At 68.1% G+C, this 57,671-nt stretch carries 46 protein-coding genes and 1 tRNA gene (1 of these 47 running past the window's edge); 16 read left to right on the top strand and 31 right to left on the bottom strand.

Annotated features, from left to right (window positions below; genetic code table 11):
* The 4 genes from FHY04_RS17905 to FHY04_RS17890 form a co-directional block, all read right to left on the bottom strand.
* A protein-coding gene (locus FHY04_RS17905; RefSeq protein ID WP_183937333.1) for an MFS transporter crosses the window boundary here: on the bottom strand, nucleotides 1–714 show its 5' portion. Its footprint begins 330 nt before the window's first position; 714 of the gene's 1,044 nt are visible here — the first part of the coding sequence; its start codon is at nucleotides 712–714; the stop codon falls past the left edge of the window.
* Complete coding sequence (locus tag FHY04_RS17900; RefSeq protein ID WP_260171612.1) at nucleotides 692–2,887, bottom strand: glycoside hydrolase domain-containing protein; 2,196 nt, start codon at nucleotides 2,885–2,887, stop codon at nucleotides 692–694. The genes FHY04_RS17905 and FHY04_RS17900 overlap by 23 nt, the downstream gene beginning before the upstream one ends.
* A 104-nt stretch (nucleotides 2,888–2,991) precedes the next feature.
* Nucleotides 2,992–4,221, bottom strand: a complete 1,230-nt coding sequence (locus FHY04_RS17895; protein ID WP_311725468.1) for a YdcF family protein — start codon at nucleotides 4,219–4,221, stop codon at nucleotides 2,992–2,994.
* Nucleotides 4,218–6,782, bottom strand: a complete 2,565-nt coding sequence (locus FHY04_RS17890; protein ID WP_183937331.1) for a TonB-dependent receptor — start codon at nucleotides 6,780–6,782, stop codon at nucleotides 4,218–4,220. Before FHY04_RS17890 ends, FHY04_RS17895 begins: the two co-directional genes overlap by 4 nt.
* Before the next feature lie 116 nt (nucleotides 6,783–6,898).
* Between FHY04_RS17890 and FHY04_RS17885 the strand changes: the two genes are divergently transcribed.
* The gene (locus FHY04_RS17885; protein ID WP_183937330.1) at nucleotides 6,899–8,017 is read left to right on the top strand and encodes an ROK family protein; all 1,119 of its coding nucleotides are present in this window, start codon (nucleotides 6,899–6,901) and stop codon (nucleotides 8,015–8,017) included.
* A gap of 14 nt (nucleotides 8,018–8,031) precedes the next feature.
* Here FHY04_RS17885 and FHY04_RS17880 read toward each other — a convergent pair whose 3' ends face one another.
* From FHY04_RS17880 to FHY04_RS17860, 5 genes are all read right to left on the bottom strand, one after another.
* Nucleotides 8,032–9,348 carry an MFS transporter gene (locus FHY04_RS17880; RefSeq protein ID WP_183937329.1) on the bottom strand — a complete coding sequence of 439 codons (1,317 nt, stop codon included), beginning with the start codon at nucleotides 9,346–9,348 and terminating at the stop codon, nucleotides 8,032–8,034.
* A complete protein-coding gene (locus FHY04_RS17875) occupies nucleotides 9,345–10,238 on the bottom strand; it encodes an ROK family protein (protein ID WP_107934468.1) in 894 nt (297 codons plus the stop codon). Before FHY04_RS17875 ends, FHY04_RS17880 begins: the two co-directional genes overlap by 4 nt.
* Entirely contained in the window at nucleotides 10,235–12,037 is a 1,803-nt protein-coding gene (locus tag FHY04_RS17870; protein ID WP_183937328.1) for an alpha-amylase family glycosyl hydrolase, read from the bottom strand. Before FHY04_RS17870 ends, FHY04_RS17875 begins: the two co-directional genes overlap by 4 nt.
* Before the next feature lie 13 nt (nucleotides 12,038–12,050).
* The gene (locus FHY04_RS17865; RefSeq protein WP_183937327.1) at nucleotides 12,051–14,585 is read right to left on the bottom strand and encodes a TonB-dependent receptor domain-containing protein; all 2,535 of its coding nucleotides are present in this window, start codon (nucleotides 14,583–14,585) and stop codon (nucleotides 12,051–12,053) included.
* Between the two features lie 125 nt (nucleotides 14,586–14,710).
* The gene (locus tag FHY04_RS17860; RefSeq protein WP_183937326.1) at nucleotides 14,711–15,694 is read right to left on the bottom strand and encodes a LacI family DNA-binding transcriptional regulator; all 984 of its coding nucleotides are present in this window, start codon (nucleotides 15,692–15,694) and stop codon (nucleotides 14,711–14,713) included.
* A gap of 285 nt (nucleotides 15,695–15,979) precedes the next feature.
* Between FHY04_RS17860 and FHY04_RS17855 the strand changes: the two genes are divergently transcribed.
* Together FHY04_RS17855 and FHY04_RS17850 are read left to right on the top strand one after the other, a co-directional pair.
* Nucleotides 15,980–16,915, top strand: coding sequence for a DMT family transporter (locus tag FHY04_RS17855; RefSeq protein ID WP_197975323.1), 936 nt, complete (start codon nucleotides 15,980–15,982; stop codon nucleotides 16,913–16,915).
* A 34-nt stretch (nucleotides 16,916–16,949) separates the two neighbouring features.
* Nucleotides 16,950–18,419, top strand: a complete 1,470-nt coding sequence (locus FHY04_RS17850; RefSeq protein ID WP_221211868.1) for a sugar porter family MFS transporter — start codon at nucleotides 16,950–16,952, stop codon at nucleotides 18,417–18,419.
* 8 nt (nucleotides 18,420–18,427) lie between these two features.
* Here the strand turns inward: FHY04_RS17850 and FHY04_RS17845 are convergent, their stop codons facing one another.
* On the bottom strand, nucleotides 18,428–19,381 hold the full coding sequence (locus FHY04_RS17845) for a LacI family DNA-binding transcriptional regulator (RefSeq protein WP_183937325.1): 954 nt from the start codon (nucleotides 19,379–19,381) through the stop codon (nucleotides 18,428–18,430).
* A gap of 110 nt (nucleotides 19,382–19,491) precedes the next feature.
* On the opposite strand from FHY04_RS17845, the gene FHY04_RS17840 reads away from it, so the two are divergent.
* On the top strand, nucleotides 19,492–21,321 hold the full coding sequence (locus FHY04_RS17840; RefSeq protein WP_183937324.1) for a DUF885 family protein: 1,830 nt from the start codon (nucleotides 19,492–19,494) through the stop codon (nucleotides 21,319–21,321).
* A gap of 13 nt (nucleotides 21,322–21,334) precedes the next feature.
* Here the strand turns inward: FHY04_RS17840 and FHY04_RS17835 are convergent, their stop codons facing one another.
* The 6 genes from FHY04_RS17835 to moaA all read right to left on the bottom strand — a co-directional run bounded on the left by FHY04_RS17835 (nucleotide 21,335) and on the right by moaA (nucleotide 26,349).
* The gene (locus tag FHY04_RS17835) at nucleotides 21,335–22,984 is read right to left on the bottom strand and encodes a L,D-transpeptidase family protein (protein ID WP_311725459.1); all 1,650 of its coding nucleotides are present in this window, start codon (nucleotides 22,982–22,984) and stop codon (nucleotides 21,335–21,337) included.
* A gap of 37 nt (nucleotides 22,985–23,021) precedes the next feature.
* Nucleotides 23,022–23,366 (bottom strand): hypothetical protein, encoded by a 345-nt coding sequence (locus FHY04_RS17830; protein WP_183937323.1) that lies wholly within the window; start codon nucleotides 23,364–23,366, stop codon nucleotides 23,022–23,024.
* A 7-nt stretch (nucleotides 23,367–23,373) separates the two neighbouring features.
* Nucleotides 23,374–24,204, bottom strand: coding sequence for an aldo/keto reductase (locus FHY04_RS17825; protein ID WP_221211867.1), 831 nt, complete (start codon nucleotides 24,202–24,204; stop codon nucleotides 23,374–23,376).
* A gap of 175 nt (nucleotides 24,205–24,379) precedes the next feature.
* Nucleotides 24,380–24,454, bottom strand: a tRNA-Asn gene (locus tag FHY04_RS17820).
* A 90-nt stretch (nucleotides 24,455–24,544) separates the two neighbouring features.
* Nucleotides 24,545–25,324, bottom strand: coding sequence for an NAD kinase (locus tag FHY04_RS17815; protein ID WP_056405940.1), 780 nt, complete (start codon nucleotides 25,322–25,324; stop codon nucleotides 24,545–24,547).
* Nucleotides 25,321–26,349 (bottom strand): GTP 3',8-cyclase MoaA, encoded by a 1,029-nt coding sequence (moaA, locus tag FHY04_RS17810; RefSeq protein ID WP_056678753.1) that lies wholly within the window; start codon nucleotides 26,347–26,349, stop codon nucleotides 25,321–25,323. Before moaA ends, FHY04_RS17815 begins: the two co-directional genes overlap by 4 nt.
* 115 nt (nucleotides 26,350–26,464) lie before the next feature.
* Between moaA and FHY04_RS17805 the strand changes: the two genes are divergently transcribed.
* Nucleotides 26,465–28,150 carry an EAL domain-containing protein gene (locus FHY04_RS17805; protein WP_260171609.1) on the top strand — a complete coding sequence of 562 codons (1,686 nt, stop codon included), beginning with the start codon at nucleotides 26,465–26,467 and terminating at the stop codon, nucleotides 28,148–28,150.
* A 17-nt stretch (nucleotides 28,151–28,167) separates the two neighbouring features.
* A complete protein-coding gene (locus FHY04_RS17800; protein ID WP_183937321.1) occupies nucleotides 28,168–28,593 on the top strand; it encodes an SgcJ/EcaC family oxidoreductase in 426 nt (141 codons plus the stop codon).
* A gap of 12 nt (nucleotides 28,594–28,605) precedes the next feature.
* Here the strand turns inward: FHY04_RS17800 and mfd are convergent, their stop codons facing one another.
* Together mfd and FHY04_RS17790 are read right to left on the bottom strand one after the other, a co-directional pair.
* Nucleotides 28,606–32,076 carry a transcription-repair coupling factor gene (gene mfd, locus FHY04_RS17795; RefSeq protein WP_183937320.1) on the bottom strand — a complete coding sequence of 1,157 codons (3,471 nt, stop codon included), beginning with the start codon at nucleotides 32,074–32,076 and terminating at the stop codon, nucleotides 28,606–28,608.
* A 118-nt stretch (nucleotides 32,077–32,194) separates the two neighbouring features.
* Nucleotides 32,195–32,461, bottom strand: coding sequence for a succinate dehydrogenase assembly factor 2 (locus tag FHY04_RS17790; protein ID WP_183937319.1), 267 nt, complete (start codon nucleotides 32,459–32,461; stop codon nucleotides 32,195–32,197).
* A 73-nt stretch (nucleotides 32,462–32,534) separates the two neighbouring features.
* On the opposite strand from FHY04_RS17790, the gene recG reads away from it, so the two are divergent.
* Entirely contained in the window at nucleotides 32,535–34,586 is a 2,052-nt protein-coding gene (gene recG, locus FHY04_RS17785; RefSeq protein WP_183937318.1) for an ATP-dependent DNA helicase RecG, read from the top strand.
* Between the two features lie 12 nt (nucleotides 34,587–34,598).
* Here recG and FHY04_RS17780 read toward each other — a convergent pair whose 3' ends face one another.
* The 5 genes from FHY04_RS17780 to serS all read right to left on the bottom strand — a co-directional run bounded on the left by FHY04_RS17780 (nucleotide 34,599) and on the right by serS (nucleotide 39,731).
* Nucleotides 34,599–34,916: a PilZ domain-containing protein gene (locus FHY04_RS17780; protein ID WP_183937317.1), complete on the bottom strand. Its 318-nt coding sequence runs from the start codon at nucleotides 34,914–34,916 to the stop codon at nucleotides 34,599–34,601.
* Between the two features lie 106 nt (nucleotides 34,917–35,022).
* Nucleotides 35,023–36,246 carry a tyrosine--tRNA ligase gene (tyrS, locus tag FHY04_RS17775; RefSeq protein WP_183937381.1) on the bottom strand — a complete coding sequence of 408 codons (1,224 nt, stop codon included), beginning with the start codon at nucleotides 36,244–36,246 and terminating at the stop codon, nucleotides 35,023–35,025.
* A gap of 223 nt (nucleotides 36,247–36,469) precedes the next feature.
* Nucleotides 36,470–37,690 (bottom strand): M23 family metallopeptidase, encoded by a 1,221-nt coding sequence (locus FHY04_RS17770; RefSeq protein ID WP_311725451.1) that lies wholly within the window; start codon nucleotides 37,688–37,690, stop codon nucleotides 36,470–36,472.
* A complete protein-coding gene (gene surE, locus FHY04_RS17765) occupies nucleotides 37,687–38,451 on the bottom strand; it encodes a 5'/3'-nucleotidase SurE (RefSeq protein WP_183937316.1) in 765 nt (254 codons plus the stop codon). The genes FHY04_RS17770 and surE overlap by 4 nt, the downstream gene beginning before the upstream one ends.
* Complete coding sequence (serS, locus tag FHY04_RS17760) at nucleotides 38,451–39,731, bottom strand: serine--tRNA ligase (protein ID WP_183937315.1); 1,281 nt, start codon at nucleotides 39,729–39,731, stop codon at nucleotides 38,451–38,453. Before serS ends, surE begins: the two co-directional genes overlap by 1 nt.
* 97 nt (nucleotides 39,732–39,828) lie before the next feature.
* Between serS and FHY04_RS17755 the strand changes: the two genes are divergently transcribed.
* A complete protein-coding gene (locus FHY04_RS17755) occupies nucleotides 39,829–40,269 on the top strand; it encodes a host attachment family protein (protein ID WP_031441820.1) in 441 nt (146 codons plus the stop codon).
* 78 nt (nucleotides 40,270–40,347) lie between these two features.
* On the opposite strand, the gene FHY04_RS17750 is transcribed toward FHY04_RS17755, so the two are convergent.
* Entirely contained in the window at nucleotides 40,348–40,602 is a 255-nt protein-coding gene (locus FHY04_RS17750; protein ID WP_082446684.1) for a PEP-CTERM sorting domain-containing protein, read from the bottom strand.
* 1 nt (nucleotide 40,603) lies between these two features.
* On the opposite strand from FHY04_RS17750, the gene FHY04_RS17745 reads away from it, so the two are divergent.
* The 3 genes from FHY04_RS17745 to FHY04_RS17735 all read left to right on the top strand — a co-directional run bounded on the left by FHY04_RS17745 (nucleotide 40,604) and on the right by FHY04_RS17735 (nucleotide 42,749).
* A complete protein-coding gene (locus FHY04_RS17745) occupies nucleotides 40,604–41,254 on the top strand; it encodes a hypothetical protein (protein WP_260171608.1) in 651 nt (216 codons plus the stop codon).
* A gap of 523 nt (nucleotides 41,255–41,777) precedes the next feature.
* Nucleotides 41,778–42,239 (top strand): RNA polymerase-binding protein DksA, encoded by a 462-nt coding sequence (gene dksA / locus FHY04_RS17740; RefSeq protein ID WP_031393916.1) that lies wholly within the window; start codon nucleotides 41,778–41,780, stop codon nucleotides 42,237–42,239.
* Between the two features lie 87 nt (nucleotides 42,240–42,326).
* Nucleotides 42,327–42,749, top strand: coding sequence for a PilZ domain-containing protein (locus FHY04_RS17735; protein ID WP_260171607.1), 423 nt, complete (start codon nucleotides 42,327–42,329; stop codon nucleotides 42,747–42,749).
* Between the two features lie 177 nt (nucleotides 42,750–42,926).
* Here FHY04_RS17735 and FHY04_RS17730 read toward each other — a convergent pair whose 3' ends face one another.
* Nucleotides 42,927–43,130 (bottom strand): YdcH family protein, encoded by a 204-nt coding sequence (locus FHY04_RS17730; protein ID WP_183937314.1) that lies wholly within the window; start codon nucleotides 43,128–43,130, stop codon nucleotides 42,927–42,929.
* Nucleotides 43,131–43,302: 172 nt separating this feature from the next.
* Between FHY04_RS17730 and FHY04_RS17725 the strand changes: the two genes are divergently transcribed.
* A complete protein-coding gene (locus FHY04_RS17725; protein WP_031393918.1) occupies nucleotides 43,303–43,500 on the top strand; it encodes a YdcH family protein in 198 nt (65 codons plus the stop codon).
* A 168-nt stretch (nucleotides 43,501–43,668) separates the two neighbouring features.
* Nucleotides 43,669–44,130, top strand: coding sequence for a DUF1465 family protein (locus FHY04_RS17720; RefSeq protein ID WP_183937313.1), 462 nt, complete (start codon nucleotides 43,669–43,671; stop codon nucleotides 44,128–44,130).
* A gap of 36 nt (nucleotides 44,131–44,166) precedes the next feature.
* Here FHY04_RS17720 and FHY04_RS17715 read toward each other — a convergent pair whose 3' ends face one another.
* Nucleotides 44,167–45,141: a nitronate monooxygenase family protein gene (locus FHY04_RS17715; RefSeq protein ID WP_107934454.1), complete on the bottom strand. Its 975-nt coding sequence runs from the start codon at nucleotides 45,139–45,141 to the stop codon at nucleotides 44,167–44,169.
* 128 nt (nucleotides 45,142–45,269) lie between these two features.
* Between FHY04_RS17715 and FHY04_RS17710 the strand changes: the two genes are divergently transcribed.
* A complete protein-coding gene (locus FHY04_RS17710; protein WP_183937312.1) occupies nucleotides 45,270–47,855 on the top strand; it encodes a M1 family metallopeptidase in 2,586 nt (861 codons plus the stop codon).
* A 48-nt stretch (nucleotides 47,856–47,903) separates the two neighbouring features.
* Here FHY04_RS17710 and FHY04_RS17705 read toward each other — a convergent pair whose 3' ends face one another.
* The 4 genes from FHY04_RS17705 to paoA all read right to left on the bottom strand — a co-directional run bounded on the left by FHY04_RS17705 (nucleotide 47,904) and on the right by paoA (nucleotide 52,349).
* Entirely contained in the window at nucleotides 47,904–48,428 is a 525-nt protein-coding gene (locus FHY04_RS17705) for a gamma carbonic anhydrase family protein (RefSeq protein WP_183937311.1), read from the bottom strand.
* A 125-nt stretch (nucleotides 48,429–48,553) separates the two neighbouring features.
* The gene (gene paoC, locus FHY04_RS17700) at nucleotides 48,554–50,755 is read right to left on the bottom strand and encodes an aldehyde oxidoreductase molybdenum-binding subunit PaoC (protein WP_183937310.1); all 2,202 of its coding nucleotides are present in this window, start codon (nucleotides 50,753–50,755) and stop codon (nucleotides 48,554–48,556) included.
* Nucleotides 50,756–50,760: 5 nt separating this feature from the next.
* Nucleotides 50,761–51,711 carry a xanthine dehydrogenase family protein subunit M gene (locus FHY04_RS17695; protein ID WP_183937309.1) on the bottom strand — a complete coding sequence of 317 codons (951 nt, stop codon included), beginning with the start codon at nucleotides 51,709–51,711 and terminating at the stop codon, nucleotides 50,761–50,763.
* On the bottom strand, nucleotides 51,708–52,349 hold the full coding sequence (gene paoA / locus FHY04_RS17690; protein WP_037529025.1) for an aldehyde dehydrogenase iron-sulfur subunit PaoA: 642 nt from the start codon (nucleotides 52,347–52,349) through the stop codon (nucleotides 51,708–51,710). The genes FHY04_RS17695 and paoA overlap by 4 nt, the downstream gene beginning before the upstream one ends.
* A 274-nt stretch (nucleotides 52,350–52,623) precedes the next feature.
* Between paoA and FHY04_RS17685 the strand changes: the two genes are divergently transcribed.
* On the top strand, nucleotides 52,624–52,794 hold the full coding sequence (locus FHY04_RS17685) for a hypothetical protein (RefSeq protein WP_156363498.1): 171 nt from the start codon (nucleotides 52,624–52,626) through the stop codon (nucleotides 52,792–52,794).
* Nucleotides 52,795–53,237: 443 nt separating this feature from the next.
* Entirely contained in the window at nucleotides 53,238–54,764 is a 1,527-nt protein-coding gene (locus tag FHY04_RS17680) for a hypothetical protein (RefSeq protein ID WP_183937308.1), read from the top strand.
* Nucleotides 54,765–54,786: 22 nt separating this feature from the next.
* Here FHY04_RS17680 and FHY04_RS17675 read toward each other — a convergent pair whose 3' ends face one another.
* Nucleotides 54,787–57,390, bottom strand: coding sequence for an exo 1,3/1,4-beta-D-glucan glucohydrolase (locus FHY04_RS17675; protein WP_183937307.1), 2,604 nt, complete (start codon nucleotides 57,388–57,390; stop codon nucleotides 54,787–54,789).
* Nucleotides 57,391–57,671 lie beyond the last annotated feature (281 nt).

Below are 57,671 nucleotides of genomic sequence, written 5' to 3'. Positions count from 1 at the left end.
GAGCAGCGCCCAGATCATCATCTGCACGCCGGCATTGCCCGCACCGAACAGCGCGATCCCCGCCATCATGCCGCGCGGTCCCGTCGCGAACACCGCCGATCCGACCGCGACGAGGATCAGCGCGACCGCCAGCATGCCGCGCTGGCTGGCACGCCGGCTCGCCCCGACCCAGACGGGCAGCATGACGAGTTGCGACAACGCGAGCGTCGTGAGCGCGCGCGCGGTCCAGTCTGGGTCGTGGATCACGCCCTTGCCGATATAGGCGAAGGATCGCGCAAAGACCGGCAGCGTCAGCGCATTATGCGCGACATCGCAGGTCGCATAGGCGGTGCGGAAAACCAGTACGAGACTGATCGCCCAGGGAATTATGAAGGATGGCTGGGGGGTGGGGAGGAGGAAGAGGATGGTGAAGGGGATGGTGACGACGGGGGCGGCGATGACGAGGAGGCGGCGGTAGAGCCCCGCGCGGTCGGTGGCGCGGTCGAGCAGGCGGCCGAGCAGCGGGTTGCACAGCCCGTCCCAGACCAGCCCGAGCATCACGATCAGCCCGGCGGCGAGCGGCGATATCCCCCAATATTCGGTCAGCGTGAACATCAGGAAGACGTCCATCGTCGACGCGAGCAGGTTCTTGCCGAAATTGCCGCTCGCATAGCCGAGCATCCGCGCCGTGGCAGGCGGCGCGGCGGCGGCGTTATCGGGGGTGGAGCATGCCATCGACCGCGACCCTAGCGCGGCTGTCTTGCAGTTGCGGGACATTTTGCGAGCGCGGCGCCTGCGTCGTGACGACCAGCGTGCCGCCGCGCATCAGATCGGCATGGTCGATCCGCGTCGTGGACAGCGCGCGTCCGTCCAGGGTCACCCGTTGCACGACGCCGTCCGCCGGGCCGTCGCGGCGGATCAGCAGCACGCGCCCCTTGCCGAGATCAAGACGGACCCGTTCGAACGCGGGGGTCGTCGGGACGTACCAGGGCTCTCCCGGTACGAGCGGATAGAGCCCGAGCGCCGCGAAGACGTACCAGGCGGTCATGCCGCCCGCGTCATCGTCCATCCCGTTGGCGAATCCCTGCGGCGCCAGCGCGAAGCTGCGACCGACGAACGGCACCGCGAGCTTGCCGCTGTTGGTATAGGGATGCGCGATCGGCCGGGTCAGGATCGTCCGGACGAGATCCGCGGTCGGCCGGGGCTCGCCCAGCGCGGCGAACATCCAGGGGACGTGGATGTCGGGCTCGTTCGTCATGTTGAACAGGCCCTGCCCGAAGAAGGTCTGGAGTTCGCCCAGCAGCCGCGCGCGCCCGACGGTCTTGGTGATCCAGCCGAGATCGAAGACCGGTGCCCAGCGATATTGCCACAAGGTGCCCTGATAGAGCCCGCGCGCCTTGACGACGTCGCCGTCCGCGCCGGGCGACTGGAACACCGATCGCCACATTGGGCGGTAGGACAGCGCCTTGGCGGTGAAGCGCGCGGCGAGATCGGTGCGGCCGAGATCGCGTGCGAGTTCGGCGGCCGCCCAGTCGTCATAGGCGGCCTCGATCTGTTCGTCGGGGGTGCCGCGCTTGAGCGTGGCGCTGTCCGCGACCATGCCGGCGAGCGCCGCGTCCGTGTCGAACGCGATCCCCTTGCGGTGCATATCGAGCAGCGCGATTCCGGCATGTTCGGTGCGCACCGTCAGAAACGGCTCGTCGCGGGTCGACCATTGCGGCTTGCCGCCGGCGTATAGCGCGACCAGCGAGGCGGCGATGTCGGCGCTGCGGTCGGGCTGGATCAGCGCCAGCAGCGGCATCTGCGTGCGGTAATTGTCCCAGAGCGACCAGCTGGCATAGCGCGTCCGACCCTTGGGCGAGACGGCGATGCGGCCGGTCTTGTCGCGGTGACGGCCGTCCGGATCGTCGATCGCGACCGGGGTCTGCATGACACGGTAGAGCGAAGTGTAGAACAGCGCGCGGCGGTCGCGCGGACCGGTCGGCACGACCCGCCCGAGCACGCGGTTCCAGTCGGACCGGGTCGCCGCGGCGATGGTCGCGAACGGCCTGTCGCCGAGTTCGGTGTCGCGGGTCAGCGCCGCGCCGCCGCCGTCGACGCTCGACAGGCCGGTGCGGATCTCGATCCGGTCGCCCGCGCGGGCGACGAGGCGGAGCGTCGCCAGATCGCCAGCGCCGACACTCAGCCGGCGATGCACGAGGCGGCCGTTGACCCGGATCCGGCTGGCGGTGTGGAGGCGATAGGCGCCCTGGTCACAGACGGTGCCCGCGACGAGATCGGCACGCAAATCGTCGCTGTCGAGGCGCGCCCAGTTGGCCGACAGCCGTTTGGCATAGCTGCGTCGCGGGTCGATCCGCAGGTCGAGCGTGCCCGCGCGCGGTACGGTGAAGCGCAGCACGCCGCCGCCGCGCGTCGCGGTCGTCTCGGCAAGGATGCCGCCGTCGTAGCGGACGCTGTAGGTGCCGGCGCGGGCGCGTTCGCTGGTCTTGTCGACCTGTGCGGGAGCAGCATCGCGTGGAACGTCGCTGCCGGCATAGCGTAGCGCGATCATCAGGTCGCCGCCTGCACCGCCGCAGCCGACGCCGACGCCGCGCGTGTGCGAGAAGCCGAGCAACGTGGTGGCCGCGTGATCATAGCCGGCGTGGTTGGCGGGGCTGGTGTCGGGGCCGAGCTGGACCATGCCGAACGGCGCGACCGCGGCGGGGGTGAGCTGGCCGAAATCGGCGAGTGTCCCGACGAACGGGTCGACGAGATCGGCGGGGGTGTCCTGGGCGGATGCGGCGGCGGGAACTAGCAGCAGGGTTAGGACGAGCGGATGGGTGAGGATGCGGCTCGACCGTGACGGCCGGAACGGGGTCGGGATGGCGGGGGGGCACGTGCGTTGTCCCCGATCAGTGTCGTTTCCCAACTGGGCCCCGGCCTTCGCCGGGGTGAGGGGTGGGGGTGGGGGTGGGGGTGGGGGTGGGGTTGGGGAGTTCGTGTTTGCGGGGTCTGACCGCTGAAGGACATTGGTCATGGGTCGAGCGGATCGCGGGGATCCTGGCGGAGCGATTGGCGCGACGGGCGGAATTCGAGGTCGTAGACGGACAGCCGCCGGCCGATCGCGCCGGGCATGTAGCCGAGTTCGGCGGTGTTGCGCGTGGTAAAGGTCGGGCTTTCGATATAGGCGCTCTGCTGCGCGTCGGTGACGATTAGCGTCGGCCGGTCGAGCGGGATGCCGAGCGCGACCATCCGCCGCGTCGCGTTGCGCAGATTGGTCGTCGTATGCCGCGCATAGGGTTCGAGGATGATGCGATCGGCGGGAATCGCGTAGCGCTCGATCAGCGCGCGGCGGATCTCGACGGCTTCGACGAAGCGGGTGCCGCGCGGGTGGACCGCGCTGCCCGAGACGAGGATGAACGGGGCGAGCCCCTGGCGATAGCGCTGCGCGGCGAGCAGCGCGTGGAGCTTGCTGCGCGGGCTGAGCCGTGTGGCGCTGTCCTCCGGCCCGACGCCGGGCACGATCAGCGCGGTATAGCGGAAGGCGGCCCAGTCGGTGCGTGCGGCCGCGGCACGGACGCCGGCATTCTCGCGGTCGTCGAGCGGTTCGAACAGCGTCGCCGCGGTCGCGTCGTTGCCATCGAGCAGCGCGAGCGCGAGCGCGACGCTGCCGTCGAGTGTATCGGGTGCGGCACCCGAGGCGGCGCGGGCGAACTCGATGCCGACTGCGACGCCATCGGCGAAATACGGGACCGCGGGGGTGAAGACGGGGCCGTCGATCGCGGGATAGCGTGACGGCTGGCCGAGTCCATAGACGCGCAGCACCGCGTTCAGCCCGTCGAGCTCGGCATCGATCGCCGCGACCGGCGCGAGATCCGCGTTCGCCGCGAGCGTCGGCAGCACGCGCTTGGCCGCGAGCCGGTCGAGGATCGCGACGAGCGTGGTGCGATCCCCGGTCGTCCAGATCGCCGCCTCGATCGTGCAGGCGGCTGTGGTGCCGCACGCCGCGCGCCGCGCCGTGCGCGCAGCCTGCAGCGTGCGCATCGCCGGGTCGCGGTCGAGCGCCTGCGCCCAGCCCGGCGTCGTGCGCAACGCGACAAGCCGGGGAAACAGGCGCTGCGAGAGTGCGTCGATCGGGGCGTCGGGCAATCGCCCTACCGCCCCGACCTGCCCGGTTGCCGCCTGTGCCGGTACCTGCGCGCCGAGCGGCACCGATGCGCTGCCCGCCAGCGCCACCGCGAGGATCATCCGTAGGCCGGTCACCAGGACTTGCTGACCACGAGGCGGACGTTGCGCCCGAAGATCGGACGGCCGTAGATCGCGTCCGCGGTGCCCTGGCCGCTGAGCTGGTCGGTGCGCGTATTGCCCTCGGTCAGGCCCTTGGCGTTGAAGATGTTGTCGCCGACGACCTGCATCTGCCACGTGTCGCGCGTCAGCGTGATGCCCGCGCCGACCGTCCCATAGGCGGGCAGCGCGGTGTTGTTGAAGAAATCGACATAGCGTTTCCCGACATATTCGTAGCGACCATAGAGCTGGACCGCATTGCCCGCGATGTCGAAATCGACCGAGGGGCGGATATTGCCGTAGACCTTGGGCTCGCGGACGAGCTGGTTGCCCTCGACATCGCCCGCGCTGGCGCCGTTCGCGTTGACGAGGCTCTTGTACTTGGGATCGCTGACCGTGAGCGCGCCGGTGATCGCAAAGCCGTAGGGCAGCGCGAGATTGCCGTCGATCTCGATCCCCTTGATGTCCGCCTTGCCGACGAACGGCACCGACTGGTCGTTGCGGCCGGTGACCGGGTCAAGCGCGACGAACGAGGCGTTGAGCGGGTCGTAGCGCGTGTAGAAGCCGATGACATAGAGATAGGACCGGCCGAACGCCGCCTTCAGCCCGACCTCATACTGGTTGGCCTTGGGCGTCAGGATCGTCGGGTTGATCTGATAGGTGACCTGCGTCGAGGGCGGGGTTTCGAGATGCGACGCGCGCGCATAGGCGCCGAGATGCCGGGTGACGTCGTAGTTGATGCCCGCGGTCCAGTTGGTGATGTCGGGCGCGAGCGAGGAGCGGATGATCTGGCCGGTAAAGGCGCGCACGGCATTGTCGGCGAGCGTCGTCGGGTCGCCGAGATTGGCCGAGGTCGTCGCAAAGGCATAGCCGTCGAAGCTGTAGCGTTCGTGACGGATGCCGCCGTCGATCTTCAGCCCCGGGGTCAGTTCCCAGGTGTCGTTGGCGTAGAAGGCGTACATCGACGCGTCGGTGTTGCCGCGGTTGAGCGTGGTCGTGTAGCGCAGCACGCCATTGTCGGTCACCGAACCGAGCGCCTGGCCGGCGGCGTTATAGGCGATCAGGTCGAGCGTGCGCGGCTTGCCGCGGACCTCGAGCAGATAGTCCTGATAGGCGACCTCGTTGGTTTCGCCGTACAGGCTGCCATAGACGCCGACGCGCAGGTCGTGCGTGCCGAAGCCGGTTGCGATCGAGCGGGTGACGCTGAGATCGCCCTGGGTCGAGTAGAATTTCGACGTGACGTCGCGGAACTGCGCGGGGACGACCAGGCCGGAGGCCGCATTGGGGTCATAGACCTCGGCGCCGTCGGTGCCGGCGATCGCATAGCCGAGGCGGGTGACGCCCGCGCCGAAGGCGGTGCGCGCGGCGGTCAGATAGCTGCCCGCAAAGGCGGTGGCGTCGGACGGATTGCTGGTCGAATAGAGCGCGTTGAAGTGGAGCTTGCCGATGCTGACCCCGCCCTTTGCGGCGACCTTCCAGCCGTCATAATCGGCGTCATACTGAACGCCGACATTGCCGAACTGCGTGTGGCGGCCATTGCCGAGATCGGCGCCGACATTGCGCGTCGTGCCGTCGGCCTCGCGGTAGCGGATCGTCGCGTTGCGCAGCGCGGGCGAATTCATCGTGCCGCTGAAGAAGTCGATATACTGTTTGAGCGACTTGGACGGATCGCGCGGGTCGGCGGTCGGGATCGGCAGGTAGAAGACGTTGTGGTCGTTCAGGTAATTCCCTGACACCCGCAGCGACCCGTTCGAAAAGTCATGCTTGATGTTGGCGCGGACCTGACCGCCGCGGTCGTTGGGGAAGCCGTTGTCGCGATAACCGTCGTGGCGGCGGAGGAAACCGCCGATCGCGTAATAGGTCGAGTCGTCGATCGGCCCGGCCTGATAGCCGTCGATCCGGTAGAGGCCGGTGTCGCCGAGCGTGAGCTGCGCCTCGCCGCGCACCGTGTCGGTGCCCGAGACGGTGATGTTGTTGACGATCGCGGCGGCATAGCTCGCATAGACCGGGGCGGGGCCGCCGCGCACGACTTCGACGCGCTGCGTCATCAGGTCGAAGCGGTTAAGGCTGTCGCCGCGGAAGAAGTTGCCGTCATTCTCGTGGAACAGCGGCAGCCCGTCCTGCTGGAAGGTGACGAGGCCGCCGTCGCTGGGCAGACCGCGCAGCCGGATGATGTTCTGGACCTCGCCACCGGTGTTCTCGACTGCGAAGCCCGGCAGCTTGCCGAGCAGATCGGCGAAGTTGAGCGGCGCGAGCTTCTGGATGTCGGCATTGCTGAGCGAATTGACCGCATAGGAGACATCGAAGCGACGCTGTTCGCGTGCCGAGCCGGTGACGATGATGTCGGTGCCGGCTACGGGTTCAGCCTGGGCGGGATCGGGCTGCGCGGGATCACCCTGGGCGGGGTCGCTGGCCGGGTCGGCAGCGGTCGCGGTGGTGGCGGCGGGGGCCGACGGCGCCGTCTGCGCCCAGGCCGGCGTCTGTGCCGCAATCCCCAGCGCGATCAGCGCACATCCCGAACGCAAGCCGTGTTTTGTCATGATTGTTTCTCCCACCCGATTGATATGTCAGCCGTTGGTCGGGGAATATGACAAAATTAATTAATTTCACGAAATAAACTAATCGGCTATCCGGTGCGGCGAAGGGACGTGGGCGGATGGCGATGGCGCGGTTGAGGCTGGATGACGACGAGCGGCGCGTGATGCAGATCCTGCGATCCTGGGGAGCACGGTCGCGCAAGGATCTCGCCGCCGACCTCGGGATGAGCGCGACCAAGATCACGCGGCTGTCGGCGACGCTGCTCGCGCACGGGCTGATCGAGGAATGCCCGGGGGCGGCCCCGGTCGCGCCCGGCCGCCCGGCGGTCCCGCTGCAGATCTCGCCCGAGGCGGGATACGGGGTCGGGGCGATGCTCCACCGCGGGCTGCTCGAGGTGGCGCTGGTCGATTATGCGGGCGGCGTGATCGCGCACCGATCCGCGCCGTTCGACGATCCCGATCCGCGCGTGTTTGCGCAGCGGGTGACCACCGCGATGCACGAGATGGCGATCGCGAACCGGCTGCTCGGCCGGCGGCTGCTGGGCGTCGGGATTGGCGTGCCGGGTGCGGCGCTGTCGATCGAGGGGACGCGGCGCTGGACGGTCGACAGCCTGGCGGCGTGGCGCGGGATCGACCTGAAGGCGTTGTTCGAGGAGCATATCGGCCACCCGGTGTGGATCGAGAACGACGCGAACGCGGCGGCGCTCGCCGAATATTATGTCGGGGGGCTGATGCGGCGCTGTTCGACCGCGGTCGTCATCCTGCTCGGGCACGGGATCGGTGCGGGGATCATCGTCGAGGGCCGCATCCTGCGCGGGGCGATGGCGAGCGCGGGGGAGATCGGCTGCCTCTACCCGACCAGCGCGCCGCGCCCCTCGACGCTCGACCTGTTGTCGACATTGCGCGAGGCGGGCTGCGCGATCGACTCGCTGGTGGACTTCGACCGGGTGATCAAGGGCTATGAGCCGGTCGTCGATGCGTGGGTGCTCCGCGCCGCGGGGCAGATCGGGCCGATCATCAACTGGGGGATCGCCTGGATCGATCCGGGCGAGTTCGTGATCTCGAGCCCGTTGCCGACGCCGATCCTCGACGCGCTGGTCCGCCACATCGATTTCGGCGCGATGCATATCGGCGACCATTGCAGCGTCCCGCCGCGCATCTCGGTATCGACGCTGCAGGGTGCGGCCGCGACGATCGGCGCGGCGCTGATGCCGATCCACGCGACCGCGGTCGGCTAACGCCCGGCCCGCCGTTACGACGCCGATCGCGTCGCCGTCGCCGGCATCCGGACCCGCAGCGTCGCGGCCGCGCCGAGCACCATCAGCGCACCCGACACATACAGGATGTTGCGCGGGTCGCCGCCAAGCAGCGACTGGTAGAAGAGCGGGACGGTCAGGCTCTCGATGATCATCGGGATGACGATGAACATGTTGAAGATGCCCATATAGACGCCGTTGCGTTCGGGCGGGATCATGTCGATCAGCATGACGTACGGATTGCCCATCATGCTCGCCCAGCCGATGCCGATGCCGAGCATCGCGACGAACAGCCCCGCCTCGTCGCGGATGCCGGGAATGGCGAGCATCGCGACGCCCGATGCGAGCAGGCAGGCGGCATGCGCCGTCTTTGCGCCGAAGCGGCGGGCGACGGGCACCAGCGCGATCGCCGCGACGAATGCGACCGCATTGTAGAAGGCGCCGAGCTGACCGACGGTCAGCACGGTGTCGCGGAACGCCACGCTCTTCGCATCGGCCGTGCCGTGCAGCGAGCGCGCGACCGCGAAGGTGATGAACTGCCAATAGGCGAACATCGCATACCATTGGCACAGCATGGCGAGCGCGAGCTGGCGCATCGGCCGCGGCATCTCGACCAGTGCGGTCTTCAGGTCGCGCAGCGTGCCGCCGAGCGTGAGCGGTTCCTTCGCCAGCCGCGCCTTTTCCTCCTCGGGCAAGGGCAGCTCGGGCACGCGCAGGACCGACCAGAGGATCGTCGCGAGCGACAGTACCGCGCCGATCAAGAAGGCGATCCGCGTGATGTCGGGAATGCCGTTGCCGTCAACCGCATCCTTGTTGAAGCCGATCCAGACGAGCAGCGACGGCGCGAGATAGGACAAGGTCTGGGCGAGGCCGGTGAATGCGGACTGGGTCAGGAACCCCGCGGCGCGCTGATCATCGGGCAGCCGGTCGCCGACATAGGCGCGGTAGGGCTCCATCGTCACGTTGTTGGCGGCGTCGAGCACCCACAACAGGCTGGCCGCGACCCACAAAGTCGGGCTGTACGGCATGGCGAGCAGGCACAGGCTGCACAGCACCGCGCCGACGAGGAAATAGGGGGTCCGCCGCCCGATCCGGGTCGAGGTGCGGTCGCTCATCGCGCCGATGAGCGGCTGGATCAGCAGACCGGTCACCGGCCCTGCGAGCCAGAGCAGCGGCAGGCTCGCCTCGTCCGCGCCGAGATAGCCGTAGATCGGCGCCATGTTGGCCTGTTGCAGGCCGAACGAAAATTGCAGCCCGAGAAAGCCGAGATTCATCTCGATGAGGCGGATCAGCGACAGACGGGGTTTGGTCATCGACGCGCCCTTTGTGCGAGTGCCAGTGCGCCGAGCAAGCCGGCGCGGTCGCCAAGTCCCGGCGCGACGATGAGGGTGGCATAATCGTGGGTGCCGAAATAGCCGTTCGCCATCCGAGCGGCGTGGTCGCGAACCCGGTCGAGCAGCCCGGGGGTTCCCAGCACGCCGCCGCCGAGGACGATCCGCCGCGGCGACAGCAGCGCCTGCTGCGCGACGACCAGCTGGGCGAGGTAATAGGCGACGATGTCATGCGCGGGATGATCGGGGCCGAGCTCCGACAGCGACGCGCCCCAGCGCGCGGCGATCGCAGGTCCGCTCGCCAGTCCTTCGAGGCAGTCGCCGTGGAACGGGCAGGTGCCGGCGAAGTCGCGGTCGTCGGGATGCCGGCGGGGGAGGATATGGCCCATTTCGGGGTGGCGACTGCCATGCACCGGGCGTTCCTCGACCAGCGCACCGCCGCCGATGCCGGTACCTACGGTGACGTATACCGCGATGTCGGCGCCGGTGGCGGCGCCCCACAGGCTCTCGGCGAGGATCGCGCCGTTGACGTCGGTGTCGAACCCGACCGGGCAGTCGAGCGCGCGGGCGAACGGACCGACCAGGTCGGTGCCGCTCCAGCCGGGCTTGGGCGTGTCGACGATCCGGCCCCAGCCCGGTGAGGAGCGGTCGAGATCGACGGGGCCGAACGAGGCGATGCCGAGCGCGTCGACCGCGCCCCATTCGGCTTGCGCCGCGGTGAAGAATTCGAGCGCGGCGCCAAGCGTCTCGTCGGGCGTGGTGGTGGGGATGCGTGCGGTCCGGAGGACGGTGTCGGGATCACGCGCGACGCCGAGCACGAACTTGGTGCCCCCCGCCTCGATGCAGCCGAACAGCGGCGGGGCGGCGGTCATGCCGAGGGTCCTGCCCAAAGCACGCTCCAGGGACCGATCATGGCGTCGTCTCCGATGGGGGTATCCGCCACCCGGTCGTGCCAGCCGGCGAGATCGCCGACCTGGACCGCATGGGGCGAGAAATTGAGGAAGACGCGGTCGCTGCCACAGGCGATACCGAGCAGCGCGGACGTCGACGTGGCGATCGTCGCGGGCGCGCCGGCCCCGCCGCTGGCGATGCGCGCGGTGCGGAGCGCCCTGATGTCGCCGGAAATGCGAAGGGCGGCAACGCGGTCGAGCGCGTCCCAGTCCATCACCGGGCGGTGCAGCCAGCGCCCCTCATGCGCGCGATCGGGATCGTAGCGATAGCTGTGGTCGTTGAGCAGCCCGGCCTCGTCGCCCATATAGAGCGTGGCGAGACCGCCGCTGGCGATCGACAGCGCGTTGAGCAGCGCGATGCGGCGAAACGCATGCTCGCGCTCCTCATCGGTCCGCGCGGCCTCGAGCCCGGCGAGCGACGCCATGGTCCCGTTCGAGCCGTGCAGCACCGAACCGTCCGACTGGAACGGTTCGCCGCGCGCCCAGCTGCCCTCTGCGCCGTCGAGAAACTTCGCCGCTATGGTCAGCCGCGCGACGGGGTCCGGGTCGATCCCGGCAAGGTCGCCGATCACCGCGCCCCAGCCGATATCGTCGTGGCAGCGCGCATAGCTGAGCCAGTTCGCGCCGCGCGGCAGGCCGCCGCTCGCCGCGACGATCGCGTGGGGCAGCGCGGCTGACTGCTCGGCGAGCCCGACCCAGCCGGCGACCATCAGCGAGTTGTTGTAGACGAGATGGCATTCGGGCTCGAACCCGCCATCCCAGTCCGACCCCTCGTCCGCGCCGAAATAGGGCGGGACCAGCGCGGTCGGGACGATCGCCTCGGCCTTGAGCAGCGTCGCGGGGGCGACGATGTCGAGCGCGGCGCGCAGTGCGCGGACGATGTAATGCGCCTGCGGCCGGTTGCGGCAATCGGTGCCGAGCTGCTTCCAGAGAAACGCGATCGAATCGAGCCGGAACGCCTCGAACCCGTGATTGGCGAGCCGCAGCATCGTGTCGACGATCGCGAGCATGACCTCCGGGTTGGCCCAGTTCAGATCCCACTGGAACGGGTAGAAGGTTGTCCAGACCTGTCCGCCCATCGCCGGGACATGCGTGAAATTACCCGGTGCGGTGGTCGGGAAGACCTGCAGCAGGTTGGCTTCATAGGCCTGCGCCTCGTCGTCGCCGAGAACGTGGTAGAAGGCGCGATAATGCGGATCGCCGTCGCGTGCCGCCTGCGCCCAGGCATGATCGTCGGCGGTATGGTTGAGCGCGAGATCGACGCACAGGCTGATCCGCCCCTCGCGCAGCCGTGCGGCGAGCCGCTCGACATCGGCCATCGTCCCCAGTCGTGGCTCGACCGACAGATAGTCGGCAACCGCGAAGCCGCCATCGCTGTCGCCTTCGCGCGCCTTCAGCAACGCGAGCAGGTGGAGATAGCGGACACCGAGCGATTCGAGATGGTCGACATGCCCGATCAGACCCTCGACCGTCCCGGCGAACCGGTCGACATAGGTCGAATAGCCGAGCATGTCGGGCGCGACGAACCAGTCGGGGTCGGCGAGCCGCGCCTCGTCGAGGGCAGCCATCGCGGCGGGGCGTTCGGCGGCCCGCTCGCGCAGGATCGCCTCGAGCCGTGGCCAGATCGCCAGCCCGGTACTGCCATACAGGCGTTCGAGCTGGCGGCGCAGGCGGGGCCCGAGCGCCGCGAGGCGACGCTCGGTGGGGGAGGATACGCGCACCTGGGTCAGCCGATCAGAAGCCGAAGCGGACGGCGGCGGAGATCGTGCGACCGGTGATCGACCGGGCGCGGACGATGCCGTTGGTCGGGATCGCACCCTCCTCGGCCTCGGTGATGCCCTTCACGTCGAACAGGTTGTTGCCGTTCACCGACAGCGTCACATTGTCCGCCGGGCGGATCGAGACGAAGGCGTTGACCTGCGTATAGCCCGGCATCTTGAGGACATTGTTGTCCTGCGCATAGCTGTCAGTGGTGCCGATCACGTTCGCGCCGATTGTCACGCGGTCGAAATCGACCTGTGGCGTCGCCTGATAGATGAACTTGGCCTGGCGACGCGGACGGTTGCCCTCGACCCCGGGGTTGAGCACGTCGCGGGTGATCTCGGCATCCGTATAGGTGCCGCCGGCCGAGAGCGAGAAGGGTCCGCGTGCGATCCGGCCCTCGATCTCGACGCCCTTGGCGTCATATTCGCGGTTGAAGAAGCGCTGCGTCGTCGCCTCGAAATTCTGTTCCTCGGTGCGCGCCCAGAAGCCGGTGGCGTAGAGCGAGACGCCGCCCTGGCGGAACTTGAACCCGCCCTCGAGCTGGCGGACGAAATCGACCGCTGCGCCCTGGTCGGTCAGCCCGCCCGTCGCGGTGTTGATCGAGGGGCCGAACAACAGGCGATCGGCGTTGGCACGGCCGCCGCGGCTGTAGCGACCGAACAGCGCGGTGCTGTCGGTCAGGCGGAAGTTCACGCCACCCGAATAGGACAGGTAGTCATAGTTGTAGTCGAGCGGCGAGCGGGCGTTGGGGATCACCGCGACCTGACGCTCGGCGGCCGAGATCACGCCGTCGCCGTTGATGTCGAACGTCGTGATGCCGCTGCCGAACGCGGCGCCGAGATCGGAGCCGGCGACGCTGCCGCGCGCGCGACCGAAATCATAGCGCAGCGACCCGTCGATGTTGAATCGGCCGAGCTCGAGCCCGAGCTGCGCGAACGGTGCGTAGGTCGTGTAGTCGAGATCATAGGAGCGGCGGCAGCAATTGCCGAAGAAGCTCGCCGAATAGCCGGGGACGCCGTTCTGCGTGACGGGCACGCCCGCCGCGGTGCGGACGTCGACGAGTTCCGAGCGGCCATTGTCCGCGACGGTCTGGACGGACGAGGTCCACAGCCAGTCGCTCTTGATGTCCTGCCGCGAGGCATAGAAGCCGCCGGTGACCGCGAGCGACCCGCCGGCGAACGGCAGCGAACCGTTCAGGCGGATGTCGTTGGTGATGTTGTTGAGGCTCTTCAGGTCGACATCGAACAGGACGATGTTGGCGAGCAGGCCGTTGCCGTTGAGCGAGGCGGGGTCGCCGATGCGCTGACCCGCCTGCGCGCCGCTGGCGTAGAACAGCTGTGCGCCCGCGCCGCCGATGCCGTTGGCGATCGACTGCGCCGAATCGACGCTGGCGGGGAAGGGCGAGGTGAAGCCGCCCGAAATGTCGGCGTAGCGGAACCGCTCGACGATGTTCCAGTCGTCCGCGAGCGGGATCTGCGTCTCGAGGCCCGCCGAATAGACGACCGGGTGCTGGCCGTCACGGATCGAGCGCGTGGTCAGCCGGTTGTTGCCGTCGAGCGTCTGCGCGGTACGGATGTTGGCGCTGTGCAGCGTGCCGTTGTTGATCGAGAAATTGGCGATGCTGCTGTAGTCGGGGTCGCTGTTGCTGCCCGTGACGCGCACCGGGTTGGGGAGATAGCCGATCGCGCGGTCGTCGAGATACTTGCCGTACAGCCGGACATAGCCGCCATTGCCGAACGACTTGGTGATGTTCGCCTTGAGCTGGCCGCCCTTGACGCCGTCGAAGCCGACTTCACGCTGGCCGTCACCGATCCGGTAGAAGCCACCGACATGATAGGTGACGCTGTCCGAGAGCTTGCCGCCCTGGTCGAAGTCGACGCGGAATTCGCGGTAGTCGAGCCCGCTCGACAGCTGGAAGGCGCCGCCTTCCTGCTCGCCGGTCTTCGAGATGAAGTTGATCACGCCGCCGGGCGAGTTGGACGCGAAGGTCGAGGCGGAGCCGCCGCGGACCGACTCGACCGTGCGGACGTTGAAATCGGCGCGCAGGAAGATGTCGGCATTGCCGAAGGTGATGTCGCCGAACTCGAGGATCGGCAGGCCGTCTTCCTGGAGCTGGAGGAACTTCGAGCCGCCCGACGCGACCGGCAGGCCGCGGACCGAGATGTTCGCGTTGCCGTCACCGCCCGAGGCCTCGACGCGGATGCCGGGCAGGTTGCGCAGCAGCTCGCCCGAGGTGCGCGGCGCGAGCTGGATCAGCGCGTCGGAGCCGATCGAGCTGGTTGTGATCGAGGTGTTGAGGCGGTTGGTGCCGCGCGCGACCGCAGTGACGACGATGTCGTCCTGGCCGTCGATCGGCGCCGGCGTCGCGGCGGTGTCGGCGGGCTGCTCGCCCGGCGCGGGTGCGGTCTGAACGGGCACGTCCTGGACGGGCGTGGTCTGCGCTGCGGCCACCGTCGCGAAGGACGTGGCGGCGATTCCGGCGAGCAAAATGTAACGTGCTTTCATGATATCCTCCCTGCGCGGTGGCTTTCTATGAAGCCCAGAATCGCCTCATACGCTTTTCGCAATCGATTGCAAGACTTGTCATGCAATCGATTGTGAAGCGTTGAATTCAGCGCAGGCGGAGAGGTTCAGGCGGACTGGCGCTCGATCAGGACGGGGGTGACGATCGCGGATCCGGTCGCATGGCCCGCGATCCGCTGCATCAGGCGATCGACCATCAGCGCGGCGCCCTCGGCGAGATCCTGGCGGATGGTCGTGAGCGCGGGCGAGGTGTGCGCGGCCAGCGTGACGTCGTCATAGCCGATCACCGCGGTGGTGGCGGGGACGTCGATCCCGGCTTCGGCAAGCGCACGCAGCACGCTCATTGCGGCGACGTCGGACGCGGCGAAGATGCCATCGGGCGGCGGCGCGGCGGCGAGTCGCTGCGCCATCGCCGCGTGCACGGCCTCCGGGGTCATCGACGTTTCGAGCAGCTCGCAGGCGAGCCCCGCCTCCGCAGCGGCCGCGGCGAACCCGGCGTGGCGATCGGCGAATTCGGGCGGGGCGGGGTCGCCGACGAACATCAGACGGGACCGGCCCTGGTCGATCATGCGGCGGCCCGCGAGACGTCCGCCCGCGACATTGTCCGAGCCGATCGTCAGATGGTTCTGGTCCGCCCGGTACGCGCCCCACACGACCAGCGGCGCATAGCGGTGCGACACGCGTTCGATCACCGCCCCCTGGTCGGACTGGCCGACGAGGAGCAGGCCGTCGATGCGGCCGCTGTCGACCAGCCGGTCGAGCCAGTCGTCGCCGTCGGGGATGACCCGCGACAACAGGATGTCATAGCCGCGCTCGACCAGCAGATCGGCGAGCAGCCCGAGCAGGGTCAGGAAGAACGGATCGGTGAGATGTTGCGTGCGGGCATGGCCGAGTGGCAGGACCAGCCCGATCGCGCCGGTGCTCTTCAGCCGCAGGTTGCGCGCGAGCTGGTTGGGACGGACGTCATGTTCCTGCGCCAGCGCCTGGATGCGTGCGCGGGTCTGCGCATTGACGGACGAATGCCCGGCCAAAGCGCGTGACACGGTTGCAGTCGAAACGCCGGCGAGCACGGCCAGATCGGCGAGCTTCATTGCGATAGGATATCCTCATCGTCACGGGTGATCGCCCGGTCGTACCGTCAGCCGCGCCAAGCCGCAATTGCGCGCGGCCGAAGCGCAGGGGTCACGACGTGCGGGGGCTAAAACAGAAAACGTTTTCTGTTGCGTCCTGCACCTGCTGTCGGTAGGAGCGGGATACGCAAAGAGACAGAGCTGTGTGCCGCCCCGCCATCCGGTGAAGTCGGGGCGGTGGCGGCGTTCGCTCGTGCCCGCGGCTCCGGGGAGTCGTCACCGTCCACGCCAGCCCGAGAGACGCAATTGAGCATCGATCTTACCATTCAGAGCCATGGCGCGCGTCTGGCGGCCATCGGCGGCGTGCCGCTGGCGTTCCTGGCTTATGCGGCCTTCGCGTTCAGCGACGCGTCGGTACGGCTGCTCGAAGGCGCGTTCAGCCCGTTCCAGGTGACGTTCACCGGTGCGCTGCTCGGCCTGGTCGCCTTGCCCTTCGTGCGCACGCCGGGCGATCGTCTGCTTGACGTGTTCAGCGCGACGCGACGCTCGCTATGGCTGGCGCGCGCGATCGGATCGTCGATCAGCGGCCTGTCGAGCGTCGTCGCCTTCACGCGCCTGCCGATGCCCGAGGCGTTCGCGCTGATCTTCCTGATGCCGATGCTGGTGACGTTGCTGTCGATGCTGTTCCTGAAGGAACAGGTCGGCGCCTGGCGCTGGGCGGCGGTGGCGATCGGGTTCGTCGGCGTGCTGATGGTGCTGCGTCCCGGACTGCGCGCCTTCGATCTGGGCCATGGCGCGGCGATGCTATGCGCGCTTTCGAGCGCGATCGTCATCGTGCTGTTTCGCGCCGGTGGTGCGGGCGAGAAGCGCGTGTCGATGCTCGGCGCGGGGCTGATCGGACCGCTGGTAATCAACGGCGCGGCGTTGCTGTGGCTGCAGGCGTTCCGCTGGCCGGACGGGGCCGAGATGGTCCTGCTTGCCGGCTACGGCCTGCTCGCAATCCTCGGCCAGGCGCTGCTGATGCTGGCGGCGCAACGCGTCGCGGTCAGCCGGATCGCGCCGCCGCAATATAGCCAGATGATCTGGGCGGTCGCGCTCAGCTACACCGTGTTTCACCAGAGCGTCGACCTGCCGACCTTCGCCGGCATCGCCGTCATCATCGGCGCCGGCCTGCTGACCTGGGCGCGCGAGCAGATCCGCCTGCCGTCCTGGCGTCGCCGCTTCGCGCTGCGCCCCCGCTGAACATCCTTTCGACAACCACGGAGTCCTCCACGTTTTGACAGATCACAGCATCGCCCTATCCCTGACGCGGCGCAGCCTGACGGCGCGCAACGAGCCGAGAATTCCCGAACCCTATGCCAATGGCGACCGGGTGCTGCGCACCGCAGCGTTCGTCGCCGCGGTGTGCGGCGCGCTCTATGGCTATGACACGGGGATCATATCGGGGGCGCTGCTGTCGATCACCGACGAGTTCGGGCTGGATCACCGCATGCAGGAGATCGTCACCGCGGCGATCCTGGCGGGCGCGGTGATCGGTGCGCTGGCGACGAGCTGGCTGTCCGAACGGATCGGCCGCAAGCTGTCGGTGATGGGGGTGAGCGCGCTGTTCACGCTGGGCGCGATCGCCTGCGCCATGGCGCCGAGCGTCGGCGCGCTGATCACCGCGCGGGTGTTCCTGGGCATGGCGGTCGGCGGATCGACGCAGGTCGTGCCGATGTACATCTCCGAACTCGCGCCGCAGCATCGTCGCGGCAATCTGGTGACGATGTTCAACGTCGCGATCGGCGTCGGCATCCTGCTCGCCAGCATCGTCGGGTTCGGTCTGCACGACGTCTGGAGCTGGCGGACGATGGTCGCGGTCGCCGCGATCCCCGCTGCGATCGTCTTCGTCGCGATGGCGTTCATGCCGCGCAGCCCGCGCTGGGCCGCGGAGAATATCGGCATCCACGCCGCGATCGACGTGCTGCGCCGCGTGCGGACCACACGCCGCGAGATCCGCCACGAAGTCACCCAGATCCGCGATGCGACGACCGACGCGGATCCGGCCGATAGCAGCTGGCGCGGCATTCGTCAGGCCTGGGCGCGGCCTGCGCTGATCGCGGCGCTGGGGGTCGCGTTCTTCACCCAGTGCGGCGGGCTGGAGATGATGATCTACTATGCGCCGACCTTCCTGTCGGCGGTGGGGTTCGGCAAGGAGTCGGCGCTGCTCGCCAGCCTCGGCGTCGCGATCGTCTATGCGGTGATGACGCTGCTCGGCTGTCTGTTCGTCGACCGGATCGGGCGACGGCGGCTGATGCTGGTGATGATCCCGGGATCGGTCGTCAGCCTGATCGGGCTTGGCATTATGTTCGCCAGCGGCGCGCATGGCGGGTGGCAGGGCTGGCTGACGATCGGCTTCCTGCTGGCGTTCATGCTCTTCAATTCGGGCGGCATCCAGGTGTGCGGCTGGCTGCTCGGCGCGGAGATGTTCCCGCTGGCGATGCGCGGCCCCGCGACCGCGCTGCACGCGGCGATGCTGTGGGGCAGCAACCTGATCGTCACGGGGACCGCGCTGTCGCTGGTCCATGCGATCGGGCTGGGCTCGACGATGTGGGTCTATGCCGGGGTCAATCTGGCGTCGTTCGTGTTCGTGCTGTTCTTCGTGCCCGAGACGGCGGGCGCAAGCCTCGAGGATATCGAGACCGCGCTGCGCAACGGTCGGTTCCGCCCGACGCGCGGCCACACCGCGATCGCCGCCGCCGCCTGACCTGAAGCTCAGGCGGGGCTGACGATCGTCCCGTTAAAGACGAGCCGGACGGCGTCGCCCCCCGCACCGGTCATGCGTTCGACGAGCAGCGCCAGCGCGGCATGCGCCATCTCGTCGACCGGCTGCTCGACGATGATCGGTGCGGCGTCGAGCAGGCGCAACCAGGCGGCGTCGTCGAACCCTGCGAGCCGAACGGGCGATGCCGGCGGATCGGGTCGGGCGCGCAACACGACCGCCGCCTCGAGCATCAGGAACGTGTCGCCGACCAGCACCGCGTCGCAGGCGGTGTCGGCGAGCGCGGTCCGCACGCAGGCCGCGCGCGCTGCGGGGTCGTGCGGGACGTCGATGATCTGGGCTGGAAGCGCGTGGCGGTCGAGCGCGGCGGCATAGCCGCGACGGCGGTCGACCGCAGTGCTGCCGCGTTCGCCGAACAGGCCGGTGATCCGCCGACAGCCCGATGCGTGCAGCGCGTCGACAAGCGCACCCGCCGCGCCGGCATTGTCGAGCCGGACGCTGTCGACCTGCGGCGCTCCCTCGACGCGATCGACCAGCACGAGCGGCGTCGCGGTGTCGGGCACGCCGCCCGCGCGCGTCGGGGCGAGGATGATGCCCGATACGCGCTCGTCCTCGAGCAATTGCAGGTAATGGCGTTCGCGCGCGGGATCCTCACCGCTGTTGCACAGGATGACGCGCAGTCCCTCGCGCCAGGCATAGCCCTCGACCGCCTGGACGAAGGCGACGAAGAAGGGGTTGCCGATATCGGGCACGATCAGACCGATCACGCTCGCGCGCGTCGAGCGCAGCCGCCGCGCCGCCAGATTGGGGCGATAATCGAGCGCGGCGAGCGCATCGTCGACCCGGCTGCGATAGGCGGGGCGGACGGGCTTGCCCGACAGGACGCGCGACACCGTCGCGATCGAGACGCCTGCGCGTGCAGCGATGTCCTTCAGTCCGATCGTCACGTAACTCAGCCCTTTTCCCCGCCGACCTCTAGGCGGCGGCGGGTGTTTGTCCACCGTGATGGCACGGTGGTGCGTTTGACCGCGGCGAATGGCGAGTCCATGTTTCGCAAATGAACCGACCCCTGTTCCGCCGCCGCGACGCGCTTGCCGGCATCGCGGCCACGCTCGCCGCCGCACCCGTCTCCGCACAGACTGCCGGCCGCTCGTCGACATCCGCCGACGCGGCGGCTCTTCTCGACCGGCTCGCGTGGCAGCTGCTGACGCTCGATCCCGGCAAGGCGACCGGGCTCGGCCTCGACACCGGCGCGCATGCGGCGTTGCGGGGGCAGCTCGACGACCGGTCGCCCGCGGGCATCGCGGCGCGGCGACGCGTCCTGACCGACGGGCAGGCTGCGCTCGGCCGGTTGCCGCGCGACGGGATCGACCAGGCGACGCTGACCAGCATCGCCGTGACGCAGAGCGCGTTCCAGACCGCGCTGGACGGGATGGCGTTGCCTTACGGCGTCGCGACGATCGGCGACTGGCGCAACACGCCCTATGCCGTCATCCAGAATGTCGGCGCGTGGCTCGACGTGCCGCAGCTGCTCGACGGCGATCAGCCGCTGCGCACTGCGGCGGATGCCGAGGCCTATCTCGCGCGCGTGGCGGCGATGGCGAAACAGCTCGACGACGAGACGGGCAGGGTGCGCACCGCGCGCGAGCAGGGCCTGGTCCCGCCCGGCTTCCTGCTCGACAAGACGCTGGTCGGGATGCGGCGTACGCTGGCCGAGGCGGCGGCGGTCGACGGTCCGCTGATCGGGCCGCTCTCGCGCAAGACGCAGGCGATCCCCGGCGACTGGACCCGGCGTGCGACACAGATCGTGCGCGATGCGGTCATCCCCGCGCTCGAGCGGCAGATCGCGGAACTCACCGCGCAGCGCGCGGTCGCAACCGACGTCGCCGGGCTGGGATCGCGCCCGCATGGCGCGGCCTGGTATGGCTGGGGGCTGCGCGCGGGGACGACGACGCGACGGAGCCCGGCGGAGATCCACGCGCTGGGGCGTGCACAGCTCGTCGAGCTGCAGGCGCAGATGGACAGGATCCTCAAGGGATTCGGGCTGGCCAAGGGGACGGTGGCGGAGCGCGCGGCCGAATTGCAGCGTCGGCCGGAGATCGCCTTTCCCAACGACGATGCCGGCAGGCAGCAGATCGTCGCCTATATGCAGGGGCGGATCGACGCGATCCGCCCGCGCCTGCCAAAGGCGTTCCGCACGCTGGTGACCGCCAGGCTCGAGATCCGGCGGATGCCGCTCGCGCAGGAGGCAGGGGCGCCCGCCGCCTATGGCGGGCCGGGCGCGCTCGACGGATCGATCCCGGGCAAGATCTGGGTCAATCTGGGCGATCCCACGATCCACAACCGCGTCACGATCCCCGACCTGGTGTTCCACGAGGGCATTCCCGGGCATGTCTGGCAGGGGGAATATGCGCAGCAGCTGCCGCTGATCCGATCGGTGCTGGCGTTCAATGCCTATACCGAGGGCTGGGCGCTCTACGCCGAACAGCTTGCCGACGAGCTTGGCCTGTACGACGGCGATGCGGCGGGTCGGCTCGGCTATTTCATGGGGCTGTCGTGGCGCGCGGTGCGGCTGGTGGTCGATACCGGGATCCATGCGATGGGCTGGACGCGCGAACAGGCGTTGCGCGAATTCGTCGCCGCGACCGGACTGCCGATGAGCAACGCGGTGAGCGAGGTCGAGCGCTACTGCGCCTGGCCGGGTCAGGCCTGTGGCTACAAGATCGGCCAGACCGAGATCGTCGCGCAGCGGACGCGCGCCAAGGCCGAATTCGGTACGCGATTCGACGTGCGCGACTTCAACCAGGCGGTGCTGGCCGGCGGCAACGTCCCGCTCGACGTGCTGACCGGCAACGTCACGCGGTACATCGCCGCAAGCAGGGGCTAGTCGCGCCCCACGCTTACGGTCCGATATCGATGTCGCGGGCCTCGGCACGCCGCGCCGCCGATCGCTCGAACCCGAGCTGTTCGGCGACCGGATCGTTCCAGCCATAGGGATCGGTACGGAAGGCAACCTTGCCGGCGTCGCCGACATAGACATTCTCGTACAGCAGCCGCACCGGGATACGGCGCGGCAGCGGGACGAACTGCATCTCGCCCGACGCCTGCGCGGTCTGCCATGCCTCGGTGACGCCCTGGTCGTCGGCGAGCATCTGCGCGAAGCCGATCGCATCCTCGACGCGGACGCAGCCATGGCTCAGATGCCGCTGGCTGCGGTCAAACAGCCCAGGTGCGGACGTGTCGTGCAGATAGATCGCCTGGTCGTTCGCCATGTCGAACTTGACGAGGCCGAGCGCATTGCTCGGGCCGGGCTGCTGGACAATCCAGCCGTCGCGCAGGACCATGTTGTGCTCCTGCAGATAGGCATCGTCGACATTGGCCATCTCGCCGTTCTGGATCGACTTGGGCACCGTCCAGGTCGGATTGGCGACGAGGCGGTAGATGGGCGACGACAAGGCCGGTGTCTCGCGGCCGGGCTCGCCGACGATCACCTTGCGCTGATCGACGAGCACGCCGTCGCGGTAATAGCGCAGTTGCGAGGCGGCGGTGTTGACGTCGATCCGCGTCGCCGGGGGCGTCCGCTCGAGCCAGCGCCGCCGCTCCAGCGCCACCGCGAGCGCGCGCGCGCGGTCGCCGGGTCCGAGATTGAGGACCTTGAGCGTCTCGGGCCCGACGATCCCGTCCGCGGCGATGCCGTAATCGGTCTGCAGCCCCTTCATCGCGTCGGCGATCGCCTGCGTGTAGATCGGGGCAGTGGACGGGGAGGCCGGCTGTAGACCTGCAATGGTCGATGCGGATTGCGCCAGCGTCGGGGCGGCGACGGGGCCGGGCGTCAGGAGATAGCCGCTCTCGACCAGCTGTTCCACGATCGTCGCGACGCGCGGATCGCGGGTGCCGACGCGGATCAGCGCGGCAGCGCCCGTCTGGGAGGTCGGCTCCAGCGGTGCCGGGCCGGCTGGTGCGTTGAGCGCCTTCTCGCTGAAGACGCGATAGGCATCGGAGAGCAGGCGATAGTCGGCATCCTGCGGCGCGAGGCTTTCGAGCCAGTCGTCGACCTTGTGTCGCGCGATTGCGGCGACCAGCCCGGTGGCGAGATCGACGCTCGGTCGCGGCAGGGTATAGACCTGATGCAGCGTCGCCGGATCGACGCGGCCCCTTGCCAGCGCACCGGCATAGGCGAGCGCGACGCGTGTGCGGGCGACGTCGATATCCGCCGGGGCCGCGTCGGCGGGCAGGTCAGGCAGGAAGGCAACGTGATCGAGGCCATGGCGGCTGCGGTCGCCGAGCGCAGTGTTGAGCGCCGCGACGTCTGCATCCGACCAGACCGCACGCCACTTCCCCTTGGTGTAGACCGCGCGGACGGTCGCGTCCGTCACCGCCTGCCGGCTGATGACGACGCCGCCGATCGCAGCGGGGGCAGCACTCGGCTTGGCAGGAGGCGCGGCGCGTCTCGGCGCAGTCTGGGCGGGCTGGGCACCGGCGGCGCCGTTCGTCAGGAGGAGTGCAAGCGGCATCGCGCCGGACGCGAGCCGGGCTCGCAGGGTCGTCACTATCATCCCTGTTGAACGTACCAGTCGCCGCATCGGCTCAGATCGAGGGCGAAATTCCCGCGAACCATGCCGCATAGGGGGTGTTGGCGGCCATGTGGCGGTTATAGTCGGGCGACCCGTCATGCCACCAGACCGGGCCGCGTTCGCCGAGCCCATGCTTGGCCGCATCGACGTCGGCACGTGCAGCGGCGACCGCGTCGGTATCGTCCCGACGTCGGGCCACGCCGACCGCGCGTCGCGCCGCCATCAGCGCCCGCACCAACTCGGCACGATCGGCTTCGGGCAGCGACGGATCCGCGCACCGCCACAATCGGCCGCGGACGACGAAATAGCGGCCGTCGGGGGTCGTCGGATAGGCCTTGGGGGGCGTGCTGCCGGCCATGCCGCGCTCAGAGCATCTCGAGCGGTTGTGGTGACCGCGGGCGGGGAAACGCCGTGTCGAGCGCGGCAAGATCGTCGGCAGACAGCACGAGATCGGCGGCCGCCCGGTTTTCGCGGACATGCGCCACGCTCGCGGCCTTCGGGATCGCAATCGTCGCGGGACGTTGCAGCACCCAGGCGAGCGCGACCTGCGCGGGCGTCCTACCCATGTCGCGCGCGATCCGGGTCAGCGCCGGATCGGCGAGGAGCCGGCCCTGTTCGACCGGACTATAGGCCATGACGGGAATGTCGTGACGGTCGAGCCAGGGGAGGAGGTCATGCTCGGGACCACGCCGCGTCAGGTTGTACAGGATCTGGTCGGTCGCGCAGCCCTGTCCGCCCGCCGCATCGAGCTCGGCCATGTCCTGCGTATCGAGATTGCTGACACCCCAGTGCCGGATCTTGCCCGCCGCCTTGAGCCGTTCCATCGCCTCGACCGTCTCGGCCAGCGGCACTGACCCGCGCCAGTGCAACAGATACAGGTCCAGCCGGTCGGTCCTCAGCCGCGCAAGGCTCGCCTCGCACGCGGCGGTGAGGCGGTCGCGCGAGGCGTTCTGGGGATAGGCCTTGCTGACGAGGAACAGCGTGTCGCGGACATCGTGGAGCGCATCACCGATCAGCGTCTCGGCGGCGCCGTCGCCGTACATCTCCGCCGTGTCGATCAGCGTCATCCCGCACTCGACGCCTGCGCGCAACGCAGCGGTTTCGGCCTCGCGACGATCGGCGCGCTCGCCCATCATCCAGCTTCCCTGGCCCAGGGCAGGCACCGTCTCGCCGCCCGGAAGAATCACCGATTTCATCGTCTGCCCCAATCGCTCTGGTCGTCAGGGGTCAACGCCGGTCGGACGCGCGGGATGCATGAAGCAGCGGATCAAACCGCGCATGTCATAATGGGTGTGATAATATGTGTCATAATGACGGGTCGGGCTTGCCGACCACTTCCCGCAAAAAGCGAGGAATTCCAAGGCTTAAAAATGGCTCCCTGAGTAGGATTCGAACCTACGGCCACTCGATTAACAGTCGAGAGCTCTACCGCTGAGCTATCAGGGAACGTTACCGGAGGCGGCTCTATAAACGGCCAGTTGGACGATGCAACCCGGTTTTTGTCGATTTCTGCAACAAATTGCGCCGGGGCCGGGGCTATGCTGCGAACTGTTCCATCGTGATGCGGTCGTCGAGCGCATGCTCGGGATCGAACAGCAGGGTGAGTTCACGCGCACGGTCCATGCAGATGTCGACCTGTGCCACGTCGCGGATCTCGCGCTGGTCGGCGACCGCGGAGACGGGGCGCTTGCCGGGGTCGAGCACGCGGATGCCGATCCGGGCCTTGTCGGGCAGGATCGCACCGCGCCAGCGCCGCGGACGGAAAGGGCTGATCGGCGTCAGCGCGACCATGCCCGAGCCAAGCGGCAGGATCGGGCCCTGCGCGGAGAGGTTGTAGGCGGTCGAGCCTGCCGGGGTCGCGACGAGGATGCCGTCACAGGCCAGTTCGGCGAGCACGACGCGGTCGTTGACCGTCACCTCGAGCTTGGCGGTCTGGCGCGTCTCGCGCAGCAGCGAGACCTCGTTGATCGCGGGGAGGGTGAGGGTGCGTCCGTCGATCCCGGTCGCGGTCATGCTCAGCGGCGTGACCTTGAACGGCTTGGCGCGGGAAAGCCGGTCTTCGAGCCCGTGATGCCGCCACTCGTTCATCAGGAACCCGACGGTACCAAGGTTCATCCCGAAGACCGGGACCGCGGGCTTGCGCCGTTCCAACATCGCATGGAGCGTCTGCAGCATGAACCCGTCACCGCCGAGCGCGATGACGACATCCGCTTCCTCGGGCTCGACCCAGTCGCCCAGATCGGCAAGCTGGGCGGCAGCGGCCTGCGCCGGCGGGGTGGCGGAGGCTACCAGCGCCCGGCGGACATAGTCGGTCACCCGCCGGTGACGCTCATGTGACGCGCGACCGCGGGACCTTCGCCCTCGCCGATGCGGAAGTCGTGCCGCTTGGGCTTGGCGTAGAGGCCAGCATCGATCGCCTCGTCGAGTCCGGCGATGCCGCCGTCGCGCAGCGCACCCTTCAGGTCGACCTGATCGTCATGGCCGAGGCAAAGGTACAGCTTGCCCTCGGTGGTGAGACGAACGCGGTTGCAGCCTTCGCAGAAATTGGCGGTGAGCGGCGAGATGAGCCCGAGCCGCGTACCGGTGCCGTCGACGTTCCAGTAGCGCGCCGGCCCGCCGGTCTTGTACGAATCGCGCTCGAGCCGGAACCGGGTCTCGAGGTCGCGGAAGACGCCGGTGAGCGGGAGGAAGCGATCGGTGCGATCCTCGTCGATCGCGCCGAGCGGCATTGTCTCGATCAGGGACAGGTCGAACCCCTCGTCACGGCACCAGGCGAGCATCGGTGCGATCTCGTCCTCGTTGAAGCCCTTGAGCGCGACCATGTTGATCTTGATCGCGAGGCCGGCATCGCGCGCCGCCATGATGCCGCCGATCACCTGCGCGACGTCGCCGTGCCGGGTGATGTAGCGGAACCGTTCGGGATCGCGGCTGTCCATGCTGACATTGACGCGGCGGATGCCCGCATCGACCATCGCCGGCGCATGTTCCGCCAGCCGCGTGCCATTGGTGGTCATCGTCAGCTCTTCGAGCCCGCGGCCGAGATTGCCACCCAGTCGCTTGACGAGATCGCCGACGTCGCGGCGAACGAGCGGCTCGCCGCCCGACAGGCGGATCTTGGTCACGCCGCGCGCGATGAACCGCTCGGCGATGATCGCGATCTCGTCGAGGCTCAGCAGCTTTGCGCGCGGCAGGAAGGTCATCGCCTCGGACATGCAGTAGCGGCACCGCAGATCGCACCGATCGGTGACCGAAATCCGCAGATATTTGATCGTCCGCTGATGCCGGTCGACCAGCGGACGATCGACGGTTGCGGAGTGGCTCGAAGGGGAGTGAGACGCCATAGCAACAGAGCTAGGTGGTGCAGTGTCGAGCGGCAAGTGCGTTCCAGGATTGGCGACGGGCGATGGGGTGGCTAGGTTGTCGGCGATGACACCGGCCACACTGGATACAAAGGACATGCTGAACAGAACGATGCTGTTCGCATGCTCGTTCCGTCACTTCGCGGAGATCGCTGATATTGCGGTGGCTTGCGGCTGGGATGCGGTGGTCACTGCGACCGCCAGCGGTATCGACCCGGCCTATGCCGAAAGCGGCGCGCCGGTCGTGCTGATCGATGCGCGCGGGGCGATCGCGCAGGGACTGGCGGCGGCGCAGACGATCGCCCCCCGGGTCGCCGAGGATGGCGGGGCGCTGCTGTTCGTCCTGTCGCGCCGCGACTGTACGGCGCTCGACCGGGTGTTCGAGCTGGGGGCGACGCATTTCCTGATCGATCCGGCGAGCGACGGCGAACTGATCCAGTCGCTGCGCTTCGCGGCGCGTCAGGTGACGCGCGCGCCAGGCCGGCCGGGCATCGTCGATCGCCGCGACGCGATGGCGGGCGCACGCTTCGGCCGCGATCCGAACCTGGCGCAGCAGTGGATCGCCGCGCGGATCGGCGACGGACAGCCGGTCTCCGTCGTGCTCGTCTCCCTGTCGCGGCTCGACATCGTCAATGCCGCGCATGGTCGGCCCGCGGTCGATTCGCTGATCGAGGTCGCGGTCGAGCGGGCGGAGGCGGTCGCGGCCGAGGCGATGGCGGGCGCCGCGCGCGTCGCGCGTCTCGGTGGCGCGGATCTCGCGCTTGTGGTCGGGGCCGGGGCCGCGGACATCGCCGCGCTGATCGCGGCGCTCGACGAGGCGCTGGCGCGGCCGTTCGCGGTCGCCAACGCGCTGGCGGTGCTCGGCTGCCGGTTCGGTGTCGCGAGCCACCAGCCGGGGGATCCGAGCGATCCGGCGGACGGCGCCGCGACGCTGATGCGTCGCGCGTTCGGTGCGCTCGCCAAGGCCAAGACCAGCGACGGCGCGATGCTGCAGATCGCATCGGCGGCGCACGACATGTCGCTCGATGCGCTGGCGATCGACCTGCATCACGCGATCGAGCTCGACGAGATCGACATCCGCTTCCAGCCGCAGGTCGAGATTGCGAGCGGGCGGATCACGGGCGTCGAGGCGCTCGCGCGCTGGGATCACCGCAAGCTCGGGCCGCTGGGCGCGGATGCGCTGTTCGCGGCCGCGGACCGCGCCGATCTGGGGATCGCGCTGTCCGACCATATCCAGCGGCTGGTCCTGGCGCGCGCGCTGGCATGGCCCGAGGCGCTGGCGACGCTGCGCGTGTCGCTCAACCTCACCGCGGCGGATATCGCGCGGCCCGGCTTTGCCACGCTGTTCCTCGCGCGGGTCGACGACAGCGGCTTTCCGCGCGGGCGCCTGACCGTGGAGATTACCGAGACCGGGCTGATCGCGGATCTGGCCAGCGCGTCGACGCTGCTCACCGAATTGCGCGGGGCGGGGTGCCGCGTCGCGATCGACGATTTCGGCACGGGCTATTCGAGCCTCGCCTATCTGAAGGACCTGCCGCTCGACTATGTGAAGATCGACAAGGCGCTGGTCCACGACATTGGCGGCAGCCCGCGCGACCGGGTGGTCGTCGCCGGCGCGATCACGATGGCGCGGTCGCTTGGCCTGTCGGTGATCGCCGAAGGGGTCGAGACTCGCGAGCAGCTCGAACTGCTCGCGGCGTGCGGGGCCAGCCTGTATCAGGGCTTCCTGCTGTCCGAGCCGGTTGGCGACGCGGCCTTGCTCGAACTGGTGACCCGGACATGAGCCGGGCAGGATCCGCCATGATCGTCGCGGTTGCTGCGGCGACGATCGCCGTCACGCCCGCGCTGGCCGCGCCCGACCGGGCACCCGCATCGGTGACGATCCGGGAGGCGATGGCGGCGAGCGCGGCGGGGTGGAATGCGGGCGATCTCGCCCGGTTCGTCGCGGTCTATGCCGACGACGCGGTGTTCGTGACGCCCAAGGGTCTGGTACGTGGAAAGGCTGCGATAACAGCGCGCTATGCGCCGAGCTTCACGGGCGGTGGCAACACCCGGGGGCAGCTGAGCTTCGCCCCGGCCGAGCTGCGCGGGATCGATCCGACGCATGCCCTGCTGGTCGCGCGCTGGACACTGACCGGCGCGACCTCGACCGAGACGGGGATGACGACCTTGCTGTTCGAGCGGCGCGGCGACGCATGGAAGATCGTCGCCGATCACAGCAGCTGAGCGCTGCGGCGCTCAGCCCGCCGCCTTTGCCAGCCCCTTCGACAATTGCAGCGCGCCGTGCAGCCGTGCCTTGGGATCGCCCCAGGCGCGCTGGAGCACCAGCTTGCTGTCGGGCCGCAGCCGCGCGACGCCGTTGAGCCGTTCGACATAGGCGAGCAGCTTGTCGATATTGGGCGGGGTGTCGTTGTGGAACGAGACGAGCACGCCGCGCGGGCCGACGTCGATCTTCGACACGCAGGCACGCTTCGCGTTCAGCTTGATCTCGATGACCCTGATCAGATTCTCGGTCGCGTCGGGCAGCGGGCCGAAGCGATCGATCATCTCGGCGGCGAACGCCTCGATCTCCTGACCTTCCTCGAGCTCGTTCAGGCGGCGATACAGCCCCATGCGGAGGTCGAGATCGGGGACATACTCCTCAGGGATCAGGATCGGCGCGTCGACCGTGATCTGCGGCGAGAAGTCCTTCGGGCGTGCGGACGCGAGACCACCCGACTTGGCGTCCATGATCGCCTCCTCGAGCATCGCCTGGTAGAGTTCAAACCCGACCTCCTTGATGTGCCCGGTCTGCTCGTCGCCGAGCATGTTGCCGGCCCCGCGGATGTCGAGATCGTGGCTCGCCAGCTGGAACCCGGCGCCGAGCGAATCGAGATCGGACAGCACCTTCAGCCGCTTCTCCGCGGTCACCGTCATCTGCCGCTCGGGCGGGGTGACCAGATAGGCATAGGCGCGCGTCTTCGAGCGGCCGACGCGTCCGCGCAGCTGGTAGAGCTGGGCGAGGCCGAAGCGGTCGGCGCGGTGGACGATCATCGTGTTGGCAGACGCGATATCGATCCCGCTCTCGATGATCGTGGTCGAGACGAGCACTTCGAACTTCTTGTCGTAGAAGGCGGACATGCGCTCCTCGACCTCGGTCGGCGACATCTGGCCGTGCGCGACGACGAAGCGGATCTCGGGCACCTGTTCGCGCAGGAACTCCTCGATCTCGGGCAGGTCGGCGACGCGCGGGGTGACGACGAAGCTCTGGCCGCCGCGATAATGCTCGCGCAGCAGCGCCTCGCGCAGCACGACCGGATCAAACGGCATGATGTAGGTCCGCACCGCGAGGCGATCGACCGGCGGGGTCTGGATCACCGACAGTTCGCGGATGCCCGACATCGCCATCTGCAGCGTGCGCGGGATCGGCGTCGCGGTCAGCGTCAGCATGTGCACGTCGGCGCGGAGCGCCTTCAGCCGCTCCTTGTGCGTGACTCCGAACCGCTGCTCCTCGTCGACGACGACAAGGCCGAGCCGCTTGAAGTCGATGTTCTTGGCCAGCAGCGCGTGCGTGCCGATGACGACGTCGATCGTGCCGTTCGCCAGCCCCTCCTTGGTCGCCTTCGCCTCGCTCGCGGTGACGAGCCGCGAGAGGCGGCCCATGTTCATCGGGAAGCCTTCGAACCGGCTGACGAAGTTGTTGTAGTGCTGGCGCGCGAGCAGCGTCGTCGGGCAGACGATCGCGACCTGCTTGCCGCCCATCGCCGCGACGAACGCGGCGCGCAGCGCAACCTCGGTCTTGCCGAAGCCGACATCGCCGACGACCAGCCGGTCCATCGGCTTGCCCGCGGACAGATCGGCGAGAACCTCCTCGATCGCGCGGTCCTGATCCTCGGTTTCCTCATAGGGGAAGCGATCGACGAAGCTGGGGTAACCGCTGGCGTCGGGTTCGAGCACGTCGCCGGGATGGAGCGCGCGTTCAGCGGCGGTCGCGATGAGCTCGCCCGCAATCTCGCGGATCCGCTCCTTCATCTTCGACTTGCGACGCTGCCAGCCTTCGCCGCCGAGCTTGTCGAGCGATGCGCCTTCCTCCGACGAGCCGTAGCGCGAGAGGACGTCGATATTCTCGACCGGCACGTAGAGCTTGTCGCCGCCGGCATAGCTGAGCGCGACGCAGTCGTGCGGGCTCTGGCCGACCGGGATCGAGGTCAGCCCCTCATAGCGGCCGATGCCATGCTCGGAATGGACGACCAGATCGCCGGGCGTCAGCGTGGCGAGTTCGGCGAGGAACGCGTCGGCGGATTTCTTGCGCTTCTTGCGGTGGACGAGGCGGTCGCCGAGCATGTCCTGCTCGGTGAGGACGGCGACGCCGGGCGCGGTGAAGCCATGATCGAGCGGGAGGACGACCAGCGCGACGCCGAAGCTTTTCGCGGTATCCGCGACGCCGAGCGCCTCCTGCCAGGTTTCGGCCTGCTTGCCGCCCTTCATCCCGTGATCGGCGAGCAGGCTCCCCAGCCGTTCGCGCGCGCCGATCGAATAGCTGGCGAGGATCGGCTTGCGACCCTGTTTGCGCAGTTTCTCGACATGATCGGCGACGGCTTCGTAGATGTTCGCCTGCGCGGCGCGCTCGGGGCCGAAATCGCGCGGGCCGTCGACGTCGAAGTCGAGTACGGTGGCGCTGGTCGGCTCGTGGAAGGGTGTGACGATATGTGCGGTGGCGGCGTCGAGCGCGACGGACCAGTGTGCCGCGTCGAGATAGAGCGCGGTTGCCCCCAGCGGGCGATAGCTGCCGGGCTGCGCGGCTTCGGCGCGCCGGCGGTTCGCGTAATAATCGGTGATCGATTCGAACCGGCTCTCCGCCGCGGCGCCGACCCCGCTGTCGCGGACGACGACGTCGTCGCCGCCGAGATGGTCGAACAAGGTCGCCATCTTGTCCTCGAACAGCGGCAGCCAATGCTCCATGCCGGCGATGCGGCGGCCGTCCGAGATCGCCTGATACATCGGATCGCCCGTCGCGGTCGCGCCGAACGCGTCGCGGTAGCGCGTGCGGAAGCGCTTGATCGATTCCTCGTCGAGCAGGGCTTCGGAGGCGGGGAGCAGGACGAAGCCGTCGATCCGGCCGGTGGTGCGCTGGTCGGCGGCGTCGAAGGTGCGGACGCTTTCGATCTCGTCGCCAAAGAAGTCGAGGCGCAGCGCATGGTCCTCGCCCGACGGGTAGAGATCGACGATCCCGCCGCGGACCGCATATTCGCCCTGGTCGTGGACGGTGTCGGTGCGGACATAGCCGTTCGCCTGGAGCAACGTGGCGAGCGTGTCGCGGCCGATCCGTTCGCCGGGCGCGAGGCGGGCGACGAGCTGGCGGACACGGAACGGGGTCAGGACTCGCTGGGTCGCCGCGTTGACCGTGGTGAGCAGGAGCTGCGGGCCCTTGGGCTTGGCCTGCAGGCGGTGCAGCGCGGCGACGCGCTCGGCCATGATCCGCAGCGTCGGCGAGGCGCGGTCATAGGGAAGGCAATCCCAGGCGGGGAAGCTCAGCACCTCGAGATCGGGCGCAAAATAGGCCGCGGTCGAGGCGATCGCGCGCATCGCCGCATCATCGGGCGCGATGAACACCGCGCGCGTCTTTGCGGCGCGGGCGAGGTCGGCGAGCAGCGACGGCTGGAACCCCGATGGCACGCCCGACAGCGTCAGCGGGGTGGTCGCGGAGAGGATCGTGTTCAGATCTGGCATATCGTTCCTAGAGCCCTCTCCCCGTCGGGGAGAGGGTTGGGTGAGGGGCTGTTCCGGGCGCCTTACTGCTCGGCGGCCCCTCACCCCGACCCTCTCCCCCGAGGGGAGAGGGAGTAGGTTACTTCACGACCGTGACGTAGTTGATGTCGCGCATCGCCTGCATCATCGGGCCGTCCCATTCGGGCGGGCAGGGGATCGAGCCGATCGCCCAGCCCATGATGTCCACGTCTTGCTGTTCGAGCAGCGCCTCGAACCAGTCGAGCTGCTCGGGTGTCCAGCTGTGGCCATAGGTTTCGAAAAAGCCGCCGATCATCATGTCGGCTTCGCGCGTGCCGCGGTGCGAGCTGCGGAAGCCGAGGCGCTTGAGGCGGGTTTCGTGGTCCATCATATCTCCAACGCCGATTGACCGGCGACCCGCTGGCGGCGGGCGTCGGCTGGGCTATAGGGGGCAGATAGTCATGCGACCCGAAATCCTCAATCCGCTGTTCGCCGAAACCCTCGTCCTGAAAGGGGTGGGGCCTGCGCTCGCCAAGCCGCTCGACCGGCTCGGGCTCGCGCGCGTCGTCGACGTCGCCTTCCATCTGCCGACCGGCTATGTCGATCGGGTGCCGCGCACCGAGCTGATGTCGAGCGATGCCGGGCGGATCATCGTCATCACGCTGACCGCACGCGAGTATCGCGTCAGCGCGGGGCGTGGCCCGACGCGCGTGCAGGCGACCGACGAGCATGGCAACTATGTCAGCCTCGTCTTCTTCGGCGGCAGTTCGGGCTGGGCGAAGAAGCTGCTGCCGATCGGCGAGGCCAGGCGCGTGTCGGGGCGGCTCGACGAATATGGCCAGGAACTGCAGATCGTCCACCCGGACATCGTCGAGCAGGACGAGGAGTTGCGCGAGCGCGAGCCGATCTATCCGTTGTCGGAGGGGCTGACCTCGCGGCGGCTGGCGGCGCTGACGACGCAGGCGGTCGCGCGTGCGCCCGATCTGGCCGAATGGATCGAGCCGGGGCTGAAGGCGAAACGCGAATGGCCGGGCTGGCACGAATCGCTGGCGCGGATCCACGCCGATCCCTCGGACGCCAAGGCGCGCGAGCGGCTGGCCTATGACGAGGTGTTCGCCAACCAGCTCGCGATGACGCTCGTCCGCGCCGATACGCGGAAACGACGCGGGCGTGCGCTGCATGGCGACAGGCGGCTGCGGGGCATGCTCAAACTGCCCTACACGCTGACCGGCGCGCAATCGCGGACGGTGGGGGAGATCGAGGGCGACCTCGCGCAGACCGCGCCGATGCTGCGGCTGCTGCAGGGTGATGTCGGCTCGGGCAAGACTTTGGTCGCGGCGATGGCGATGCTGATCGCGGTCGAGGCGGGCGCGCAGGCGGCGATGCTCGCGCCGACCGAGATCCTCGCGCGCCAGCATTACGAAACACTGCGAAAGACGCTCGCCGGGCTGCCGATCGAGGTCGGCGTGCTGACCGGGCGCGACAAGGGGCGCGTGCGCGAGGCGACGCTGATGGCGCTGGCGAGCGGCGAGATCGATATCCTCGTCGGTACGCACGCGATCTTCCAAGACGCGGTCGCCTATAAGGACCTCGCGCTGGTGGTGGTCGACGAGCAGCACCGGTTCGGCGTCGCGCAGCGGATGACACTGCAGGCCAAGGGGATCGCGCCGCCGCATTTGCTGGCGATGACCGCGACGCCGATCCCGCGGACGCTGACGCTCGCGCAATATGGCGAGATGGACGTCAGCCGGCTCGACGAGATGCCGCCGGGCCGCCAGCCGATCGAGACGCGGGTGATCTCGGAGGATCGGCTCGACGACGTGGTCAACGCGCTCGGCCGGCATCTGGCGGACGGGGGGCAGGCCTATTGGGTGTGCCCGCTGGTCGAGGAGAGCGAGAAGAGCGATCTTGCCGCCGCCGAGATGCGTGCGGAGACGCTGCGTGCGCGGTTCGGCGACAAGGTGGCGCTGGTTCATGGCCGGATGAAGCCCGCTGAGAAGGACGCGGTGATGGCTGAGTTCTCCGCCGCGCGCACCGCCGTTCTGGTCGCGACGACGGTGATCGAGGTCGGCGTTGACGTGCCCAACGCGACGCTGATCGTGATCGAGCATGCCGACCGCTTCGGCCTTGCGCAGCTGCACCAGCTGCGCGGTCGGGTCGGGCGTGGGACCGGCCGGTCGATCTGCCTGCTGATGCGTGGGAGCTCGCTCAGCGAGACGTCGCGCGCGCGGCTGGCGCTGATGCGCGAGACCAATGACGGGTTCCGGATCGCCGAGGAGGATCTGCGGTTGCGCGGCGCGGGTGAACTGCTCGGCACGAAGCAGTCGGGCGAGATGGCGTTCCGGCTCGCGACGCCGGACATGATGGCCGACCTGCTGCAATGCGCGCATGACGATGCGCGGCTGTTGATCGATCGCGACGGTGGGCTGGAGGGACCGCGTGGGCAGGCGGCGCGCACCGCGCTGTACCTGTTCGACCGCGATGCCGGGGTGGCGTTGCTACGGTCCGGGTAACGATCTGCCCGGTCAGCTGGTGCGGAGCATCGCCGCGAGCATGGCGTAATAGGCCTTGGGCGGGATCGACCGGTCAAACGCGCAGCCGATCCGTCCGCCGAGCGACCAGCGGACGTGCGCAAGGATGTCACCGACGATCGGCATCCGGACATGGAGCCGCTCGCCGGCGTCCAAAACGCCGTCGCAGCGCGCCATGAGGCCGCTTGGCGAGACGTTGACGAGGATGAGCTTGAAGGCGCTGCCGGTGCCGTTCGTCGCCTGCGTTCGGTGCATCACCTCGTCGCGCGGCTCTGACCGCGTCTCGTCCCTCGACGTCGCTTGGTTCGGCATTGGTCGGTCCCCGCTGTGCCCCGGTCCGAAGGCTAGGCCGACATCATGAAGCCCGTCCCACCAATCATCCCTAACGCAGTGTTCATGCCTGTGCCGGTCCGGCGGTTCAGCTGGGCAGCAGCATCCCGTGACGCTTCTTGCCGAGGCTGAGGCGGACCGGCGCGGCGACGGGGATCGTGGCGGCGGGGTCGCGCAGCGGTTCGCCGTCGACACGGACTGCGCCTTCGCCGATCTTGCGTCGTGCTTCGCCGTTCGATGCGACGAAGCCGAGCCCGACCAGCGCCTCGACGACGCCGATGCCGGTCCCGGTGCAGACGAGACTCTGCAGCGCGTCGCCCGATGCGCCCTCCTCAAAGGTCTTGCGCGCGGTCTCGGCGGCCTGCTCGGCGGCGTCGCGGCCGCGGCACATCGCGGTTGCCTCGTTGGCGAGCACGACCTTCGCGGCGTTGATCTCGGCGCCTTCGAGCGCCTCCAAACGCGCGATTTCGTCGAGCGGCAGGTCGGTGAACAGCCGCAGGAACCGGCCGACGTCGCGGTCATCGGTGTTGCGCCAGAACTGCCAGTAATCGAAATGCGGCAGCTGATCCTCGTGCAGCCAGACCGCGCCCGACATCGTCTTGCCCATCTTGCCGCCGTCCGCGGTCGTGATCAGCGGGGTGGTGACGCCGTACACTTCGGTGCTGTCCATCCGGCGCGAGAGCTCGATACCGTTGACGATGTTGCCCCACTGGTCCGAGCCGCCCATCTGCAGCCGGCATCCGGCGCGGCGCGACAATTCGAGAAAGTCGTAGGCCTGGAGGATCATGTAGTTGAACTCGAGAAAGCTCAGCGACTGTTCGCGGTCGAGGCGGAGCTTGACCGAATCGAATGCGAGCATCCGGTTGACCGAGAAATGCTGGCCGACGTCGCGCAGGAACGGGATATATTCGAGCGCGTCGAGCCACTCGGCATTGTCGAGCATCACCGCGTCCGTGGGGCCGTCGCCGAACGTCAGAAAGCGTTCGAAGATGCGGCGGATCGAGGCGACATTGGCCTTGATGCCGTCTTCGCCGAGCAGCTTGCGCGCCTCGTCCTTGAAGCTCGGATCGCCGATCTTGCCGGTGCCGCCGCCCATCAGGACGATCGGCTTGTGCCCGGTCTGCTGAAGCCGGCGGAGCAGCATGATCTGGACGAGGCTGCCGACGTGCAGCGACGGCGCGGTCGGGTCGAAGCCGATATAGCCGGGTACGACCTGCTTGCCCGCGAGCGCGTCGAGCGCGGCGGCGTCGGTCATCTGGTGGACATAACCGCGCGCGGTCAGCGTGGTGAGCAGGTCGGACTGGTAGGTCATGGAGGAGCCACTAGCAGCGGTTGTGCGCTCCGTCATCCCGGCGGCGTGGTCATCGTCACGTCCCGCCGTCATCGCATTCTGGACGGTCATCGCATCCTCAAACGTCATCCTGACGAAAGTCAGGATCCAGGGTTACAGGCCCTGGCGCTCATGGCTCTGGATCCTGACTTTCGTCAGGATGACGGATTTTGGCACGGTAAGTCCGCGGCACCGTACGCGCCGATTACATCCGCGGCAGCTGCGACGACGGGTCGACCGGGGTGCGGCCCTTGCGGAGTTCGAAATGGAGTTCGGGGCGATCGGCGAACCCGGTGTCGCCTGAGAGCGCGATCGTCTGGCCGCGCTTCACGCTCTGGCCACGCTGGACCAGCAGTTTCGAGGCATGGCCATAGACGCTGGTCCAGCCGCCGCCATGCTTGACGATCACCAGCCCGCCGAGCGCGGCAATGCCGTCGCCGACATAGGCGACGACGCCGTCGGCGGTGGCGCGGATCGGGGTCGATACCGGAACCGCGATCTTGATGCCGTCGTTGCGTTCGCCACTGGCGCCGTGACCAAACCGCTTCACGACGCGGCCGTCGACCGGCCAGAGAAAGCCGCCGCCCGCGAGCCGTACGGGCGCGGTGACGACGGCGCTTGGCGGCAGGACGCGCCGCGGGGTCGGGGTGGGGCGAACCGGCGCCTGGTTGCTCGCAAGCGCAGGCTCGCCGCCGGTCAGGATGTCGTCGACGTCGAGCGTGAACGCGGCGGCCCGATCGGCAAGACTGGTGCCGCCTTCGGTATCGGGGATGACGATGCGCTGGCCCGCACGCAGCACATAGGGTTCGAGCAGCGCGTTGACGGTGACGATGCGCGACCAGGCGACCCCATAGGCGCGGGCGATCGCGATTCCGGTCTCGCCGCGCCGGACCAGGTGATAGCGGCCTGCCGGGATGGTCAGTCGCTGTCCCGCCTGGATCGTGAAGGGCGGTTCGATCGCGTTGGCGCGTGCGATCGCCTCGCTGCTCGCCCCCGAGCGTTCGGCGATGGCGAGCAGCGTATCGCCGGGGCGGACCGTATAGAGTGATTGATCGACGCGTTGCGCATCCGCTGCGACCGGGCGCTCCTCCCAGGCGGGGCGCGGCGCCGGCAGCGTCGAGACGGGCACGGGGGTGCGATCGGCGCGCCGGACGGGTGAGGGGGCAGGGCTGGCGTCCTGCCGCTCCACGCGGCGCGGATAGGTGCGCCGACGCGGCGGAGCGTCATAGGTGTCGGATCGGGCGGCGTCGCTGCGATCGCGCGCGTCGTTCGCGGAGCGGTCCTGCGGGTCGGCGGGTGGGAGGCGCTGGATCCGTTCGAGCGACTGTGGCGTCGGCCCGCGGTCGGACCGGACCGGCGAGTCGACGCTCGGGATGCATCCGGCGAGAGCCAGCGCCGCGCCCAGGATCGCGGCGGCGCGCGTCACGCGTAGGCACGTCCCAGCATGTCCAGCGAATCGGCATGCGTCAGATCGAGATGCAGCGGCGTGACCGAGATGTAGCCGTCCGCAATCGCCTCCAGATCGGTCGCGTGGAGCGGCGTCTCGACCGCGCCGCTGAGCGCGAACCAGTGATACTCATAACCGCGCGGGTCGGTGTTGGTGACGATCTGCAACCGGCCATAGTCGCGCAGGCCCTGGCCGACGACGCGAATGCCGCGCACCGCATCCGCCGAACCGACGGGGAAGTTGACGTTGACGAGGGTGCGGGGGGCGAGCGGCGCATCGAGCAGCGGGCGCAGGACACGTTCGCCCCAGGCGGCGGCGACCTCGAACGGGACCGAATCGCCCATGCCTTCGCGGCTATAGACCTGGCTCAGCGCGATCGACCGGACCCCGGCCAGCGCACCCTCCATCGCAGCGGAGACGGTGCCCGAATAGGTCACGTCCTCGGCGAGGTTGGCACCGCGATTGACCCCCGACAGGATCAGGTCGGGGGGGCTGTCCTTCATGATGCGGGCCAGGGCCATCATCACCGCATCGGTCGGCGTGCCGGCGACGGCATAGCGTTTCTCGGCGAACTTGCGCACGCGCAGCGGTCGCGACAGCGTCAGCGAATGGCCCGCGCCCGACTGCTCCTCCGCCGGCGCCACCACCCAGACATCGTCGGACAGCGTCGCGGCGATCGCCTCGAGCACCTTCAGCCCGCGCGCGTGATAGCCGTCGTCATTGGTCAGCAGGATCCGCATCAGGCAGTGGGCTCGAGCAGGGTAAGGCCGCCCAGATAGGGCTGGAGCGCGGTCGGCACCGCGACCGTGCCATCCGCCTGCTGATAATTCTCGATCACTGCGACGAGCGTGCGGCCGACCGCGAGGCTGGAGCCGTTGAGCGTGTGGACGAACCGCGTCGCCTTCTCGCCCTCGGGGCGATAGCGCGCGTTCATGCGACGCGCCTGAAAATCGGTGCAGGTCGAGATGCTGGAGATCTCGCGATACTGCGCCTGGCCGGGGAGCCAGACTTCCAGATCATAGGTGCGTGCTGCGGTGAAGCCCATATCGCCACCGCATAGAAGCATCCGCCTGAACGGAAGCTGCAACGCGTCGAGCACGCCCTCGGCACATTGCGTCATCCGCTCGTGCTCGGCCTCGGACTGGTCCGGGGTGACGATCGCGACCATCTCGACCTTGTCGAACTGATGCTGGCGGATATAGCCGCGGGTGTCGCGACCGGCCGACCCGGCCTCCGAGCGGAAGCACGGCGTCAGCGCGGCGAAGCGGAGCGGCAGTTCGCCGTCGGTCAGGATCCGTTCGCGCACGATGTTGGTCAGGCTGACCTCTGCGGTCGGGATCAGCCAGCGGCCGTCGGTGGTGCGGAACAGGTCCTCGGCGAACTTGGGCAGCTGGCCCGTGCCGAACACCGCCTCGTCGCGTACCAGCAGCGGCGGCGCGACTTCTTCGAAACCGTGATCGCGCGTCAGCCGGTCGAGCATGAACTGGCCCAGCGCGCGTTGCAGCCGGGCAGCGGGGCCGCGGACCAGTGTGAAACGCGCACCGGACATCGCAACGCCGGTCTCGAAATCGAGCCCGATCGCCGGGCCGACGACGTCATGCTCGCGCGAGGCGAAGGCGAAGTCGGGCTTCGTCCCGCGTGCATGGACGAGCACATTCCCGCTCTCGTCGACACCCGCAGGGACGTCCGATGCGGGCAGATTGGGAATCGCCGCGAGCGCCGCATCGAGCTCGGCGGTCAGCGCCGCCTCGTCGGCCTCGAGCGTCGGCAGCGCGGCCTTCAATGCGGCGACCTCGGCCATCAACGCCTGCGCGCGCGGCTCGTCCTTCTGCGCCTTGGCCTGGCCGATCGCCTTGGACAGCTCATTGCGGCGGGTCTGCGCGGCTTGTGCCTCGGCGATCGTCGCACGGCGGCGCTCGTCGAGGGCGACGAGCTGGTCGCTGGCGGGGGCAGCGCCGCGGCGGGCGAGGGCTGCGTCGAACGCGGCGGGGTTTTCACGGATCAGACGGATATCATGCATGGCGCAAGGCTATGCCGAGGCCGGCAGGTACGCGCAACCCGGTGCGCCCGCGGGACGTTGGGGAGGGCAGAGGCACAGATCAAAGAGGAGAAAGCCCGTGGATCTTCCGCACAAGTCCGTCGTCATGGTCGCCGATGGCCGCAAGATGTTGTTCCTGCGCAACGAGGGCGATGCCGCCTTTCCTAACCTGGTCGTCGAAGAGGCAGTCGAGCAAGAGAACCCCGCGACGCGCGACCAGGCGACCGACTCGGCCGGCCGCGCCTCGTCCCCGCAGGGTGCCGCGCAGAGCTCGGTCGAACCCACCGATTTTCATCAGATCGAGGAAGACCGGTTCGCCGCCGACGCAGCCGAGCTGCTCAAGACGCGTGCGTTGAAGAACGACTTCGATTCGCTCGTCATCGTCGCACCGCCCAAGACGCTGGGGGAGATGCGCAAACATTATCACAAGGCGGTCAGCAGCAGGCTGGCGGGCGAGCTTGCGAAGGATCTCACCGGGCATCCGATTGCCGACATCGAGACGGCGCTCAAGAACGCCTGATCATTGCCACCCGATAGTTGAAAAGGCCCGCAACACGTTGTTGCGGGCCTTTTTTTTGTGTCCGAGATTTATGCAGGATCAGTCGGCGGCGCGTTTCGTGAACCGCCGGCGGGCAACGAGGGCCGCGGCCGCTGCGCCGAACAGCAGCACCATCGGGGGTGCCGGAACCGGGGCGGGTGGCCCGCCACTTGAGCCGGTGCTGCCATTGCCGCCGCCGTTTGAGCCATGCCAGCCGCCGTTCGAGCTCCAGCCGCCATTGCTGCTCCAGCCGGCGCTGCTCGATCCATAGCTCGACGACGAGGTCGAACTTGATCCGCTGCTGGTCGACGACACGTTGCCGCCCGAACTGCTGCTGGTCGACGAGGCGACGTTGCCGCTGGACGAGGAAGACACGTTCCCGCTCGACGACGACGAAACGTTGCCACTGGATGAGGAGGATACGTTGCCGCTCGACGAGGACGATACGTTACCGCTGCTCCCGCCGCTGGCGGACGACGAGGTGCTCGACACCGACGCGCCGCCGGTGCTGGACGACGATCCGCCTGTCGATGATCCGCCCGTGGATGACCCGCCGGTCGACGAGGTGCTGCTGACGCCACCGCTCGAGGTCGATCCGCCGCTCGTGCTCGATGAACCGCCGCTCGTGCTCGACGAGCCTCCGCTCGAGGTCGACGAGATGACGATGCTGCCGCCCGAGCCGCCGCCGCCGAAGAAACCGCCGCCAAAGCCGCCGCCGCCAAAGCCGCCACCCGGGCCGCCGCCGCCGAAGAAGCCGCCGCCGCTGTTTACCGGCACGGCGGTCGGGCTGCCGGCGCCGCCCACGAACGGGTCGGCGAACCCCACGGGGACCGGGGGCGCATTGGCGACCGTCACCATGGCCGGCGCGCAGGCGGTCGTCCGTGTGGTGACGACGCGGCGGATGCGCGGACGGGCGACGGCGCCAATCTGGCGGGGGACAACGCGCTTGGTCATCGTCTTGGTCTGAATCGCGCGCTTCGGACGCTCGGCAACATGGACGGCGCCGCCTCCGATGATCGCGCCTCCGCAGGCGCACGCGCATAATTTGGCCAAGGCCATCCGCACCGACATACTTAAAGTCTCTCTCGTTGCCGACGCGCAGACGACGTCGGATCGCGTTCACGGCACTCGGACACCGTCATCGCACAAAGCGCAAAACAAAGCGTTAAGCGCAAGCGCCCATGACGTGATCTGGTGGTCATTCTTACAATATCGCGACGGGCGGGGCGCTCAATACGCAGACCGTGCCGTGGCGGGACAGTTGTCGCATCCAGGATCATGGCGACGGGCTCGTTCGCGGGACTCGCTGAGGCCGTAGGCAGGCGGTGTAACCCGGATGCATCGGTACGCAAGAATGTGTCTTCATTATCGATCCAAGCGCAAGTCTGCTCGCTTGTGGTCCGGAACACGTAAGACTATAGGCCCTTTCACCATTTGGGGGTGGCTTCGAGACGCGGCTTTTCGCGCCGACCGGCCAGAGGGAGAGTGGTATGGCAACGGTAATGAATCGCGTAGACGAGCACGGTACCAATCTTGCAGCAGCCAATGATGCCGATGGCTATCGACCGACGGCGGACGAGCCGTTCATGAGTCTGCGTCAGCAGGCCTATTTCCGGCAGAAGCTGCAGCAGTGGAAAGATGCTATCCTGCGGGAATCGCAGGAAACCTTGTCGCAGTTGCAGGTCGATTCGCTGCGCGAGGCGGATCTGACCGACCGGGCGTCGAGCGAAACCGACTGGTCGATCGAACTGCGGACCCGGGATCGCCAGCGCAAGCTCGTCTCAAAGATCGAGGCGGCGATCCGCCGGATCGACGATGGCGAATATGGCTATTGCGAAGTCACGGGCGAACCGATCAGCCTGGCACGCCTAGAGGCGCGGCCGATCGCGACGATGACCGTGGAGGCGCAGGAACGCCACGAGCGCAACGAAAAAATCTCCCGCGAGGACTGATATCAGGTCGGCGAACAGCGCATAGGCACGTGGTCCGCCTTCTGATATATGCGACGCATATCTCGACGTCGGGACACAGGAACACGGATGGACATGAGAAACCAAGGGTCGTTGGGCGCCGAGGGTGCGGCAGGGGCCGGCGCCGGGGAGTCCGTCGAGGATAGCGCAGACCCGGGCCAGAACCGGCCGGTCCGTGACAGTCTGCTGATGATCGCGCGGTTCAGCTATACCGACGGTGCGGGTGTGTACGAGGTGCGGGTCCGCAACCTGTCCGAAGGCGGGCTGATGATCGAGTTCGATCGGCCGCTCGCCGTCGATACGCCGGTCACGATCGACCTGCGTGGGATTGGTGAGGTTACCGGACGGGTGGCGTGGTGCACGCAGGGCCGTCTGGGAATCGCGCTCGACGAGACGATCGACCCGATGAAGGCGCGCAAGTCGGTCGGGCAGGGGCAGACGACACCGACCTTCGCCAAGCCGATCGTGTTCCGGGAGCCGCGGTCGCGGTAACGTCGTTTCAGTAGATCGGGGCAGCGGCATCTCGCCAAGCACGTCCGAATGGACGGCCGGGGGGGCAGGGCGTATCCGGCACCCCGCCAGTCCGGCTTTCCCGAGGGGGAAGGAATCGGAAAAGCCGGAACCGCGTGACGACAGGCCGGTCGCCCGCCGCCACGAACGGCGTGGGGTCTAGAGGTTGGCGAGTTCTTCCTTCAGGCGAAGCTTCTGCTTCTTCAATCCTGCGAGCGCCAGCGCGTCGGGCATGGGCCGGTGTACCTCTTCGGAAATCCGGCGGTCGAGCATTTGATGCTTGGTTTCCAGCGCAGCCTGGTGCGTCGTTTGCCTGGTGGAAAAACTCCTTCTGCATTCGTGTTGGGGTCCCGAGTAAACCATCGCCCCACCAAAAAGTCTTTAACGAAGATTGGTGAATCGACCGGGCGAGCTGTCACGTGCGACGGGCCGAGTCCGGGCGGTCGAACGGCGCCCCTCGGGCAGTTTTTGGTGCTCGCGCAATGCCCTGCATTTGCTAAGGACCGCGTAGCAGGGGTGGGCGAAGGACATGATGGTGGACGAGGCACAGATCAGGGTCCGGCTGGACGAAATCCGGACCGAGCATCGCGACCTCGATTCGGCGATCGCCGCGCTCTGGTCACTCACCGTTCCCGACCAGCTGCAGATTGCCCGGCTCAAGAAGCGCAAACTGCGGCTGCGCGACGAAATTGCCGCGTTCGAGGACCAGTTGATCCCCGACATCATCGCCTGACCCGTCCGAGCAGGCGCGGATGCGGGGCGTGATTTCGGACAGCGCCTTCAAATTGCGTCATAATATAGATTGAGCGGTCGATCGAAGCGGCGCGTTTCGGGACACATCCTGGCGCATCGCTGCGTTTTCCCGATGGGCGCGGCGATGCGGCTATGGCAGTCGGGCAGAATGATTGGTCGACCGCTCGAACTGCCCCTGCAAGACCGCATGATCGGTGCGCTGTACCGTGAGGCGATGCGGCTGGCCGAAGAGGCGCGGGCCTATTTCGACGATACGGGACGGACCGACCGGGACGGGCTCGAACCGCTCGTCCGCGTCAGCCTGAGCTGTGAATCGCTCAAGGTCACGACCCGGTTGCTCCATGTCCTCGCGTGGTTGCTGACACAGCGCGCGGTTCAGGCGGGCGAACTCACGCGGGGCGAGGCGCTGGATCCGGCGCGGCGGCTCGGCGAGGCGCCTGTGACCGATGACGCGATGCTGGCAGCGTTTCCGCCCAGCGCGAGGGCGCTGATCACCGCGAGCATGCAGCTTCACCGGCGCGTCGCGCTGCTCGACGCCGCGCTCGATGCGCCACGGCCCGCCGCCAGCCCCGCCTTGTCGATGCAGGATCGCCTCGCCCGCGTGCTCTAGCGCGGCGGGCGGGGCGTACCGTCAGACGGGCCTAGCCTAGGCGAGACCGAGCCGGGTGCGTGCCGCGCGATATTCGCGCTCGAGCCGGTCGACGCGGTCGGCGACACTCTCGACTGCGGTGACCGCGCCGATCCCCTGGCCCGATCCCCAGATATCCTTCCACGCCTTGGGCTTCGATCCACCCTCGGCATTGGCGCCGGCCCCGAAGTTCATCGTCTTCAGATCACCCTCGGGCAGCGCATCGGGATCCATCCCCGCCGCGACGATCGACGCGCGCAGGTAATTGCCGTGCACGCCGGTGAACAGGTTCGAATAGACGATGTCCGCCGCGCGCCCCGCGACGATGCCGTCCTTATAAGCCTGGTCGGCATTCGCCTCGACCGTCGCGATGAAGGGCGAGCCGATATAGCCGAAATCGGCGCCCATCGCCTGCGCCGCGAGCACCGCGTCGCCGGTCGCGATCGCGCCCGACAGCGCGAGCGGACCGTCGAACCACTGGCGAATCTCCTGGATGATCGCAAAGGGCGACAGTCGTCCGGCATGGCCGCCGGCACCCGCCGCGACCGCGATCAGGCCATCGGCGCCCTTTTCGATCGCCTTGCGCGCGAACCGGTCATCGATGACGTCGTGCAGCGTGATTCCGCCCCAGCCATGCACCGCGGTGTTCAGATCCTCACGTGCGCCGAGCGAGGTGATCACGATCGGCACCTGCCATTTGGCACAGGTTTCGAGATCGCGTTCGAGCCGGTCGTTCGACTTGTGGACGATCTGATTGACGGCGAACGGTGCCGCCGGACGGTCGGGATTGGCGCGGTTGTGCGCGCTCAGTTCCTCGGTGATCCGGTGGAGCCATTCGTCGAGCATCGCCTGCGGTCGCGCATTGAGCGCGGGGAAGGATCCGACGATGCCAGCCTTGCACTGGGCGATCACCAGGTCGGGTCCGGAAATGATGAACAGCGGCGACCCGATCACGGGCAGGCGCAGGCTCTTTAGAATAGCGGGTACGGTCATGGCGCGTTTCATAGCGCAGCCGAAACGGCTGCGCTAGCACTCTGGTTAGAGCGGCAGTCACGTGTGATTGCCATGAGACCGCAAATGCTTAGAGCGGTCGGCATAGAATGTTCCGGAGATGTGCCGCCATGAAGTTTGCCGTTGCCGCCTTGCTGGCGCTGTCCGTGTCTGCGCCCGCGCTTGCCGCAGGTCAGTTGCCGCGCAGCGTCGTGCCGATCCTTTACGATATCCAAGTGCGCCCGGACGCGAAGGCGATGACGTTCAGCGGGACCGAGACGGTGACCATCGACGTCAAGCAGGCGACCCGGACGATCCAGTTGAACGCGGCGGATTTGAACATCATGTCGGCGACGTTCGACGGCCGCCCCGCCACCATGAAGGCGGACGCTGCCGCGCAGCTGCTCACGGTGACGCTGCCCGCGGCGGCGAGCGTCGGGCGGCACAGCCTCGCCTTTGCCTGGACGGGCAAGATCAACCAGTCCGCGTCCGGGCTGTTCGCGATCGACTATGCCAATGCCGACGGCTCGTCGTCGCGGATGCTCGCGACGCAGTTCGAGGCCCCCGACGCGCGCCGGTTCGCACCGATGTGGGACGAGCCCGCGTTCAAGGCGAAGTTCCGCCTGTCTGCGGTCGCGCCGGGCGCGCAGCTGGCCTTCTCGAACATGCCTGCGACGGCGATCACGAAGCAGGCCGACGGCACGCAGCTCTACAAGTTCGGCGAGACGCCGCTGATGTCGAGCTATCTGCTGTTCCTCGGCATGGGGGACATGGAGCGCAAGACTCTGATGGCGGGCAAGACCGAGATCGGCATCATCAGCCGCAAGGGAGTCGTCGATCAGGGCGATTATGCGCTCGCCGCCGCGAAGGACCTGCTCGCCTATTACAACGATTATTTCGGCCAGCCCTATCCGCTGCCCAAGATGGACATGATCGCGGGGCCGGGATCGAGCCAGTTTTTCGGCGCGATGGAGAATTGGGGCGCGATCTTCTATTTCGAGAACGAATTGCTGTTCGACCCGAAGCGCGCGACCGAAAGCGCCAAGCAGCGCATTTATACCGTTGTCGCGCATGAAATGGCGCACCAGTGGTTCGGCGACCTCGTCACCATGGCGTGGTGGGACGATCTGTGGCTGAACGAGGGGTTCGCCTCGTGGATGGAGGGCAAGTCGAGCGGCGTACTCGTGCCAGCGTGGAAATCCGAGGCGGCCGCGGTGTCGGGCGAGCGCGAGGGGGCGATGGGGATCGACGCAACGTCCGCGACGCACCCGATCATCCGCAAGGTCGAGACCGTCGACCAGATTGGCGAAGCGTTCGACGGCATCACCTATTCAAAGGGGCAGGCCGTGATCGGCATGCTCGAATCGACGCTCGGCCCCGACGTGTTCCGCAAGGGCATCCGCAGCTACATGGCCAAGTATAAATACGGCAACACGGTCACCGAACAGCTCTGGGCCGAATTGTCCGCAGCCGCGGGCAAGCCGGTCGCCGAGATCGCGCACGACTTCACCTTGCAGGGCGGCGTGCCGCTGGTGACGATGACGGGCGCGACCTGCAACGGCGGCGTTACCACCGCGACGCTGACGCAGGGCCGGTTCGGGCTGGATGCGGCATCGAAGACGCCGCAGACCTGGCATGTGCCGCTGGTCGTGGGCAATCTCGGCGGTGCGCAGGCGGCGACGATCGTCACCGGCGCAGCGCCGTCGCGAGTCACGATCCGGGGATGCGGTACGGTCGTCCTCAACCGCGGCAAGGGCAGCTATACTCGCGTGATGTACGACGATGCGGGGCATGCCGCGATCGTCCGCGACTATGCCAGACTAGACCTCGCCGACCGGCTGGGCACGCTGGGCGATGATTTCGCACTTGCGGCGGGCGGCTATCAGGACCTGTCGCGCTACTTCGCGGTGATGGACAAGGTCGGGCCGGACGCGGATCCGCTCGAATGGTCGTCGGTCGCAGGTGCGCTCGGCAGGATCACCGGGCTGTACGACGACACTCCGCTCGAGGCGCCGCTGCGCGCGCGGTCGGTCGCGATCCTCGGTCCCGTGCTCGCGCGGATCGGCTTCGAGGCTAAACCGGGCGAATCGCCGCTGACGAGCAATTTGCGCGAGACGCTGGTCGGGCGGCTCGGCACCAATGGCGATACGGGCGTCGCGGACCGTGCGCGGCGCTATGTCGCGGCGCTGGCGACCGATCCGACCGCGATCCCGCCGGCGATCCGCCAGCCGATCCTGTCGACCTATGCCGTCAATGCGACCCCGGTGGAATGGGACGCGCTGCTTGCGCTCGCCAAGGCGGAGAAGAGCCCGGTTGCCAAGAACCGGTTCGTGACGCTGCTCGGGGTCGCGCGTGATCCCGCAACCGCGGGGCGGGCGCTCGCGCTGCTTAAGACCGACACGATCACCGCGCCGCAAAAGGCCGGGCTGCTCCGCGCCGTCGCGGGGGCGCATCCCGACCTGGCGTTCGACTGGGCGGTCGCGAACCGTGAGCTGGTCGAGAGCTTCCTCGAGGCGAGCACGCGATCTGGCTATATCGTCGGGCTCGGCGCGGGCTCTAACGATCCGGCGATGCCGGGCAAGATCAGCGCCTTCGCGGACAAATATCTGCCCGCCTCGTCACGGGGCGGCGTGACGCGGTCGCTGTCGACGATCGCGGTCCGCAAGGCCGCCGCCGACCAGCTGCGTCCCGCCGTCACCAAATGGGTCGCACGCTGACACAGCGGCACCGGACCCCGGGCGATTCCCGGGGTTCGGTGCGCATGGCTAGTCGATACGGGTCAGCCCGGTTGCGCAGGCGCGGGCCTTCTCGACATAATGCCGGGCGGAGACGCGGAGCGCCGCGATCGCCTCCGCATCGAGTTGCCGGACGGCGCGGGCAGGGCTGCCGATGATCAGGCTGCCCGCGGGGAAGGTCTTGCCCTCGGTGACGAGCGCGCCGGCGCCGACGATGCAGTCCTCAGGAATCACCGCATGATTGAGCAGGATCGCCCCCATGCCGATCAGCGACCGGTCGCCGACCGTGCAGCCGTGAAGGATCGCGTGGTGGCCGATCGTGCAATCCTCGCCGATCCGAAGCGGCGCGCCGGGATCCGAATGGAGCATCGCGCCCTCCTGGATGTTGCTCCGCGCGCCGATGACGATCGGCGTATTGTCCGCGCGGACGACCGCCCCGAACCAGACGCTTGCCGCCTCTCCGAGCTGGACATCGGCGATCAGATCGGCGCTTGGCGCGACCCAGGCGGTCGGGTGGCAGGTGGGGCGTTTGTCGCCCAGGGCATAAAGCGGCATCGCGTCGTCTCTCCGTCGAACCCGCGGTCCGCGGCAATGCCTGAAACGACACCGCCGCACCGCAGATCATCAGTTCGATGTCTGCGATACGGCGGGATCCTCTGCAAGGGCGGCAGGACGGGCCGTCAGGCGACGGGCGGCATGCCCTTGATCACCTTGTCGAGCGTCAGCGGATATTCGCGGATCCGAACGCCGCAGGCATTGTAGACCGCATTCGCGACCGCCGCGCCGACGCCGCAGATGCCGAGCTCGCCGACACCCTTGGCCTTCATCGGCGACGACTTGGCATCGGTCTCGTCCATGAAAAACACGTCCTGATAGGGCACGTCGGCATGCACCGGGACATGATATTCTGCCATGTCGTGATTGACGAAATAGCCGAACCTCTTGTCGACGACCGCGTCCTCCATCAGCGCCGCACCGACGCCCATGGTCATCGCGCCGATGACCTGGCTGCGCGCCGACTTGGGGTTGAGGATCCGCCCGGCGGCAAACGCACCGCTCATGCGGCGTACCCGAACCTCGCCGGTCGCCGAATCGACCGCGACCTCGACGAAATGCGCGCCGAAGGTCGACTGCGCATAGGTCTTGGTCAGATCGCCGAACTCGATCGAATCCTCGGCCGACAGGCCCGCATCGCCCGCCGCCTCGGCGAGCGAGACGCTGCGGTTGCCCGACTTCACCTTGCCGTCCTCGAAGACGATGTCCGTGGGGTCGAAGCCGAGCTTGCGTGCGACGCTGTCGCGCAGTGCCGAACAGGCGGCATAGACGCCCGCGGTCGAGCTGTTGCCGCCCCATTGGCCGCCCGAGCCGGACGAGACGGGGAAGCTGCTGTCACCGAGCAGGACGATCACCTTGTCGAGCGGCACGCCCATCATCTCGGCCGCGGTCTGCGCGATGATCGTGTAGCTGCCGGTGCCGATGTCGGTCATGTCGGTGGCGACGGTGACAACGCCCTTCTTGTCGATGCCGACGCGCGCGCCCGACTTCATCGTGACATTGTCGCGGAAGGCGGACGCCATGCCCATGCCGATGAGCCAGCGCCCCTCGCGGACCTGGCCCGGCACGGGATTACGCTTGTTCCAGCCGAACCGCTCCGCGCCCGTCCTGAGACAGCCGACGAGATCGCGGTGCGAGAAGGCACGCTTGGGCGATTCGGGATCGACCTGCGTATCGTTGACGATGCGCAACTGAACCGGATCCATCTTCAGCGTCTCGGCAAGCTCGTCCATCGCCGCCTCGAGCGCGAGCAGCCCGACCGCCTCGCCGGGGGCGCGCATCGCGTTGCCCTCGGGAAGGTCGAGCGTCGCGAGCCGCGTCGCGGTCATCCGGTTCGCGCCTGCATAGAGCAGCCGGGTGACGTTCGGCGCGGTCTCGGGTCCACCGCCGGGGAGATCGCCCGACCAGCTTTCATGCGCGATCGCGGTGATCGTGCCGTCCTTGCGCGCGCCGATCCGCAGCCGCTGGATCGTCGCCGGACGGTGCGTCGTGTTGTTCATGATCTGCGGACGGGTCAGCGCGACCTTGACCGGCTTGCCACCGATCGCGCGCGAGGCAAGCGCGGCCATCACCGCATCGCTGCGGATCCAGAGCTTCGACCCGAAGCCGCCGCCGACGAAGGGCGACAGGACGTGAATGTCCTCCTTCGGGATGCCGAGCGTCTCGCTCATGTCGCGCACCGCCCAATTGAGCATCTGGTTCGAGGTCCACAGCGTCAGCTTCGACCCCGTCCACGCGGCGGTCGTCGCATGCGGTTCCATCATCGCATGGCTCTGATCGGGCGTGGTATAGGTCTGGTCGAGCTTGACCGGGGCCTTGGCAAAGGCACCGGCGAAGTCGCCAATCGCCGTATCGGGTTTGCCGTCCTTCGGCTTCACCGCGGCGGACTTCTCCGCGGCGAGATCGAACTTTCCGGCGCTGCGGGCATAGGTGACGCGGACCAGCTTGGCGGCTGCGCGCGCCTGTTCGAACGTCGACGCAACCACGATCGCGACGGCCTGGTCGAAATGCTGGACGTCGGGGCCCGCGAGCATGCGCGCGGTATGCGCCTGCGCCTTGGCCACCGTACCGGCATTTTCATGCGTGACGACGGCGAGCACGCCCGGCGCCGCCTTGGCTTCGGCGAAATCGATCCGCTCGATCCGGCCCTTGGCGATCGCCGCGCCGACGATATAGCCATAGACCGCGCTGGGTGCGGCGTCGTTGCGTTCATAGGCATAGCGCGCGGTTCCAGTGGTCTTGCGCTTGCCGTCGATGCGGTCGACCGGTTGACCGACGACCTTCATGCGGTCGATCGGGTTGGTCGTTGCGGAGGTATCGAACTTCATGGCGATCAGGCCTTCGCTTCTTCGAGCACTGCGTGGATCGTGCGTTCGATCAGCGGCAGCTTGAATGCATTTTGCGACGTCGTGCGGGCACCAGCCAGAACGGCCGCGGCCGTGGCCTTGGCGCCCTGGGGCAGTTGCGCCTCGGCAGCTTCGACCCGCCACGGCTTGTGCGCGAGGCCGCCAAAGGCAAGGCGCCCGCGACCGTCGGGCTGGATGACCGCCGCGACCGACACCAAAGCGAACGCGTAGGAGGCACGGTCGCGCACCTTCTGATAGATGTGCGTGCCGCCAATCGGCTTTGGCAACGTGACCGCGGTGATCAGCTCACCCGGGGCGAGCGCGGTCTCGATATGCGGCGTGGTGCCCGGGAGCCGGTGGAAGTCGGCGATCGGGATGGTGCGCGTCTGGCCCGCCGAATTGACCGTCTCGACGGTCGCATCGAGCACCCGCATCGCGACCGCCATGTCGCTCGGATGAGTCGCGATGCAGGCATCGCTGGTCCCCATGACCGCGAGATTGCGGTTGAAGCCGCCGATCGCCGCGCAGCCGCTGCCCGGCTGGCGTTTGTTGCAGGGCTTGGTGGTATCGTAGAAATAGGGGCAGCGGGTCCGCTGGAGCAGGTTGCCCGCGGTGGTCGCCTTGTTGCGCAACTGGCCGGACGCGCCCGACACCAGTGCCCGGCTGAGCACGCCATAATCCTTGCGGACACGGGCGTCAGCGGCGAGGTCGGTGTTGCGAACCAGCGCACCGATCCGCAGGCCGCCGTCGCTGGTCGGTGCGATCGTATCGAGATCGAGGCCGTTGACGTCGATCAGATGCTGCGGCGTCTCGATCTGCAGCTTCATCAGGTCGAGCAGGTTGGTCCCGCCCGCGATGAACTTGGCGCCTGGGGTGCGGACGGCGGCTGCCGCGGCGGCGCTCGCGGTCTTGGCGCGTTCGAAGGTAAAGGCCTTCATGCCATGCGCTCCGTGCCGGCGACGTCGTGGATCGCGTCGATGATGTTCGAATAGGCGCCGCAGCGACAGATATTGCCGCTCATCCGCTCCTGAAGTTCCGCGGTCGTCACCTTCGGCTTGGCGGCGATGTCGCCGGTGGCATGGCTGGGGATGCCTTCCTTGATCTCGTTGAGCGTCGCGACCGCGGAGCAGATCTGGCCCGGCGTGCAATAGCCGCACTGATAGCCGTCATGCTTGACGAAGGCGGCCTGCATCGCGTGCAGCTTCTCCGGCGTGCCCAGACCCTCGATCGTGGTGATCGAGTCGCCCTCGTGCATCACCGCGAGCGTCAGACAGCTGTTGATCCGCCGGCCCTCGACGATGACCGTGCAGGCGCCGCACTGGCCGTGATCACAGCCCTTCTTCGTGCCCGTCAGCTTCATCGTCTCGCGCAGCGCGTCGAGCAGGGTCGTCCGCGTATCGACCTCGATCAGGGTATTGCGGCCATTGACCTTGAGCGTCACCGGCATCGTCGTCGGCGGGGTCTGTTGCGGTGCCGCCACCTGCGCACCCACCGGGGTCCCGGTCAGGGTCGCGGTCGCTACGCCACCCGCGATCACGCCGCGGCGCGATACGGGAAATCCGTCATTGCTGTTCATAAAGATCTAAAGCTCCCTGATCCGCTAACGAACGGATCGCCACGGAACCGGTTGCGTCGCCACGCCGGAATCCGCCCTAACTCGGAAAAAATAGGTATCAGGCGGCTGCCGCGCCATAGGGCGGGACCGGAATAATCGACGGCCTAAGCCAAAAGTCCCAATCCGACACCGTCATTGACCCTTCAAATCGCACGCAATTCTGATATCGTCATGATCACGATCAAGGGATTGAGCGATGCAGAGTTACGCGCAGACGGTTGCTCGACTGAGGTCGATGGCTTTCCTCCTCGAGGAGGCGCTGCGCATCGCGGACGAAGGCGGCAATGCGCTGGTCGGCGCGAAGATCAGCGATTGTGTCGACTGGATCGAACAGGAGCTGACGTCGGTCAACGTGCGAGCCGCGCTCCATCCGATCACCGAACAGGGCAGCGCGGACCCCGCCTGAGGGCCTCGCGCTCGGCGAGTCGAAACCACGTCAGTCGTGGCGCCGGGGAAAGGTCCCGTTCTTGAGGATCGTCAGCTGGACCGTCTGGGCATGATCAATCTCGGCGTTTGATCGGCTCGCGCGCCGCCGATGCCAGTTAAGGCAGGCGATAACCGCGGCGATCCGTGACCAGCGTCGCTCGCGCTGACTGTGCGCGCTGCTGGTTGCTGCAGCGCGCGCGCAGTCCGCATCCTCGCGCTTTCATCGGTGCCGCGACTCGACGTCAAAAAAAGTCGGAGATGGAGCGATGGACAGTCTGCCCCCCCTGTGCTCGGATCTGTGCAGAGGGGAACAGCATGAGACCGGTTTTCAGATCTGGAATGGCGCTAACCGCGGTCGCCGCGACGATGGCTTATGGCATGACCCCAGGGGTGGCCCGCGCCCAGGTCGCAGATCCCCTAGCGATGACGACCGATCCCGCAGATCGCGCGGTGATGGCGGAGGCGGCGTCGGCGATTGCCGGACGATCGCCCGACATCGCCCGGCTCGATGCGGTCCTTGCCAAACTGCCGCGGCCGACGCCCTTGCGCGGCATGGTGCAGACGGTGCGGGCTGGTGTTCTCGCAAGCGCGCAGGCGACCGGCCCCGCGGTCGCGGCGATCGAGGAGGCGCTGCGGCTTCTGCCGGATGATCCGCGGCCGAAACTCGTCGCGACGGGAATCTATACGTTTTCCGGTTCACCGCAGCGCGCCGCGGATCTCCTCCTCCAGGCTAGCCGGCTTGCGCCTGAGATGACGCGGCATTTCGACCGCTACGTCGTCATGGCGTTGACGGGGCGTTTGACCGAGATCGGCGATCGGAGCCGGGCAGACCGGCTCAACGCCCGGCTTGGCGAGATCGGCTTCAGTTCGGGGCTCGCGCCCGAACGCTCGACCGCAGCCTTGTCCCGCACGCGCGAGGCGATGCGGATGTCGCCAGGCGCAGCGACTGACGAGGCGGTAAACCTCGTCACGACGATCGGTGATCCGGACGATCTGCTCACACTCTATATCGACCGACGCTATGCACCGCTCTGGCCGCGGATCGCCGAGTGGGCCGGTGCCGATCTTGCCGCCCAGTCGCGACGCTACCTCGACGAGCTGCGCGGCGACTGGGCGGCGGCTGCCAATTTCGACACCGCTACGCCCTATGCGCGTCGCCTTTCCCGCCTCGAGGCGTATCCCGCGGTGCTCGGCCTGTTCCTGCCGATGTTCGACGGGATCGAGATCGGGGCGGCGGTGCCGATGGACGCGCGAGCCGCGGGCGCGCCGCGGGGCGAGGGCGTGTTCCTCGCGCCGATCGTCGCCAGGGCGCTGGCGCATCAAGGGCACTATGACGAGGCGCGGGCATTGCTCGCCAGGGTCGCGACGACCGTGCCGGCCGACGACCAGGGCAATGGCCTCAATCTCGACGGCGCCTATCTGCAGCTGGCGGCGATGGAGACCGACTGGCCGCAGGTCCTCACGCGCGCCGACGTCTTTCTCGACCGGGCGAAACGATACGGGAGCAACGTCAACCGCGCGTCCGTCCTGCTCGTCAAAGCCTGGCAGGCCTGTGCGCTCGCCCGGACTGGACAGAGCGCTGCCGCCGAACCCGTCACCGCAGAGGTGCTGTTGGACGAAGCGCTGGTGCCGGGCGCCGCAATGCAGATGTATGTCTGTCGGGGCGACCAGGCCGCGGCGCGCGCGCTCGTCATCCGCCGGCTTGCCGACGAGACGACCCGCGACTGGGCGCTGCGCTATGTCCAGCCGACCGGCTCCGCGACGACGACGCCGCTCGACCGGTTGACGGACCCGGTCGACGACGCGGTCCGGACCGCGCCCGACGTCGTCGCCGCGGCGACGCGGGTAGGGCGGATCCTGCCGAATCCCGTCAGCGTCGGGCTGCCGCAGGGGTTCGATCCGTTCCGCCTCCAACCGCGGACGACGCCGCTGGACGCGAACGCGGTCTAGGCGGCCGCGACGCCGATCGACCTCAGTCGCCGCACTGGGTCATCGTCACCGGCGCCGAATCGATCCTCACGTCGGATACCGACACCCCAAGCGCGCCGTCGGTCGCCAGCACGAAGGGCGCGGTGACATCCGCCATGTCGACACCGCGCTTGGCAAAGCATTGTAGCGGCACGACGACCTGGCGCCATTCGCCCGGCGTACCAGTGGCGAGCGTCTTGGTGATCGGGACGGTCACCGCAGCGCCGTCATGGCTGACCATGCCGAGCGTGACGGGTGCGCTGGCGGCGCGATCGACGCGCAGGTCGACGACGAGGCTCAACTCGCCATTGCTCTCCCGCGTGAGATCGAGCGGACGATCCGCCTCGATGCGTGCCTCGGCCGCACCGCCCGACCAGACGAGGCTGCGTGCATCCTCCTGGCGGCGGCGGTCGACCGCCGAGGCGGTGAGCCGCCGGTTCGTCGTCGTCGCATTGACGCCGAGGAGGCGGACTTTCGACTGCCCCTGTTCGGCAAGGACGAGCGACCAGCCTTCGGGGACACGGCCCTTGCCGAACACGATGCCGCTCGATGCCACGGCGAGTCCGGCGGGGCGCGTCTCGTCGAGCTTCGGGACGGTGCCCGGCTTCGCGTAGCTCAACCCATAGCCATAGGCGAACAGAGGGTCATAGCCGGGGTCTGCGCGGTTGAGCACATATTGATCGGGGCGTTTGGGCCAGGAGAAGCTGAGCTTGCCGCGGAAGTCGTTGGCGATGCGCCCGTCCTTGGTGCGGAACAGCACGTCGGCGACGCCGCCGCCCTCGCTGCCCGGCAGGAACGCCGCGACGAACGCATCGGCGGCATTGAGCTCGGCGTTCACCCAGAGCGGCCGGCCGGAGAGGAATACCGCCACCACCGGCACGCCCGCCGCCTTGAGCTTGCGGAGCAGCGCGAGATCGGCCTTGTCGTCGGGGCTATAGTCGAGCGTCGGGCGGTCGCCCTTGAACTCGGCATAGGGCTGTTCGCCGAACACGACGATCGCCGCATCGGGTTTCTTCGCGAAGCTGCCGTTCGCCGACAGCGTCGCGGTGCCGCCCGCCGCCTTGACCGCCGCGTCGATGCCCGACCAGATTGACTGGGCATTGGGGAAGTTCGCATTGGTGAGGCCGCTACCCTGCCAGGTCAGCGACCAGCCGCCCGCCTGTTGCGCGATATCATCGGCACCGCCACCCGCGACCAGAATATTGGCCGAGGGCTTGAGCGGCAGCAGCCCGGCTTGGTTCTTGAGCAGCACCAGCGACTCGCGCACTGCCCGCCGTGCGATCGCACGATGGTCGGCCGCGCCGATCCGCTCCATCTTGCCCGCGAGCGCGCGCGACGACGGCCGCCCGCGGTCGAACGTGCCCGCGCGCAGCTTGACGCGGAGGATGCGGCGAACCGCGTCGTCAAGCCGCGCGGCGGAAATCTCGCCCGACTGCGCCTGTTTCAGCGTGTTGGCGTAGAGCGTCTTCCACCCGCTGCCCGAATACATGAACATGTCGAGCCCGGCATTGATTGCGGGGGCGCAGCTCTCGTTCGAACAGCCCTCGACCTGGCCGTGGCCGTTCCAGTCGCCGACGACGAAGCCGTCGAAATGGAGCCGGTCCTTGAGCACGCCGGTCAGCAGGCTCTTGTTGCCGTGCATCTTGGCGCCGTTCCAGCTCGAGAAGCTCGCCATCACCGACTGCGTACCCGCCTCGATCGCGGCGGGGTAGCCACCAAGATGGATGTCGCGCAGCGTCGTTTCGGGGATCAGCGCATCGCCCTGGTCGCGCCCGCCGGTGCCGCCGTCGCCGAGGAAATGCTTGGTCGTCGCGATCACGCGGTCGGGGGCAAGGAAATTTCTGGTGCCGACCTTGCCCTGCACGCCCTCGATCACCGCGCCGGCAAAATCGGCCTGGACCGCAGGCTCTTCCGAATAGCTTTCATAGGTGCGGCCCCAGCGATCGTCGCGAACCACCGCGAGCGTCGGCGCGAAGGTCCAGTCGATCCCGGCGGCGGCGGTCTCGATCGCGGTCACATGGCCGATCTCGCGCATCAGGTCGCGGTCGCGCGTCGCGCCAAGGCCGATATTATGTGGGAAGAGCGTCGCACCGGGGATGTTGTTGTTGCCGTGCACCGCGTCGGTGCCCCAGATCACCGGAATGGCGGGCCGACCGTCGCTGCGCGCCATCGACGCATCGTAAAAGGCATCCGCGAGCTTCAGCCACTCGATCGGCGGCGCAAGATCGTCACCGTTCGGACCCGAATTGCCCCCGTTGAGGATCGAGCCGAGCTTGTAGGTGCGCAGATCGGCGGGGGTGATGCTGGCGATGTCGACTTGGATCAGCTGGCCGACCTTGTCCTCGATCGACATGCGCGCGACGATCGCGTCGAGCCGTGCCTCGATCTTTGCATCGCGCAACGGCATGGCCTTGGCGGTCGGCCAGACATCTGGATTCGCGACCGCCGAAAGCGGTTTAGACGCCGGGCTCGAGGCCGGCACGGCAGATATTGGAGCAGATGTCGGGGCAGGGGCAGGGGGCGGCGAGGCCGGCGGTCGCGACGTGATCGGCACGGCCGCGGTCTGTAGCAGCAGTGCGATCGTCACCGATGAGAAACCCGTCGACATCCTTATCTCCCTGATCCCGGTTCGAAGCTCTCCGACTGATGCCGACGCCCCCGGGCATTGCCACCCTGCTATCGCCGCAGCGGGGCGTCGGGCAAATCATTTACGTTACAAGCATGGGAAGGATCGAGCTGGCATTCGAACTCCCGTGCTGCCTGCCACCGCTCGGTAGCCCAGTATAAGCGTCACGGGGGCGCAGAACGCGCCAGGGCGCAAAAATTGCCATAAAAGTGAAATTTGCATTTGACGGGGTTGGGGAGTGGGCCTAGAGGGGTGTCACCGCA

This window comes from Sphingomonas sp. BK481 (assembly GCF_014194875.1).
Taxonomy (GTDB): Bacteria; Pseudomonadota; Alphaproteobacteria; order Sphingomonadales; family Sphingomonadaceae; genus Sphingomonas; species Sphingomonas aerolata.
Note: the sequence above shows the minus strand (reverse complement) of the source record. Positions and strands in the feature narration are given on the sequence as shown.

What these genes read in the sequence shown, in the direction of transcription:
- paoC (WP_183937310.1), bottom strand. Translation starts at nt 50,755, where the DNA reads ATGAAGTTCGATACCTCCGCAACGACCAACCCGATCGACCGCATGAAG.
- serS (WP_183937315.1), bottom strand. Translation starts at nt 39,731, where the DNA reads ATGCATGATATCCGTCTGATCCGTGAAAACCCCGCCGCGTTCGACGCA.
- FHY04_RS17675 (WP_183937307.1), bottom strand. Translation starts at nt 57,390, where the DNA reads ATGTCGACGGGTTTCTCATCGGTGACGATCGCACTGCTGCTACAGACC.
- FHY04_RS17720 (WP_183937313.1), top strand. Translation starts at nt 43,669, where the DNA reads ATGATTGGTCGACCGCTCGAACTGCCCCTGCAAGACCGCATGATCGGT.
- recG (WP_183937318.1), top strand. Translation starts at nt 32,535, where the DNA reads ATGCGACCCGAAATCCTCAATCCGCTGTTCGCCGAAACCCTCGTCCTG.
- FHY04_RS17715 (WP_107934454.1), bottom strand. Translation starts at nt 45,141, where the DNA reads ATGACCGTACCCGCTATTCTAAAGAGCCTGCGCCTGCCCGTGATCGGG.
- FHY04_RS17880 (WP_183937329.1), bottom strand. Translation starts at nt 9,348, where the DNA reads ATGACCAAACCCCGTCTGTCGCTGATCCGCCTCATCGAGATGAATCTC.
- FHY04_RS17875 (WP_107934468.1), bottom strand. Translation starts at nt 10,238, where the DNA reads ATGACCGCCGCCCCGCCGCTGTTCGGCTGCATCGAGGCGGGGGGCACC.
- FHY04_RS17695 (WP_183937309.1), bottom strand. Translation starts at nt 51,711, where the DNA reads ATGAAGGCCTTTACCTTCGAACGCGCCAAGACCGCGAGCGCCGCCGCG.
- FHY04_RS17735 (WP_260171607.1), top strand. Translation starts at nt 42,327, where the DNA reads ATGGACATGAGAAACCAAGGGTCGTTGGGCGCCGAGGGTGCGGCAGGG.
- FHY04_RS17890 (WP_183937331.1), bottom strand. Translation starts at nt 6,782, where the DNA reads ATGACAAAACACGGCTTGCGTTCGGGATGTGCGCTGATCGCGCTGGGG.
- mfd (WP_183937320.1), bottom strand. Translation starts at nt 32,076, where the DNA reads ATGCCAGATCTGAACACGATCCTCTCCGCGACCACCCCGCTGACGCTG.
- moaA (WP_056678753.1), bottom strand. Translation starts at nt 26,349, where the DNA reads ATGGCGTCTCACTCCCCTTCGAGCCACTCCGCAACCGTCGATCGTCCG.
- FHY04_RS17685 (WP_156363498.1), top strand. Translation starts at nt 52,624, where the DNA reads ATGGCTTTCCTCCTCGAGGAGGCGCTGCGCATCGCGGACGAAGGCGGC.
- paoA (WP_037529025.1), bottom strand. Translation starts at nt 52,349, where the DNA reads ATGAACAGCAATGACGGATTTCCCGTATCGCGCCGCGGCGTGATCGCG.
- FHY04_RS17805 (WP_260171609.1), top strand. Translation starts at nt 26,465, where the DNA reads ATGCTGAACAGAACGATGCTGTTCGCATGCTCGTTCCGTCACTTCGCG.
- FHY04_RS17705 (WP_183937311.1), bottom strand. Translation starts at nt 48,428, where the DNA reads ATGCCGCTTTATGCCCTGGGCGACAAACGCCCCACCTGCCACCCGACC.
- surE (WP_183937316.1), bottom strand. Translation starts at nt 38,451, where the DNA reads ATGCGGATCCTGCTGACCAATGACGACGGCTATCACGCGCGCGGGCTG.
- FHY04_RS17825 (WP_221211867.1), bottom strand. Translation starts at nt 24,204, where the DNA reads ATGAAATCGGTGATTCTTCCGGGCGGCGAGACGGTGCCTGCCCTGGGC.
- FHY04_RS17730 (WP_183937314.1), bottom strand. Translation starts at nt 43,130, where the DNA reads ATGGTTTACTCGGGACCCCAACACGAATGCAGAAGGAGTTTTTCCACC.
- FHY04_RS17680 (WP_183937308.1), top strand. Translation starts at nt 53,238, where the DNA reads ATGACGACCGATCCCGCAGATCGCGCGGTGATGGCGGAGGCGGCGTCG.
- FHY04_RS17865 (WP_183937327.1), bottom strand. Translation starts at nt 14,585, where the DNA reads ATGAAAGCACGTTACATTTTGCTCGCCGGAATCGCCGCCACGTCCTTC.
- FHY04_RS17830 (WP_183937323.1), bottom strand. Translation starts at nt 23,366, where the DNA reads ATGGCCGGCAGCACGCCCCCCAAGGCCTATCCGACGACCCCCGACGGC.
- dksA (WP_031393916.1), top strand. Translation starts at nt 41,778, where the DNA reads ATGGCAACGGTAATGAATCGCGTAGACGAGCACGGTACCAATCTTGCA.
- FHY04_RS17710 (WP_183937312.1), top strand. Translation starts at nt 45,270, where the DNA reads ATGAAGTTTGCCGTTGCCGCCTTGCTGGCGCTGTCCGTGTCTGCGCCC.
- FHY04_RS17800 (WP_183937321.1), top strand. Translation starts at nt 28,168, where the DNA reads ATGATCGTCGCGGTTGCTGCGGCGACGATCGCCGTCACGCCCGCGCTG.
- FHY04_RS17790 (WP_183937319.1), bottom strand. Translation starts at nt 32,461, where the DNA reads ATGGACCACGAAACCCGCCTCAAGCGCCTCGGCTTCCGCAGCTCGCAC.
- tyrS (WP_183937381.1), bottom strand. Translation starts at nt 36,246, where the DNA reads ATGACCTACCAGTCCGACCTGCTCACCACGCTGACCGCGCGCGGTTAT.
- FHY04_RS17860 (WP_183937326.1), bottom strand. Translation starts at nt 15,694, where the DNA reads ATGAAGCTCGCCGATCTGGCCGTGCTCGCCGGCGTTTCGACTGCAACC.
- FHY04_RS17840 (WP_183937324.1), top strand. Translation starts at nt 19,492, where the DNA reads ATGAACCGACCCCTGTTCCGCCGCCGCGACGCGCTTGCCGGCATCGCG.
- FHY04_RS17885 (WP_183937330.1), top strand. Translation starts at nt 6,899, where the DNA reads ATGGCGATGGCGCGGTTGAGGCTGGATGACGACGAGCGGCGCGTGATG.
- FHY04_RS17780 (WP_183937317.1), bottom strand. Translation starts at nt 34,916, where the DNA reads ATGCCGAACCAAGCGACGTCGAGGGACGAGACGCGGTCAGAGCCGCGC.